Source organism: Ruegeria sp. PrR005, assembly GCF_010500245.1.
GTDB lineage: Bacteria > Pseudomonadota > Alphaproteobacteria > Rhodobacterales > Rhodobacteraceae > Ruegeria_B > Ruegeria_B marisflavi.
Map to the genome: position 1 here is coordinate 1 of NZ_JAAGOX010000057.1, position 53,168 is coordinate 53,168.

At 65.1% G+C, this 53,168-nt stretch carries 58 protein-coding genes; 29 read left to right on the forward strand and 29 right to left on the reverse strand.

Annotated features, from left to right (window positions below; all coding sequences use genetic code 11):
• The first annotated feature begins 118 nt into the window (after window positions 1-118).
• From G0P99_RS23385 to G0P99_RS23395, 3 genes are all read left to right on the forward strand, one after another.
• Entirely contained in the window at window positions 119-787 is a 669-nt protein-coding gene (locus G0P99_RS23385; protein ID WP_164132913.1) for a hypothetical protein, read from the forward strand.
• Between the two features lie 205 nt (window positions 788-992).
• Window positions 993-1,169: a hypothetical protein gene (locus G0P99_RS23390; RefSeq protein WP_164132914.1), complete on the forward strand. Its 177-nt coding sequence runs from the start codon at window positions 993-995 to the stop codon at window positions 1,167-1,169.
• A gap of 293 nt (window positions 1,170-1,462) precedes the next feature.
• Entirely contained in the window at window positions 1,463-1,780 is a 318-nt protein-coding gene (locus G0P99_RS23395) for a hypothetical protein (RefSeq protein ID WP_164132915.1), read from the forward strand.
• A 38-nt stretch (window positions 1,781-1,818) separates the two neighbouring features.
• On the opposite strand, the gene hisD is transcribed toward G0P99_RS23395, so the two are convergent.
• Window positions 1,819-3,120 carry a histidinol dehydrogenase gene (gene hisD / locus G0P99_RS23400; RefSeq protein ID WP_164132916.1) on the reverse strand — a complete coding sequence of 434 codons (1,302 nt, stop codon included), beginning with the start codon at window positions 3,118-3,120 and terminating at the stop codon, window positions 1,819-1,821.
• Window positions 3,121-3,197: 77 nt separating this feature from the next.
• Here hisD and G0P99_RS23405 point away from each other — a divergent pair, with 77 nt between their 5' ends.
• The 3 genes from G0P99_RS23405 (at window position 3,198) to G0P99_RS23415 (ending at window position 5,821) form a co-directional block, all read left to right on the forward strand.
• Complete coding sequence (locus tag G0P99_RS23405; RefSeq protein WP_164132917.1) at window positions 3,198-4,166, forward strand: LysR family transcriptional regulator; 969 nt, start codon at window positions 3,198-3,200, stop codon at window positions 4,164-4,166.
• A 264-nt stretch (window positions 4,167-4,430) separates the two neighbouring features.
• Window positions 4,431-5,534 carry a hypothetical protein gene (locus G0P99_RS23410; RefSeq protein ID WP_203583241.1) on the forward strand — a complete coding sequence of 368 codons (1,104 nt, stop codon included), beginning with the start codon at window positions 4,431-4,433 and terminating at the stop codon, window positions 5,532-5,534.
• Window positions 5,531-5,821 (forward strand): hypothetical protein, encoded by a 291-nt coding sequence (locus G0P99_RS23415; RefSeq protein WP_164132918.1) that lies wholly within the window; start codon window positions 5,531-5,533, stop codon window positions 5,819-5,821. Before G0P99_RS23410 ends, G0P99_RS23415 begins: the two co-directional genes overlap by 4 nt.
• 17 nt (window positions 5,822-5,838) lie before the next feature.
• Here G0P99_RS23415 and G0P99_RS23420 read toward each other — a convergent pair whose 3' ends face one another.
• The gene (locus tag G0P99_RS23420; RefSeq protein ID WP_164132919.1) at window positions 5,839-6,348 is read right to left on the reverse strand and encodes a GNAT family N-acetyltransferase; all 510 of its coding nucleotides are present in this window, start codon (window positions 6,346-6,348) and stop codon (window positions 5,839-5,841) included.
• A 16-nt stretch (window positions 6,349-6,364) separates the two neighbouring features.
• Window positions 6,365-6,808 carry a low molecular weight protein-tyrosine-phosphatase gene (locus tag G0P99_RS23425; protein ID WP_164132920.1) on the reverse strand — a complete coding sequence of 148 codons (444 nt, stop codon included), beginning with the start codon at window positions 6,806-6,808 and terminating at the stop codon, window positions 6,365-6,367.
• A gap of 44 nt (window positions 6,809-6,852) precedes the next feature.
• Between G0P99_RS23425 and G0P99_RS23430 the strand changes: the two genes are divergently transcribed.
• Window positions 6,853-7,551, forward strand: coding sequence for an NAD-dependent deacylase (locus G0P99_RS23430; RefSeq protein WP_164132921.1), 699 nt, complete (start codon window positions 6,853-6,855; stop codon window positions 7,549-7,551).
• Complete coding sequence (locus G0P99_RS23435; RefSeq protein WP_164132922.1) at window positions 7,548-8,531, forward strand: ornithine cyclodeaminase family protein; 984 nt, start codon at window positions 7,548-7,550, stop codon at window positions 8,529-8,531. Before G0P99_RS23430 ends, G0P99_RS23435 begins: the two co-directional genes overlap by 4 nt.
• 49 nt (window positions 8,532-8,580) lie before the next feature.
• Here G0P99_RS23435 and G0P99_RS23440 read toward each other — a convergent pair whose 3' ends face one another.
• The 4 genes from G0P99_RS23440 to meaB form a co-directional block, all read right to left on the reverse strand.
• Window positions 8,581-9,057 carry a copper chaperone PCu(A)C gene (locus tag G0P99_RS23440; protein WP_164132923.1) on the reverse strand — a complete coding sequence of 159 codons (477 nt, stop codon included), beginning with the start codon at window positions 9,055-9,057 and terminating at the stop codon, window positions 8,581-8,583.
• Between the two features lie 47 nt (window positions 9,058-9,104).
• A complete protein-coding gene (locus G0P99_RS23445; protein WP_164132924.1) occupies window positions 9,105-9,455 on the reverse strand; it encodes a hypothetical protein in 351 nt (116 codons plus the stop codon).
• A 146-nt stretch (window positions 9,456-9,601) separates the two neighbouring features.
• Window positions 9,602-9,889 carry a 50S ribosomal protein L28 gene (gene rpmB, locus G0P99_RS23450; protein ID WP_164132925.1) on the reverse strand — a complete coding sequence of 96 codons (288 nt, stop codon included), beginning with the start codon at window positions 9,887-9,889 and terminating at the stop codon, window positions 9,602-9,604.
• A gap of 229 nt (window positions 9,890-10,118) precedes the next feature.
• Window positions 10,119-11,096, reverse strand: a complete 978-nt coding sequence (gene meaB, locus G0P99_RS23455) for a methylmalonyl Co-A mutase-associated GTPase MeaB (protein ID WP_164132926.1) — start codon at window positions 11,094-11,096, stop codon at window positions 10,119-10,121.
• A gap of 221 nt (window positions 11,097-11,317) precedes the next feature.
• Here meaB and hrpB point away from each other — a divergent pair, with 221 nt between their 5' ends.
• Window positions 11,318-13,774 (forward strand): ATP-dependent helicase HrpB, encoded by a 2,457-nt coding sequence (gene hrpB, locus G0P99_RS23460; protein WP_164132927.1) that lies wholly within the window; start codon window positions 11,318-11,320, stop codon window positions 13,772-13,774.
• A 12-nt stretch (window positions 13,775-13,786) separates the two neighbouring features.
• Here hrpB and G0P99_RS23465 read toward each other — a convergent pair whose 3' ends face one another.
• Window positions 13,787-14,008: a hypothetical protein gene (locus G0P99_RS23465; protein WP_164132928.1), complete on the reverse strand. Its 222-nt coding sequence runs from the start codon at window positions 14,006-14,008 to the stop codon at window positions 13,787-13,789.
• Between the two features lie 107 nt (window positions 14,009-14,115).
• Here G0P99_RS23465 and G0P99_RS23470 point away from each other — a divergent pair, with 107 nt between their 5' ends.
• Window positions 14,116-15,042, forward strand: a complete 927-nt coding sequence (locus G0P99_RS23470) for a LysR family transcriptional regulator (protein WP_164132929.1) — start codon at window positions 14,116-14,118, stop codon at window positions 15,040-15,042.
• 91 nt (window positions 15,043-15,133) lie between these two features.
• Here the strand turns inward: G0P99_RS23470 and G0P99_RS23475 are convergent, their stop codons facing one another.
• Window positions 15,134-16,738, reverse strand: a complete 1,605-nt coding sequence (locus tag G0P99_RS23475; RefSeq protein ID WP_164132930.1) for a GMC family oxidoreductase — start codon at window positions 16,736-16,738, stop codon at window positions 15,134-15,136.
• A gap of 129 nt (window positions 16,739-16,867) precedes the next feature.
• Here G0P99_RS23475 and G0P99_RS23480 point away from each other — a divergent pair, with 129 nt between their 5' ends.
• Window positions 16,868-17,488, forward strand: coding sequence for a glutathione S-transferase family protein (locus tag G0P99_RS23480; protein ID WP_164132931.1), 621 nt, complete (start codon window positions 16,868-16,870; stop codon window positions 17,486-17,488).
• 59 nt (window positions 17,489-17,547) lie between these two features.
• Here the strand turns inward: G0P99_RS23480 and aqpZ are convergent, their stop codons facing one another.
• Window positions 17,548-18,243 (reverse strand): aquaporin Z, encoded by a 696-nt coding sequence (gene aqpZ / locus G0P99_RS23485; protein ID WP_164132932.1) that lies wholly within the window; start codon window positions 18,241-18,243, stop codon window positions 17,548-17,550.
• 181 nt (window positions 18,244-18,424) lie between these two features.
• Entirely contained in the window at window positions 18,425-19,798 is a 1,374-nt protein-coding gene (gene gndA, locus G0P99_RS23490) for an NADP-dependent phosphogluconate dehydrogenase (protein ID WP_164132933.1), read from the reverse strand.
• Between the two features lie 182 nt (window positions 19,799-19,980).
• On the opposite strand from gndA, the gene G0P99_RS23495 reads away from it, so the two are divergent.
• Together G0P99_RS23495 and G0P99_RS23500 are read left to right on the forward strand one after the other, a co-directional pair.
• A complete protein-coding gene (locus G0P99_RS23495; protein ID WP_164132934.1) occupies window positions 19,981-20,439 on the forward strand; it encodes an NUDIX hydrolase in 459 nt (152 codons plus the stop codon).
• A gap of 91 nt (window positions 20,440-20,530) precedes the next feature.
• On the forward strand, window positions 20,531-22,009 hold the full coding sequence (locus tag G0P99_RS23500) for an inorganic phosphate transporter (RefSeq protein WP_164132935.1): 1,479 nt from the start codon (window positions 20,531-20,533) through the stop codon (window positions 22,007-22,009).
• 11 nt (window positions 22,010-22,020) lie between these two features.
• Here the strand turns inward: G0P99_RS23500 and G0P99_RS23505 are convergent, their stop codons facing one another.
• Both G0P99_RS23505 and G0P99_RS23510 read right to left on the reverse strand, forming a co-directional pair.
• Entirely contained in the window at window positions 22,021-23,010 is a 990-nt protein-coding gene (locus G0P99_RS23505; protein WP_164132936.1) for a 2-dehydropantoate 2-reductase, read from the reverse strand.
• Between the two features lie 55 nt (window positions 23,011-23,065).
• Window positions 23,066-23,950, reverse strand: coding sequence for a sterol desaturase family protein (locus tag G0P99_RS23510; protein ID WP_370462872.1), 885 nt, complete (start codon window positions 23,948-23,950; stop codon window positions 23,066-23,068).
• A 208-nt stretch (window positions 23,951-24,158) separates the two neighbouring features.
• On the opposite strand from G0P99_RS23510, the gene G0P99_RS23515 reads away from it, so the two are divergent.
• Window positions 24,159-25,085, forward strand: coding sequence for a LysR family transcriptional regulator (locus G0P99_RS23515; protein ID WP_164132938.1), 927 nt, complete (start codon window positions 24,159-24,161; stop codon window positions 25,083-25,085).
• Here the strand turns inward: G0P99_RS23515 and G0P99_RS23520 are convergent.
• The 5 genes from G0P99_RS23520 to G0P99_RS23540 form a co-directional block, all read right to left on the reverse strand.
• Window positions 25,075-25,986 carry a GNAT family N-acetyltransferase gene (locus G0P99_RS23520; RefSeq protein ID WP_164132939.1) on the reverse strand — a complete coding sequence of 304 codons (912 nt, stop codon included), beginning with the start codon at window positions 25,984-25,986 and terminating at the stop codon, window positions 25,075-25,077. The two genes, G0P99_RS23515 and G0P99_RS23520, sit on opposite strands and share 11 nt — an antisense overlap.
• A 28-nt stretch (window positions 25,987-26,014) precedes the next feature.
• Entirely contained in the window at window positions 26,015-26,932 is a 918-nt protein-coding gene (gene argC, locus G0P99_RS23525) for an N-acetyl-gamma-glutamyl-phosphate reductase (protein ID WP_164132940.1), read from the reverse strand.
• An 88-nt stretch (window positions 26,933-27,020) separates the two neighbouring features.
• Complete coding sequence (gene argF, locus G0P99_RS23530) at window positions 27,021-27,947, reverse strand: ornithine carbamoyltransferase (protein WP_164132941.1); 927 nt, start codon at window positions 27,945-27,947, stop codon at window positions 27,021-27,023.
• A gap of 88 nt (window positions 27,948-28,035) precedes the next feature.
• A complete protein-coding gene (locus G0P99_RS23535; protein WP_164132942.1) occupies window positions 28,036-29,211 on the reverse strand; it encodes an aspartate aminotransferase family protein in 1,176 nt (391 codons plus the stop codon).
• 240 nt (window positions 29,212-29,451) lie between these two features.
• Window positions 29,452-29,709: a zinc ribbon domain-containing protein gene (locus tag G0P99_RS23540; RefSeq protein ID WP_164132943.1), complete on the reverse strand. Its 258-nt coding sequence runs from the start codon at window positions 29,707-29,709 to the stop codon at window positions 29,452-29,454.
• An 81-nt stretch (window positions 29,710-29,790) separates the two neighbouring features.
• Between G0P99_RS23540 and G0P99_RS23545 the strand changes: the two genes are divergently transcribed.
• From G0P99_RS23545 to G0P99_RS23555, 3 genes are all read left to right on the forward strand, one after another.
• A complete protein-coding gene (locus tag G0P99_RS23545; RefSeq protein ID WP_164132944.1) occupies window positions 29,791-30,156 on the forward strand; it encodes a MerR family transcriptional regulator in 366 nt (121 codons plus the stop codon).
• Window positions 30,157-30,206: 50 nt separating this feature from the next.
• Window positions 30,207-31,091, forward strand: a complete 885-nt coding sequence (locus G0P99_RS23550; RefSeq protein WP_164133105.1) for a DMT family transporter — start codon at window positions 30,207-30,209, stop codon at window positions 31,089-31,091.
• A 197-nt stretch (window positions 31,092-31,288) separates the two neighbouring features.
• The gene (locus G0P99_RS23555) at window positions 31,289-32,521 is read left to right on the forward strand and encodes an MFS transporter (RefSeq protein WP_164132945.1); all 1,233 of its coding nucleotides are present in this window, start codon (window positions 31,289-31,291) and stop codon (window positions 32,519-32,521) included.
• Between the two features lie 10 nt (window positions 32,522-32,531).
• On the opposite strand, the gene G0P99_RS23560 is transcribed toward G0P99_RS23555, so the two are convergent.
• Window positions 32,532-33,338 carry an ABC transporter permease gene (locus G0P99_RS23560; RefSeq protein ID WP_164132946.1) on the reverse strand — a complete coding sequence of 269 codons (807 nt, stop codon included), beginning with the start codon at window positions 33,336-33,338 and terminating at the stop codon, window positions 32,532-32,534.
• Between the two features lie 132 nt (window positions 33,339-33,470).
• On the opposite strand from G0P99_RS23560, the gene G0P99_RS23565 reads away from it, so the two are divergent.
• Together G0P99_RS23565 and G0P99_RS23570 are read left to right on the forward strand one after the other, a co-directional pair.
• A complete protein-coding gene (locus tag G0P99_RS23565) occupies window positions 33,471-34,076 on the forward strand; it encodes a GcrA family cell cycle regulator (protein WP_164132947.1) in 606 nt (201 codons plus the stop codon).
• A gap of 10 nt (window positions 34,077-34,086) precedes the next feature.
• Window positions 34,087-34,740: an NUDIX hydrolase gene (locus G0P99_RS23570; protein ID WP_203583242.1), complete on the forward strand. Its 654-nt coding sequence runs from the start codon at window positions 34,087-34,089 to the stop codon at window positions 34,738-34,740.
• A gap of 92 nt (window positions 34,741-34,832) precedes the next feature.
• On the opposite strand, the gene G0P99_RS23575 is transcribed toward G0P99_RS23570, so the two are convergent.
• Window positions 34,833-35,357, reverse strand: coding sequence for a YHS domain-containing (seleno)protein (locus G0P99_RS23575; protein ID WP_164132948.1), 525 nt, complete (start codon window positions 35,355-35,357; stop codon window positions 34,833-34,835).
• A gap of 272 nt (window positions 35,358-35,629) precedes the next feature.
• On the opposite strand from G0P99_RS23575, the gene yghU reads away from it, so the two are divergent.
• A complete protein-coding gene (yghU, locus tag G0P99_RS23580; protein ID WP_164132949.1) occupies window positions 35,630-36,505 on the forward strand; it encodes a glutathione-dependent disulfide-bond oxidoreductase in 876 nt (291 codons plus the stop codon).
• Between the two features lie 35 nt (window positions 36,506-36,540).
• On the opposite strand, the gene G0P99_RS23585 is transcribed toward yghU, so the two are convergent.
• Window positions 36,541-37,320: an SseB family protein gene (locus G0P99_RS23585; RefSeq protein ID WP_164132950.1), complete on the reverse strand. Its 780-nt coding sequence runs from the start codon at window positions 37,318-37,320 to the stop codon at window positions 36,541-36,543.
• Window positions 37,298-37,927 (reverse strand): uracil-DNA glycosylase family protein, encoded by a 630-nt coding sequence (locus tag G0P99_RS23590; RefSeq protein ID WP_164132951.1) that lies wholly within the window; start codon window positions 37,925-37,927, stop codon window positions 37,298-37,300. Before G0P99_RS23590 ends, G0P99_RS23585 begins: the two co-directional genes overlap by 23 nt.
• A 290-nt stretch (window positions 37,928-38,217) precedes the next feature.
• On the opposite strand from G0P99_RS23590, the gene G0P99_RS23595 reads away from it, so the two are divergent.
• Genes G0P99_RS23595 through G0P99_RS23610 form a run of 4 tightly spaced genes read left to right on the forward strand, consistent with a single transcriptional unit; the run spans window position 38,218 to window position 42,921 of the window.
• Window positions 38,218-38,877: an ABC transporter ATP-binding protein gene (locus G0P99_RS23595; protein WP_164132952.1), complete on the forward strand. Its 660-nt coding sequence runs from the start codon at window positions 38,218-38,220 to the stop codon at window positions 38,875-38,877.
• On the forward strand, window positions 38,855-40,567 hold the full coding sequence (locus tag G0P99_RS23600) for a capsule biosynthesis protein (RefSeq protein WP_164132953.1): 1,713 nt from the start codon (window positions 38,855-38,857) through the stop codon (window positions 40,565-40,567). Before G0P99_RS23595 ends, G0P99_RS23600 begins: the two co-directional genes overlap by 23 nt.
• 4 nt (window positions 40,568-40,571) lie before the next feature.
• Window positions 40,572-41,405 (forward strand): 3-deoxy-8-phosphooctulonate synthase, encoded by an 834-nt coding sequence (kdsA, locus tag G0P99_RS23605; protein WP_164132954.1) that lies wholly within the window; start codon window positions 40,572-40,574, stop codon window positions 41,403-41,405.
• Window positions 41,406-41,424: 19 nt separating this feature from the next.
• Entirely contained in the window at window positions 41,425-42,921 is a 1,497-nt protein-coding gene (locus tag G0P99_RS23610; RefSeq protein WP_164132955.1) for a phosphomannomutase/phosphoglucomutase, read from the forward strand.
• A gap of 208 nt (window positions 42,922-43,129) precedes the next feature.
• Here the strand turns inward: G0P99_RS23610 and G0P99_RS23615 are convergent, their stop codons facing one another.
• Window positions 43,130-45,064: an AsmA family protein gene (locus tag G0P99_RS23615; RefSeq protein ID WP_164132956.1), complete on the reverse strand. Its 1,935-nt coding sequence runs from the start codon at window positions 45,062-45,064 to the stop codon at window positions 43,130-43,132.
• A gap of 96 nt (window positions 45,065-45,160) precedes the next feature.
• Here G0P99_RS23615 and rimO point away from each other — a divergent pair, with 96 nt between their 5' ends.
• Window positions 45,161-46,552 (forward strand): 30S ribosomal protein S12 methylthiotransferase RimO, encoded by a 1,392-nt coding sequence (gene rimO / locus G0P99_RS23620; protein ID WP_164132957.1) that lies wholly within the window; start codon window positions 45,161-45,163, stop codon window positions 46,550-46,552.
• A 99-nt stretch (window positions 46,553-46,651) separates the two neighbouring features.
• A complete protein-coding gene (locus G0P99_RS23625; protein ID WP_164132958.1) occupies window positions 46,652-46,894 on the forward strand; it encodes a CDGSH iron-sulfur domain-containing protein in 243 nt (80 codons plus the stop codon).
• Here the strand turns inward: G0P99_RS23625 and G0P99_RS23630 are convergent, their stop codons facing one another.
• The 4 genes from G0P99_RS23630 to G0P99_RS23645 all read right to left on the reverse strand — a co-directional run bounded on the left by G0P99_RS23630 (window position 46,895) and on the right by G0P99_RS23645 (window position 48,579).
• Window positions 46,895-47,152 (reverse strand): DUF6455 family protein, encoded by a 258-nt coding sequence (locus G0P99_RS23630; RefSeq protein WP_164132959.1) that lies wholly within the window; start codon window positions 47,150-47,152, stop codon window positions 46,895-46,897.
• Between the two features lie 22 nt (window positions 47,153-47,174).
• Window positions 47,175-47,426: a DUF6455 family protein gene (locus tag G0P99_RS23635; RefSeq protein WP_164132960.1), complete on the reverse strand. Its 252-nt coding sequence runs from the start codon at window positions 47,424-47,426 to the stop codon at window positions 47,175-47,177.
• Window positions 47,427-47,500: 74 nt separating this feature from the next.
• Entirely contained in the window at window positions 47,501-47,869 is a 369-nt protein-coding gene (locus tag G0P99_RS23640; RefSeq protein WP_164132961.1) for a YigZ family protein, read from the reverse strand.
• A complete protein-coding gene (locus G0P99_RS23645; protein WP_164132962.1) occupies window positions 47,866-48,579 on the reverse strand; it encodes a M48 family metalloprotease in 714 nt (237 codons plus the stop codon). Before G0P99_RS23645 ends, G0P99_RS23640 begins: the two co-directional genes overlap by 4 nt.
• Window positions 48,580-48,693: 114 nt before the next feature.
• Here G0P99_RS23645 and G0P99_RS23650 point away from each other — a divergent pair, with 114 nt between their 5' ends.
• Window positions 48,694-48,939 (forward strand): hypothetical protein, encoded by a 246-nt coding sequence (locus G0P99_RS23650; RefSeq protein WP_164133107.1) that lies wholly within the window; start codon window positions 48,694-48,696, stop codon window positions 48,937-48,939.
• On the opposite strand, the gene G0P99_RS23655 is transcribed toward G0P99_RS23650, so the two are convergent.
• Window positions 48,936-49,214, reverse strand: coding sequence for a DUF167 domain-containing protein (locus G0P99_RS23655; RefSeq protein WP_164132963.1), 279 nt, complete (start codon window positions 49,212-49,214; stop codon window positions 48,936-48,938). The two genes, G0P99_RS23650 and G0P99_RS23655, sit on opposite strands and share 4 nt — an antisense overlap.
• Window positions 49,215-49,611: 397 nt before the next feature.
• On the opposite strand from G0P99_RS23655, the gene G0P99_RS23660 reads away from it, so the two are divergent.
• On the forward strand, window positions 49,612-50,190 hold the full coding sequence (locus G0P99_RS23660; RefSeq protein WP_164132964.1) for a nitroreductase family protein: 579 nt from the start codon (window positions 49,612-49,614) through the stop codon (window positions 50,188-50,190).
• A complete protein-coding gene (locus G0P99_RS23665) occupies window positions 50,187-50,882 on the forward strand; it encodes an EI24 domain-containing protein (RefSeq protein ID WP_203583243.1) in 696 nt (231 codons plus the stop codon). Before G0P99_RS23660 ends, G0P99_RS23665 begins: the two co-directional genes overlap by 4 nt.
• A 154-nt stretch (window positions 50,883-51,036) precedes the next feature.
• Here G0P99_RS23665 and G0P99_RS25000 read toward each other — a convergent pair whose 3' ends face one another.
• Window positions 51,037-53,136: a M10 family metallopeptidase C-terminal domain-containing protein gene (locus G0P99_RS25000; RefSeq protein ID WP_164132965.1), complete on the reverse strand. Its 2,100-nt coding sequence runs from the start codon at window positions 53,134-53,136 to the stop codon at window positions 51,037-51,039.
• Between the last annotated feature and the right edge of the window lie 32 nt (window positions 53,137-53,168).

Below are 53,168 nucleotides of genomic sequence, written 5' to 3' on the forward strand. Positions count from 1 at the left end.
TGGAACCATCGTCCAGATGGACCAGAGGCCACTAATGCACTAACAATCAAACCGGACCAGTCAGATCAGGCCACCCAACATTGAAACAATCCGGAATCTAGGCAATGCGGCGTGTTCCTTGAGCCCATTGCTGTCCGCCAACGACCCCTATCTAAATGATTTTTGGAACAATGTTTGCAATAGCGCCTTCGGGGCGTCCTCATCGTTCACGTTCTGGCGCCGCTGGTACCAAGGTTTCCTCGACGGCAAACCCCTCGAGTGGGAACTTCAACGCCGGGTCGCCCTGATCGACGATGCCATCTGGGAGGCTGGCCCGGAGGCGGTGGCGCAAGAGATCGAACGGATCGAGCGGCTCTTCGATCTTGAACGGGAAATCGCTGCTCTGAAGGACATGTTGCCGCTCCGTTCGGCGCTGTCCTCGACGGGTCTGATCGGCGACAATGGCGGGCCACCTCTGGACGATGGGGTTCAGCGGGCCGTGCGTGGCGATTTCGTGCTGGTTTGGGACCAGATCGAGGACCTGGAATCGGAGATTGCCAAACCCGAGCCATCACCCGGCAGGCTCAAGGCCATCGCCAAGACACTGTGGGACGTATCGCTCAGGATCGCGGCCTATTGTGGCGGAAAGATCGACCTGGCCTTGACCGAGGCCTCCAAGGAGGCGGGAAAGGCCGTGGTCAAATTGGGGGCGCCCATTGCAGCCGCGTCACTGGCCTCGCAGAACGAGAGCATCCAACAGGTTGCCAAGGCAATCTGGGCTTTTGTCAAAACCCTGCCACCCGGGTGATGACACTTTCCCGTCGCCCGATCCGTGCGCGTTCTTCAATCCGAGTTTCGGGCGTCTTCTGACCAACCCCCGTAGGGTGGGCAGTTTGCCCACCATTGCCTGTCATGTCGGGTGCGGTGGGCAGGACTGCCCACCCTACGCCTGTGGCGCCGCCCCTGCCCGGCGCCGACTCTGCTACTCGGATTTTTTTGGCAGAGTATCGCGGATGGCAATGATACGGGACGACGCGAAGAAGCTGACCCGCAAGGGGGCGAAGGCCTTTGACAGTGATCTCGTGAAGACGGTGCGGCTCGCGGGGCTGACCATCTCTGTCGCGGGGGGCGTTGGCGGATTGCTCTATACCCTCGTCCAGATCGGCCTGCGCATTTTCGGTGTCTTCTGATCCAGCGCCCGTAGGGTGGGCAGTTTGCCCACCGTTTCCTGACATGTCGGGTGCGGTGGGCAGGACTGCCCACCCTACGGGCGTGGCGCTCGACCCACCTTCGCTCCGTTCATTGGGGCGGGCGGTGGGCAGGACTGCCCACCCTACGCGTGGCGCGGGGCTTGGCCGATCACTTTTCTGCCAGCCATACATTCCGATTGTCGCACCCGATTGATCCGAGCGGGTTCTTTTGCCATAGTATGCGCCGAAAGACGGGGCGGCAGACCCCGCGGACAGAGCAAGAGGCCAGGAACGTGAGACGGATTTTGACGGGGGCGGTCTGTGCCGCTCTGATAGGATTGACGGTGCCGGCGCAGGGATTCGCGGCGACCGGCGTGATCAACGATGCCTGCCGCCAGAGCGGCCGGTCCGAGGCGACGCCGCAGCGCTGCGGCTGTATCCAGCAGGCGGCCAACAAGGCGCTGACCCGGTCGGACCGGCGCAAGGTCGCCAAGTGGTTCAAGGATCCGCATCAGGCGCAGGAAGTGCGAATGTCGGACAAGAGCAGCGACGAGGCGCTGTGGCAGCGCTACAAGGCCTTTGGCGAGCTGGCGCAGGCGATCTGCCAGTAATCGAAGACGGCGGGCCAAGGGCCCGCCTTTTCGTTTGTTCAGCCGTTGCCGACCTGCCTGAGCGCGGGGCGCAGTTTGTCGAGCCGGATATCGGCGGTGCGGGCGTGCCCCTCCATCCCCTCGGCGCGCGAGATGGCGGCGGTGGCGCGAGCCAGATCGGGCAGCGCCTGCGGCTCGACCTGCTGCCAGGTCACGGTTTTCAGGAACTTGTGCACGCTGAGCCCGCCGGTATAGCGGGCCGCGCCCGAGGTGGGCAGCACGTGGTTGGGGCCGCTGGCCTTGTCGCCGAAGGCCACGGTGGTGAACTCGCCCAGAAACAGCGAGCCATAGGCCGAGAGGCGACTGCGCCACCAGTCCAGATCGGCGGCCTGCACATGCAGGTGCTCGGGCGCGTAGCGGTCGGCGGTGGCGGCCATCTCCTCGCGGTCTTGGCACAGGATGACCTCGCCCAAGGCATCCCAGGCGGCCTGAGCGCTGGAACGGTTGGGTTCGGGCAGGTCGGCGATGCAGCCGGGGATAAGGGCCAGGACCGCCTCGGCCAGCGTCCGGTCGTCGGTGACCAGCCAGACCGGCGAGTTGTAGCCATGCTCGGCCTGTCCGACCAGATCCCAGGCCACCGTCAGCGGATCGGCGGTGACGTCGGCGATCACCAGGCTGTCGGTGGGACCGGCGAACATGTCGATGCCCACGGGACCGAACAGCTGACGCTTGGCCTCGGCCACGAACTGGTTGCCCGGACCCACCAGGATATCGGCAGGCGGCGCGCCGAAAAGGCCGAAGGCCAGCGCCGCCACCCCCTGCACGCCGCCCAGCGCCAGGATGCGGTCGGCCCCCGCCAGCGACATGGCATAGAGGATCGCGGGGTGGATACCCCGCCCCGCCTGCGGCGGCGAGACGGCGGTGATCTGCGGTACGCCTGCGGCGCGGGCGGTGGTGATCGTCATCAGCGCCGACGCGATATGGGCATAACGGCCGCCCGGCACATAGGCCCCGGCGGCGGACAGCGGGATCTGTTTCTGCCCGGCGATCAGGCCCGGGCGCAGCTCGGTCTGGAAATCCAGCGCCGAGGCGCGCTGAGCCTCGGCAAAGCGGCGGATGTTGTCATGGGCATACCGGATCTGGGTCTTGAGCTCGTCGGGCACCTGCTCGCAGGCGCGCGCGATCTGGTCCGGGCTGACCAGGATGTCGCCGGTCCAGCCATCAAGCCTTGCGGCATAGTCGCGGGCGGCTGTCTCGCCTTCCACCCTGAGACGCGCCAGCATCACCTGCACGACGTCCGAGGCATCGCCCTGCGTGGCGGCGGGCAGCCCGGGGGCGGATTTCAGAATGACGATACTCATACGCGATCCTTGTCATATTTGCTTGACGCAAGGTCAAACTTGATTAAGAAAAAGCAAAACTGTCGGGAGCGACCGGAATGCTCATGAAAGGCGTGACCCTGCGGGGACTGGAAGTGTTCGAGGCGCTGGCGCGCACTGGGTCGGTGGCGCAGGCCAGCGAGCTGACCGGGTTGAGCCAGCCGGCGGTCAGCCAGCAATTGAAGAACCTTGAACAGGCGCTGGGCAGCGATCTGGTCGACCATGGCCGCCGGCCCATGCTGCTGACCCCGGCCGGGCGCGCGTTCCTGCCGCGGGCCGAGACGGTGCTGAGCGAACTCAGGCTGGCGCAGAGCGAGCTGACGGTGATGGACCTGACCCATCTGAGCACGCTTAGCATGGGGTTGATCGACGATTTCGACAATGACCTGACACCGCGGCTGGCGGTGCTGCTGGCCGACAGCCTGACCAAGTGCCGGTTCAAGCTGATCACGGCCCCCAGCCACGAGATCACCGAGGCGATGAAGGCGCGACGGCTGCATATCGCGGTGGCCGCGACCTCGGGCGAGATGCATGAGGGCGTGGTCGAATACCCGCTGGTGCGCGATCCGTTCATGATCGTGGCTCCGCGCGGAACACTTACCGAGGGCGGCGATACCATGGCGGTGCTGCGCACCATGCCGCTGTTGCGCTATGCGCGCGAGCAACTGATCAGCCGCCAGATCGAGACGCAACTGGCGCGGCACAAGCTGGAATTCGAGGAGCGGTTCGAGATCGGCTCGCATCTGGCGCTGATCGCCATGGTGGCGCGGCGCGTGGGCTGGGCGGTGACAACCCCGCTGGGATACATGCGCGCGGCCCGGTTCCATGACGAGATCGACGCCTTTCCCCTGCCCTTTGCCGCCTTTGCTCGCACCATCTCGCTGTTTGCCGGATCCGACTGGGCCGACCGGGTGCCGCGCGATGTGGCGCAGACCATGCGCCGCCTGGTGCAAAGCCAGATGATCGACCCGGCGGTGGCCCGGCTGCCCTGGCTGAGCGGGCAGATGCGGGTGATCGACGATCAGTGATCGCGCCTGTGCCGGGGCGGGCGCCTTGGCTGAAACTCGGGTCGGGGTCATCGGCAGAGCCTGTCGGAACGGTCAATGCCGGACATTGAGCGCAGGCACCCCCTGCCCGGCAAGGGGCGCGACCGAGATTGCACAACAGGAACGGGCAGTTTTGGAAAAGCTGAATTTGGCCGGGAAACCGGAGGCCAAAAGCGTGATTTCGGGATCAGCGCATGGCTGTGGTATACTGACTGTATTCTACCCACAGTTATTTTGGAGATTGCCATGACTTCCGATCTGGAAACCAATGAATTCCTGACAATGACGGGGACCGCGATGGCACCCGAAGCCGTCCCCGGCGGCATGCCGCAGGCGGTTTTTCACGAATATGGGCGGCTGGCGATCGCCGAGGCCGGGTTTGGCGGACCCGGCGAACTCGAATCGCCCTTTGCCGCACCCGAGCTTGAGGGAGCGCCCAGCCTGACCGAGGAATTGGGCAGGCTGGCCTTTGACTATCGCAACATGCCTGCCCAGAGGGCGGCGAAACTGGATCGCGCCTATCAGGGGGAATCCTGGGAGGGCGCCGGTGCCGGTGGCCCGGGGCCGATCCATCCGCCGGGAGACGAGCTGGTTCTGGACGCGGGAACAGAACAGGCGGGCGGACCCGAGGCCGGGGCCGAACCGCCGCTGTCGGCGCGGCTGAAAGGCCGGGTGGCGGTTGGGCTGGTGATTGTCGAGGGGCCGCAGCAACATCTGAAATTCAGCGCGCAGGACCAGACACTTGTGGTGTCCGAAGTGCAGAACGGCCTGTCCTATCTGGCCAGCGAAGCCCCGAACCGGGACGTGACCTTTGTGCACGAGATCTCGGTCTTGTCGGTGAATGCCGCAGAAGTTGTGAACGGCACGACATATGAGCAGTTCGAAGCGCCCTGGCGGGATGCGGCGCTGAAGCAATTGGGCATGCCCAAGGGGCTGGCCGGTGCCGAGCGCTATGCAAGGTCGCTGCGCCAGAAGCTGGCCACCGACTGGGCCTATGTCGCGTTTTTCACCAAGTACCGGCTGAAACATTTCGCCTATGCGAATTTGCGGGGGCCGCGGCTGGTCATGCATTTCGACAATGACGGCTGGGGGTCCAACCAGATCGACCGGGTGTTTGCGCATGAGACCGGGCATATCTTTCAGGCGCCTGACGAATATGCCGGGGCCAATTGCAATTGCGGCGGCTCCTGGGGCATCTTTGGCGCGCCCAACAGCAATTGCGCGCTGTGCGCACCTAACGGCGGGGTAAAATGCATCATGAAATCGAACGACTGGCAGATGTGCGACGCCACGCGAAAGCACCTGGGCTATAGCGAGGCCCCGGGCGGAGCGCAGTCCGTGCTGTCATGACAGACGAGATCCTGGTTTTTGTCGCCAAGGGAACCGGGATCAAAGCTCAGGCGCGCGCGGCGCTGCGCGGCGCGCGCCTGTCCTGTGGCGAGCAGTTGTTTGTGCTGGCCGGGCCGCCGCCGCCCGGAGTCACACTTGTGGATCGCGCGGACCGGCTGGCCGCCATCGCGCCGCGCCTGACCCCTGCCGAGCTGCTGTTTGCCCGCGCCTGGCTGAGCGGGCGGGCCGAGACGCCCCGCACCGGCGAGGGCGCGGATTGGGACACCCCGGGATATGAGGCACCCTGAACCGGGTGTGACGGGGCTCAGCCCAGGTCGAGCCGGAACACGGTGTTGAGATATCCTTGGTCGCCGATGCGGAAATGGGTTTCGCCCACCGGTTCGAATCCTTGCGCCTGATAGAACCCGATAGCGGGCGTGTTCTCGGCATTGGTGGCCAGCCAGACCGAAGGCGCACCTCGCGCGCGGCAGATGGCGAGCAGCGCTTGCAGCAGGTCGCGGCCGATCCCCCTGCCGTGATGGCGGGGCTGCACATAGAGGGTCGAGATTTCCCAGTCGGAACAACCCGGCACCGGGGCGGCGCTGTTCTGCGTCAGGCAGGCAAAGCCGTCGATGCCCTGGATATTGTCCGATACGATGACATGGTTGCGTGGATCACCCAGGCGGTGTTCGATCTTGGGCGTGGTGAATTCGGACAATGCGAAATCGGCGAAGAAGGCGTTGATGCCCGATTTCAGGTAGGTGCCGATCCAGACCTCGATGGAAAGGGCGGCGATGCTGGAGGCATCCGATAGTGTGGCCGGGCGCAGGGTCATGTCGCGGTGCGGGCGGTCATTGCGCCAGATGCCGTGCCAGACCGGCCGAGGCGGCCTCAATCAGGTCGAGCGCGCCGTCGAAGTCGCGGGTGTAATAGGGGTCGGGCACATGGGTTGCGCCGGTTTCCGGCGCGAATTCGGTGAAAAGCCGCACGGGGGTTGTATTGCCTGCGGGGCGCAGTGCCTCGATCTCGGCGAGGTTTTCTGCGTCCATGCCCAGGATCAGGTCGAAGCGGGTGAAATCGCCCGCGCTGAACTGGCGCGCACGCAGATCCGACAGGTCGATGCCGCGCGCCGCTGCCGCCGTCTGCATCGGGCCATAGGGCGGTTTGCCCACATGCCAGCCCGCGGTTCCGGCGCTGTCGGTCCGGGCCTCGGGCATCAGCGCGCGGAACACCCCCTCGGCGGCGGGCGAGCGGCAGATATTGCCAAGGCAGACGAAGAGGATACGGTGGGACATGCGGGGCTCCGGTTTTGTCCCGATCCTTACGCGAAAGGCCGGGCATGGAAAAGATCGTCATACTGACCGGGGCGGGGATATCGGCCGAAAGCGGGCTGGGCACGTTCCGCGACAAGGGCGGGATCTGGACGAAATACCCGCTGGAGGACGTGGCCACGCCCGAGGGGTTTGCCCGCGATCCGGTGCTGGTGCACGAGTTCTACAACGCGCGCCGGGTGCAGGCCGCCGCCGCGCAGCCCAATGCCGCCCATCAGGCACTGGCGCGGTTGCAGCGGGACTGGCCGGGCGAGGTGGTGATCGTGACCCAGAACGTGGATGCCCTGCACGAGGCGGGCGGCGCGCGGGAGGTGATCCATATGCATGGCACGCTGGCGGGCGCGCTATGCGGGGCCTGCGGCCATCGCTGGCAGGCACCCGAGGTGATGAGCCCCAAGACCCCCTGCCCCGCCTGTACCCGCCCTGCGGCGCGGCCCGACGTGGTCTGGTTCGGCGAGATGCCTTACTTCATGGATGCGATCTACGACCATCTGGCGGGCTGTTCCGTATTCGCGGCCATCGGCACTTCGGGGCAGGTCTATCCGGCGGCGGCCTTTGTACACGAGGCGATCGCGGCGGGGGCGCGGACGGTGGAGATGAACCTGGAACCCTCGGCGGTGGTATCGAGTTTCGACGAGACCCGGTTCGGTCCGGCGAGCCGGATCGTACCCGACTGGGTGAACCGCCTTCTGGAGGGACGGGCATGAGCGGGTTCCTGATCCTGTCGGATGTCGAACTGGCCGGGCTTGGGATCACCACGGCCGAGGTACTGACGGCGCTGGAAGAGGCGATTGCGGCGCAGGCGCGCGGCGCGGTGCAGGTGGCGCCGAAATCGGCGGTGCTGCCGGGCGACGGGCGCTATGTGATGACGACGCTGGCCACGGGCGACGCGCCGGATCTGACGGTGGTCAAGTCGGTGATGGTCAGCCCGCGCAACCCGTCACGCGGGTTGCCGGGGGTCGAGGGCGTGGTGCTGGTGCAGGACAGCGAGACGGGAGAGATGCTGGCGCTGATGCAGGCGGGCTGGCTGACCGGCGTGCGTACCGCCGGGCTGAGCGCGGTGGCGGCGCGGCGGCTGGCCGACCCGGCGGCCGAGACGATCACCTTTGTCGGCACCGGGGCGCAGGCGCGCAGCCACCTGGCGGCGTTCTGCGACCTCTTCCCGCTGCGGCGCGCGGTGCTTGTGGGGCGCGGCGCGGGCAATCTGGAGCGCCTGGGCGCGCTGGCCCGGGCGCGGGGGCTGGAGGTGGAGATCGCCAGCACGCCGCAGGCGGCGCTGGCGGCGGCGGATATCGTGGTCTCCTCGGTGACGCTGGCCTATGGGATGGAACCGTTTCTGGACGCCCGCTGGCTGAAACCCGGCGCCTTTGCCGCGATCACCGATGCGGGCGTGCCCTGGCGGGCCAAAGGGATGGCGGCACTGGCGCCGCTCTACATCGACGATCAGGCGCAGGAGGCGGAGAACTCCCGCCCGATGGTCGAACCGGCTTTGGTAAGCGGCGATCTGGCGTCGCTGGTGACCGGACCGGCCCTTGCGCGCGACCCGGCGGCACGCGCCGGTTTCGTATTTCGCGGTATGGCGATCGGCGATTTTGCGATAGCGGCCCTGGCGCTGGACCGCGCCCGCGAGGCCCGGGTGGGAACCCTGGCGGACTGGCGCCCCAGGCCGGGTTCAGACCCGGCCTGACGCATGGATGAGGGCTGCAACGCAGCCTGAAGACAGGCGTGCCCGCCCCTTAGTTGCTTTTCTTTTTCATGTGGCCGTGGCCGCCATCCTGGCGCTCCAGATCGACGGGGATCTCCACCACGATCTCGCCGGCCTTTTCGAACACCAGCGTCACCGGCACCAACGCGCCCTGTTCAAAAGGTGCCTTGATGCCCATGAACATCACGTGATCACCGCCGCGCGCCAGCGCGTGCATGCCACCGGCGGGGATCACGAAGCCTTCGGGCACATGCATCATCTGCGCGACGCCCTGGTCGTTGATCTTGTGGGTGTGCAGTTCCACCCGGGCCGACACGTCCGAGCGGGCGTCGATCAGCCGGTCGTCGGTGTCACCGGCATTGTGGATCATCATGAAGGCGGCGCCCGCCTTGGCATTGGCGCCCGCCGAACGGGCATAGGCTTCGTTGATGGTGATGTCTCCGGCCAGCGCGGTGGTGGCAAGGGTCAGGGTTGCGGCAGCGGCCAGCAGTGCGGATTTGAACGACATGGGTCTCTCTCCTTGGTCATGTCCTGATTGGTCTGATTTGGGTCGGATCAGGCCGGGACAGGCGGCGCGCGGGCCGGAACGGCAGAGAGGGTCGCGGAAATTAGGCTGGCACGGGTGCCATCCGGCTGCGCGGCGGCGCCCTCGGGCACGACTGGCAGGGCTATGACGTCAGGCGTCAGCGCGCCCAACAGGGCCAATGCAAAGTCGGGGCAGTAGTGCGGCGGGGCCGCCGGTTGCCCGTCCTCGTCCATGTAGAGGATCACCGGGCCGGTGCCGGTGCAGATCTCCATCTGCCCCACCGCGGCGTTCATGCCGCGGGAATTGGCCAGCCCCTGCCCGGTCAGCGCCAGCAGCGCGGCCAGGGTCACGGCAAGGGTTATGCGCAGACGGATCAACATGCGCGTTCAGCTACCGCGTTCGCGCGGGGGAGTGCAAGACGGCATCGGGCCGCTGCGACAGGCGGACGCTTTGCCCGCGCTCCACACGCGGAAAACCCCGCACCGGTTGGCGCGGGGTTTTCTGCAATCCAGTGACCTGGGGTCGATCAGGCCGAGGCTTGTGCCTTGGCGATCTCTTTCTTGACCTTCAGGGCGTTATCGGACAGTTCCTCGTCCTTGGCCTTGGCCAGGAAGGCGTCCAGACCGCCACGGTGGTCGACCGAGCGCAGGGCAGCCGCCGAGATGCGCAGCTTGACGCCGCGACCCAGGGTTTCCGACTGCAACGTCACGTCGTTCAGGTTGGGCAGAAAACGACGGCGGGTCTTGTTGTTTGCATGGCTGACATTGTTGCCAGTCATCGGGCCTTTTCCGGTCAGTTCGCAACGGCGCGACATGGTCTCTTCCTTCGTATCTGGTGGCAGGTAAGGGATACCGGCCAAATCACAAGGGGCGCAACCCGAAGTCGCGCCCGAAAACTGGTTGGATGCGTGTAGTGGGAATCGGCCGGGGGGTCAAGACGGATGGCGCGGATTCTTTGCCCTGCCGTCCTGTTCATCAGGATCGCCGAAATGGCCCGCTGCGGGCCATGCCTCCGGCGGGGATATTTTTGGCAAGAGGAAGCCATCAGTTCGCCTTGAGATAGGCCAGCATCTGCTCGGCGGCGCTGGCCGGGGTCAGGTCTCCGTCGGCCGCAGCTTTGGCCAGACGATCCATTTCGGTCCGCGCCTGGGGGCTTTCCAACCCGGCCAGCAGGGCGTGGCGCACCTCCTGGCCGAACCAGTAGCGGGCTTGTGCCGCGCGGTTGCGGGCCCAGTGACCTTGCGCCTTGCGCCATTGGGTGAGCGTTTGCATCTCGGCCCAGGCCTCGGCCAGCCCGTGTTCCTCGACCGCCGAAACGGTCAGCGCCTTGGGGAAATGTTCGGGATCCTGCGGCCGCTTGCGCAAGAGGCGCAGCGCACCGGCATAATCGGCACAGGTCCGGGTCGCGACCGGTTTCAGCGGGCCGTCGGCCTTGTTGACCAGAATCATGTCGGCCATCTCCATGATGCCGCGCTTGACGCCTTGCAACTCGTCACCGCCCGCGGGCGCCAGCAGCAGCAGGAACAGGTCCGACAGTTCCGAGACCACGGTTTCGGACTGACCGACGCCGACGGTCTCGATCAGCACCACGTCAAACCCCGCCGCCTCGCACAGCGCGACCGCCTCGCGGGTACGCCGCGCCACGCCGCCCAGATGGCTCTGGCTGGGCGACGGGCGGATAAAGGCATTGGGCTCGCGCGACAGGCGCTCCATCCGGGTCTTGTCGCCCAGGATCGAACCGCCCGAACGGGCCGAGCTGGGATCGACCGCCAGCACCGCGACGCGCAGCCCCTGCCCAACCAGCATCATGCCGAAGCTTTCGATGAAGGTGGACTTGCCGACGCCCGGCGTGCCCGAAAGCCCGATCCTGAGCGCCTGCCGCTCGGACCGGGCCAGCCGGTCGAGCAGTGCCGTCGCCTCGGCCCGGTGATCGGCGCGGCGGCTTTCCACCAGCGTGATCGCCCGCGCCAGCGCCCGGCGGTCGCCCGAGAGTATCCTGTCACCAAGCTGTGTGATATCCATGCCGGTCCTCGCGAGTTTTGACCTGAATGGCGGAGCAGGCCCCGGTTTGTCCAGAGCCGACCCACGGGATGCGCCGGATTGTCCCTGTGCAGCGCGCCCGACTACCAGCGCTGGTGGTGCTGCTTCTTTCTGGTCTCAAATACTCAAATCCGCTACCGCGCGTCACAGGGAGCCGCCGAATGGGACTGGACCTGCCCCCGCTGCTCTGGCGATAAGGCGGCATGACACGCCTGCCCATCGACGACGCCCTGCCCGACCTGATCACTGCCCTGCAAAAGCAGGGCCGGGCCGTGTTGCAGGCGCCGCCGGGCGCGGGCAAGACCACGCGGGTGCCGCTGGCCATGCTGGAGGCCGGGCTGACGCAGGGGCGGATCGTGATGCTCGAGCCGCGCAGGCTCGCGGCGCGCGCCGCCGCCGAGCGCATGGCCGAGACGCTAGGCGAGGCTGCGGGGCAGACCGTGGGCTATCGCATCCGGGGCGAGGCCAAGGTGTCCAAGGCGACCCGGATCGAGGTCGTGACCGAGGGCATCCTGACCCGGATGCTGCAATCGGACCCTGACCTGCCCGGGGTGGGCGCGGTGATCTTTGACGAGTTTCACGAACGCTCGCTCAATGCCGATCTGGGACTTGCGCTCTGCCTTGAAGTGGCGGGCGCGCTGCGCGACGACCTGATCCTCTTGGCAATGTCAGCGACGCTCGACGCAGGCCCGGTGGCCAAGCTGATGGCGGCGCCGCTGGTCACGTCCGAGGGACGCGCCTTTCCGGTCGAGACGCGCTGGCTGGACCGGCCGCTGGGCCCGCAGGCGCGGCGGGTGGAGGCGCTGGTCGATCTCGTCGTTCGGGCCGAGGCCGAGACCCGCGACAGCGGCGGCGGCCTGTTGGTCTTTCTGCCCGGCGAAGGTGAAATCCGGCGCGCCGAGGCGCTGTTGTCCAAACGCCTGTCGGGCGATTGCGCGGTCAGGCCGCTCTTCGGGGCGATGCCCTTTGCCGCGCAGCGGGCGGCGCTGGCCCCCGCGCCGGAAGGGCGCAAGGTGGTGCTGGCGACCTCGATCGCGGAAACCTCGCTGACCATTCCCGATATCCGGGTGGTGGTGGACATGGGACAAGCCCGCCGGGCGCGGTTCGACCCCGGTTCCGGCATGTCGCGGCTGGTCACCGAGCGGGTGACGCGGGCCGAGGCGACCCAGCGCGCCGGCCGCGCAGGGCGCGTGGCCGAAGGCGTCTGCTATCGCCTCTGGACCCGGGGCGAGGAAGGCGCGCTTGCGGCATTTCCCCCGGCCGAGATCGAGGCGGCGGATCTGGCGGGCCTCGCGCTGGAGCTGGCACTCTGGGGGGCAGAGCCCGGGGACTTGCCATTCCTGACGCAGCCACCCGAGGGCGCGCTTGCCGAAGCCCGGGCGCTGCTCGCCATGCTGGGCGCGCTCGACGGGCAAGGGCGGATCACCGATCACGGCCGGGCACTGGCGGCTTTGCCGCTGCATCCGCGTCTGGGCCATATGCTGGCCGTGGCCGGGCGGCAGGCAGCCCCGCTGGCGGCGCTGATGGCCGAACGCGACCCGCTGCGCGGCGCGCCCGCCGATCTGGAACTGCGGCTGGAGGTCTTGCGGGATACGGCGCGGTTCCGGCGCGCGCGGCCCTATGAAGTGAACATGGGCGTGATCGACCGCATCCGGGGTGAGGTGAAGCGGCTGGAGCGGCAGGCCACCCCATCGGCAGAGGCGATGAGCCCGGCGGCGATGGCAGCGCTCGCCTATCCCGACCGGATCGGCCAACGCCGCAAAGGCGAGGCGCCGCGCTTTGTCCTGTCGGGCGGCAAGGGCGCGGCGCTGGAGTCGGGCGAGGCGCTGGCCGCCGCGCCCTATCTGGTGGCGATCGACACCGATGGCGACCCGCGCGAGGCGCGCATTCGCATGGCCGCGCGGATCACCGAAGGTGAGCTGCGCGACCTGTTCGGAGGTCAGATCGCCACCGTCGACACCTGCGAATGGTCGCGGCGCGACCGCCGGGTGGCCGCACGGCAGCAGGAGCGGCTGGGCGCGATCACCCTGAGCGACCGGATCTGGAAGGACGTGCCGCCCGAGGCCGTGGCCCGCGCCATGCTGGAGGGCGTGCGCGACCTTGGCCTGCGGCTGGAGGGTGCCGCCGCCCGGCTGGCACGGCGGGTGGAACTGGTGCGCGCCGAGGGCGCCGAGTTGCCGGATTTCTCCGAAGCCGGGCTGTTGGAGAGCCTCAAGGATTGGCTGTTGCCGATGCTCTCGGGCGTGCGTAGCGCCGAGGACTGGAAACGCTTTGACCCGCTGCCAGCGCTGAAGGCACGGCTCGACTGGGGCCAGAGCCAGGAGCTGGAGACCCGCGCGCCCGGTGCCTTTGTCACACCGCTGGGACGCAAGGTGCCTATCGACTATGCCCATGAAGTACCGGAAATCTCGGTCCGGCTGCAAGAGATGTTCGGGGTCACGGCGCATCCGGTGGTGGCGGGCGTGCCGCTGAAAATCACGCTTTTGTCACCCGCCCAGCGCCCGATCCAGATCACCCGCGACCTGCCCGGGTTCTGGGACGGATCCTACTCGGATGTGCGCAAGGACATGCGCGCGCAATACCCCAGGCATCCCTGGCCCGAGGACCCGCGCGCCGCCGATCCGACGCTGAGGGCCAAGCCGCGCGGCGGCACCCGGTAGCCCGGCGCCCGGTCAGTACCGACCGGAAAGCCCGATCATTGTCTCGTGCAGGCCGGTATCGGTGGAGAAGGCCTCGGGGCAGAGTTCGAACATGTCCTGCACGAAGGCGCGGCGTGCGCGGTCGTCCTCGACCCGGGCCTCTGGGGTGGTCTGGATGTGGCGCCGGGGCAGCGGCAGCGCAAGCAGCGCGCGCCACATTCCACCAATGATTGGAAAGCTGTCCTGCATTGTCATCTCGGTCTCCCCTGCCTGAGCATCACACAAAGAATTCTAGGTGGCGCATGAGCGGCATGGTATAGACAACGGTGTTGCGCGGTTCTTCGGAAATGAAGAGGTGGTCGTTGAACTGGTCGGACATTCGCGTCTTTCTGGCAGTCTACCGCGAGGGATCGACACTGGCCGCATCGCGAGTGCTGGGGGTGTCGCAGCCGACCGTCGCCCGCCAGATCGAGACGCTGGAGCACCAGTTGGGGCTGACGCTGTTCGAGCGTGATACCCGCGGGTTCCGCCCGACCCTGGTGGCGCGGGACCTGCTGCCGCAGGCGGAGATGCTGGAAGCCTCGGCCAGAAACCTGGAAGAGGCCGCGACCAAGGCGCGCAAGTCCAACGCCCGACCGATCCGGATTACCGCCCCCAACCGGAATTTCTCGCCGATTTTCACCAAGATCCTGTCAGATTTCCGTGACGAGCACCCCGAGATCCGTTTCGAACTGATCTCGACCTATGACATCCTCGATCTGGCGGCGGGAGAGGCCGACATCGCCATCCGTATCACGCCCCAGATCACCGACGAGCGGCTGATCTGTTCAAAGCTCACCGACGTCAAATCGGCCCTTTACGCATCGCGCGACTATGCCGCGCGTCATGGAGTACCGACGGGGCCCGATGATTTCGCCGGTCATACCTTTGTCATCTACGACCCCATGCCGGGGGCAATGCGGCTGAACCGCTGGCTGGTGGAGCGGATCTTGCCCGAACAGATCGTGGCGCGCTGCGGCGAGCCGGAATCGGTCACCGCCAGTATCGAGGCGGGACTGGGTATCGGCCCGGTGACGATTTCGTTTGCCGCCGATTATCCTTCGCTGGTGCGGTGCTTCGATCCGGTTCCGGGCACCGACACGACCTCGTGGCTGGTGATCGGCCCGGATGCCTATCGCCGCCCCGAAGTCCGTGCCTTTGCCGCGTTCTTTGCGCCCCGGTTTCGCGAGGCCTATGTGGCGCAGCGCGAGCAGGCGATGATCGCGCAGGCCTATCGGCCGGAGTGCTGAAGGAAGTGATTATGCAGGGGGCGCTGCCCCCTCGGCCCTGGCGGGCCACACCCCCGGAGTATTTCGGACCAGAAAGAAGCAGGGGCCGGCACTAGGATGCGCGGATCATGTCGGCGGCTTTTTCGGCGATCATGATGACGGGCGAGGCGGTATTGCCGCTAACGATCTTTGGCATGATCGAGGCGTCGATCACCCTCAGGCCCGACAGCCCGTGCACGCACAGATCGGGAGCGACCACCGCCATCGGGTCGCCACCCATCTTGCAGGTGCCCACCGGGTGAAAGATCGTGGTGGCGATATTGCCCGCCTCGCGCAAGAGGTCTGCATCGCTGGCGACCTGCGGGCCGGGCAGGAATTCTTGCGGTGCGTAGGGGGCGAGCGCCCTCGCGGTCATGATCCGGCGGGCCTGTTTCACGGCGGCGACAGCGACCTGTTGGTCGCGCGGGGCGCTGAGGTAGTTGAGGCGGATATGCGGCTGCGGGCCGGTTTCGGCGCTGGTGATGTGGCAGTCGCCCACGCTTTCGGGCCGCAGGTTGCAGACCGAGACGGTGATGGCCGGGAAGGGGTGCAACGGGTCGCCCAGCCGGTCGGTCGACAGCGGTTGCACGTGGTATTCCAGGTCCGGGGTTTCCAGCGCAGGGTCGGATTTGGTGAACATGCCGAACTGGCTGGGCGCCATGCTGAGCGGGCCTGAGCGGGTCAGTGCATATTTCAGCGCGATGCCGATGCGACCGGTCAGCGAATTGGCCGTCTCGTTCAGGGTGGGCGTGTTCGAGACCTTGAACACGGTACGGATCTGCAAGTGATCTTGCAGGTTCTCGCCCACGCCGGGCAGGTCATGCACCGGGGTGATGCCCAGCGCCGAGAGGCGGTCGGGCTGTCCGATACCGCTGAGTTCCATAAGCTTGGGCGAGTTGATGGCACCGGCGGCCAGTAGCACCTCGGCCTGCGCCGTGGCCGTATGATCGGCCCCGTTGTGGCGGAAGACAACGCCGGTGACCCGCTTGCCGTCGAGGGTCAGCCGCTGCGTCTCGGCCCGGGTCAGGACGCGCAGGTTGGGGCGGTTCATCGCCGGGCGCAGGAAGGCCTTGGTGGTATTCCAGCGCACGCCGTTTCTCTGGTTGACCTCGAAGAAGCCCGAGCCCTCGTTGGTGCCGCTGTTGAAATCCTCGGTGGGTTCGTAACCGAACTCGCGCGCGCCCTGTTGAAAGGCGCGCAGGATCTCCCAGCTGAGGCGCTGGGTGGTGACTTTCCACTCGCCCCCGGCCCCGTGCAACTCGGTCTCGCCCTTGTGGTGATCCTCGGAGCGGCGGAAATAGGGTAGCACATCGTCCCAGCCCCAGCCGGTATTGCCCATCTGCCGCCAGCCGTCATAGTCGGCAGCCTGGCCGCGCATGTAGATCATGCCGTTGATCGAGGTGCAGCCGCCCAGCACCTTGCCGCGCGGATAGACCAGGCTGCGGCCGTTGAGGCCGGGTTCGGCGGCGGTCTTCATCATCCAGTCGACGCGCGGATTGCCGATGCAATAAAGGTAACCCACCGGGATATGGACCCAGTGATAATGGCCCTTGCCGCCTGCTTCGAGCAGCAGAACGCGGGTTTTCGGGTCGGCGCTGAGCCGATTGGCCAGCACGCATCCGGCGGTGCCTCCACCTACGATGATATAGTCGTAATCGCCTGCAAGCTGCTCGGTCATTTTAGTCTCCCTCGTCTGCCAGCTTGCCGATTGAGACGGGGGATGCAATGGGGCAGTCTCCGTCGCGCGACCCGCGTTCGGCGGGTACCAACCGCGTCATGGCAAACGCCGGACACCAAGGGGACAGAAATGCGGATACTCGGGCAGAAGAACTCGATCAACGTGCGCAAGGTTCTCTGGACATGTGCCGAGGTGGGGCTATCGGTGGACCGGGTGGACTGGGGCGGACAGACGCGGCCCACGTCTGACCCCAGCTTTCTTGTCCTCAACCCGAAAGGGTTGGTGCCGGTGCTGGTGGATGGTGATCTGGTGTTGACGGAGTCGAACACGATCTGCCGCTACGTCGCCAGCCGCCAGCGACGTGGCGACCTGCTTCCCGAAGAGGCCGCCGGGCGGGCAAGTGTCGAAGCCTGGATGGATTGGCAGATTGCCGAATTGAACACCGCGTGGCGTGCGGCGTTCATGGGATTGGTGCGCAAGGATCCGAGGTTTGCCGATCAAGACGCGCAGAAGGCCAGTGTCCGGGACTGGAATGCCGCGATGACACTTTTGGATCGGCGCCTGTCCGAGACAGGCGCCTTTGTCTGTGGTGAGAATTTCACCCTGGCCGATATTGTCCTCGCCCTGTCGACCAACCGCTGGGAAAGCACGCCGATGGAGCGTCCAGATTTGCCCGCAGTGGCAGACTGGATGGGACGTATGTCCGACCGGGGCGGATTCCACTCCTATTGCCGGAATGGCCAGGCCTGACCGGAGCGCGCTGGTTCCGGTCGCCGGCCCCGTCCGGAGCCGGCCCGTATTATGCGTGATCAGTCCGCGTCGTCGCCCGCGATGACCTTCCACAGGATCGCGCCCAGGGCGCCGCCGATCAGCGGTGCCACCCAGAACAGCCAGAGCTGCGCCAGCGCCGGGCCATCGGCAAACAGCGCCACGCCGGTCGAGCGGGCGGGGTTGACCGAGGTGTTCGTCACCGGGATCGACACCAGATGGATGAGCGTCAGGCCAAGGCCGATGGCGATTGGCGCGAAACCGGCCGGGGCGCCCTTGGACGTGGCGCCGAGGATGATGATCAGGAAGAAGGCGGTCAGCACGACCTCGGTCACCAGGCCGGACATCATCGAATAGCCCTGTGGCGAGGCCTCGCCATAACCGTTGGAGGCAAAACCGCCGACACCGGAAAAGCCCGCGCCGCCTGATACGATGATGTAAAGCACAAGCGCGGCCAGAACGGCACCGATCACCTGAGCGGCCCAGTAGGGCAGCAGCAGTTTGCCGTCGAAGCGCCCCGCCACCATCAGGCCCAGCGACACCGCCGGGTTGAAATGGCCGCCCGAAATCTGCCCGACCGCATAGGCCATGGTCAGAACCGTGAGGCCGAAGGCCAGGCTGACGCCCGCCCAGCCGATCCCGACATCTGCAACACCGGCTGCCAGCACAGCGCTGCCACAGCCGCCGAGCACCAGCCAGAAGGTTCCGAAGACTTCAGCAAGTAGTTTGTTGGTCATAGAGTTCTCCCTCAGGGAAACCGGCACGAAAATCACCGACCGCGAAGAGACGTTCCGCCAGAGACAAGGGCGAAAAGCGCTTGCGGATCAGGTAGTAAGTCCCAAGAAATATTCTTGTGTCAACTTTCTTGATCTTGGTCGCAGGTGTTGGCGGGCGATGCCGGGTCGGGCCCGGACAGGGTTACCAGTCGAAATGCGCGGGCCCCGGCCTGTCGGTGCGTTCGAAACCATGACGGCCAAAGGCGTCGCGCTGGGCCTGGATCAGGTTCGCGGTGCCGCGCTGTTGCGCCAGGCTGTCGACCCAGGTAAGTGCGGCGGACAGCGCCGGAACCGGCAAGGCCGAGGCCACCGCCTGTGCCACCATTTCGCGCAGGGCGGACAGATCGGCGGACAACATTTCTGCGATACCCGGAGCCAGGTGCAGGGGGGCGTCTCCGGCATTGCGCCAGATCGGCGCGAGACGGTCGAGCAGGTCCGAGCGGATGATGCAACCCGCGCGCCAGATCTCGGCAATACGGGCCAGATCGAGGGGCCAGTCATACTCGGCGGCAGCGGCGCGCAGGATGGCGAAGCCTTGCAGATGGGCGATCAGGCGCCCGGCCTGCAAGGCGCTGGCCAGCCGGTCTGAATCTACCGGAATCGGCTGGGTGGACGTCGCTGAGGGCAGGCGCGCCAGGCCGGACCAGGCGCGCGCGGCCACCGCCGCCTCGATCGCCGAGGCGGATTGGCCGAGGTGCAGCGCCTCTATCACGGTCCAGCGGCCGGTGCCCTTTTGTCCTGCGGTATCGCGGATCATGTCCACCATCGGCTGCCCGGTTTCGGGGTCGGTGGCGGCCAGGACACGGGCCGTGGTCTCCACCAGGAACGATCTGAGCGGTCCCTTGTCCCATTCGGCGAACTGGGCGCCGATCCGGGGGGCCTGCCAACCGGCGCCATCGCGCAAGAGGCCATAGACCTCGGCGATCATCTGCATATCGGCATATTCGATACCATTGTGCACGGTCTTGACGAAATGCCCCGCCCCGTCCGGCCCGACATGCGCGACGCACGGATCACCCCGAAACTGTGCGGCAATCGGTTCGAGCAGAGGGCGCAGGCGCGCCCAGGCATCGGGCGGGCCGCCCAGCATCATCGACGGCCCGTGGCGCGCGCCCTGGTCGCCGCCCGAGACCCCGAGACCGACAAGCGCGATGCCGCGTCCGGCCAGCACCGCCGCGCGCCTGCGGGTGTCGTGGAAATCGGAATTGCCCGCGTCGATCAGCGTGTCGCCCGGCGCGAGCAGCGGCAAGAAGGTGTCGATCATCGCGTCGACCGCCGCGCCCGAGGGGATCATCAGCAGGATCAGCCGGGGCGCGGGCAGCGCCCGCACCAGCGCGGCCGGGTCCGGGCAGCCGGTGATCCTGCTGGCCAGCGGCCCCGCCCGGTCGAGGAAGGGCGCGACCCAGTCGGCCTCGCGGTTGGCGACGGCGATGTCGATGCCGTGGCTGGCGAAATTAAGCGCCAGCGCGCTGCCCATGGTTCCCAATCCGTAAATCCCGATCCGTGGGTGCGCCATCATGCCTCCGGTCAAGCTGTGCCTGCGAAGCGCAGGATGCGCGATGCCCGTTTCACGTGCAAGCAGGCAGGCAATATCGGCCAAAAAACGGGATTTCTGTTGATTTTTGGCGAGAAAGGTACAAATATCGGTCAGATTTCCACACGAAATAAAAAACTTCAATCACTGTAGAGGTGGAGAGCATGAAGTCGAAAGTTGCCAAAGCGTGGTCCGAACTGGTTCGCCCGATGTTGCAGCGCCCCAAGCGCGCGCAGGTCGCGGCCTTGTGCCTGCGGCCATCGGACCGGGGGCCTGAGGTTCTGTTGATCACCAGCCTGGACACGGGACGCTGGATCGTCCCCAAGGGCTGGCCCATCGTCGGAAAGAGTGGCCCGGAAACCGCGCTGTACGAGGCCTGGGAAGAGGCGGGCGTCGCGCGGGCCGAGGTGGCCGAAGAGCCGGTCGGCATCTTTGGCTATGGCAAGCGGCGCAAGAACGGCACGGTCGAGCCGGTGGAGACCTATGTCTACCGTCTGGATGTCGAGGAACAGACCGACGAGTTCCCCGAGGCGGGACAGCGCACCCTGCGCTGGGTCGCCCCGCAGGAGGCCGCGAACATGGTCCAGGAACCGCAGTTGCAGGACCTGCTGAGGCAATTGTAACGGCGAACCAACAATTTCATGACGGTTTGGTTGCTTTGACGCCGCAGGCGGTCTATTGGCACGTCGCGAATTCCACAGCGGGACAACGAAAATGACCGAACCCAGCGCAAAACCCCAATGGGGCCGGCTGGACGCCGACCTGAACCGGATCTCCCGGATCGAGGTTGCCGCGAATTACGTTTCCCGTCCGCTTGTCGGCCCCGGCATCGCGCTGGCCTTCATCGTGGTGGCCGCCCTGGCGGCCATGGTGGCCTTTGGCCATGCGCCGGGCGGGTTCGTGGTGGTCGCGGCCGCCGCGTTCGGCGCCTATATGGCGATCAACATCGGCGCCAACGACGTGGCCAACAACATGGGCCCGGCGGTTGGCGCAGGCGCGCTGAAGATGGGCGCGGCAATCGCGATTGCCGCCGTGGCCGAAACCGCCGGTGCGCTGCTGGCGGGGGGTGACGTGGTGTCGACCATCTCCAAGGGGATCATCGACCCGCATTCGGTCGAGGATGCCCAGGTGTTCGTCTGGGCGATGATGGCGGCGCTGATCTCCTCGGCCTTGTGGGTCAATCTGGCCACATGGATCGGCGCCCCGGTTTCGACCACCCATTCGGTGGTGGGCGGCGTGATGGGCGCCGGGGTCGCGGCGGCGGGTCTGTCGGCGGTGGACTGGTCCACCATGGGCGCGATCGTGGCAAGCTGGATCGTCTCGCCGGTGCTGGGCGGCGGTATTGCCGCGCTGTTCCTGGCGCTGATCAAGCATCGCATCCAGTACCAACCCGACAAGATCGCGGCGGCGCGCAAATGGGTGCCGATCCTGGTTGCGATCATGGCGGGCACCTTTGCCACCTATCTGGCGGTCAAGGGGATCAAGAAGCTGGTCAAGATCGACCTTGAGATGGCCTTGCTGATCGGGCTGGGCACCGCGATTGTCGTCTGGGCGGTCACCGTGCCGCTGGTGAAACGCAAATCCGCCGGGATGGAGAACCGCACCCGCTCGGTCAAGGCGCTGTTCGGCCTGCCGCTGGTTCTGTCGGCGGCATTGCTGAGCTTTGCCCATGGGGCAAATGACGTGGCCAACGCGGTCGGGCCGCTGGCCGCCATCGTGCATGTGACCTCGGCCGGCAGTTTTGCCGCCAAGGTGGCGATCCCCGCCTGGGTGATGGTGATCGGCGCCTTTGGCCTGTCGTTCGGGCTGTTCCTGTTCGGGCCCAAGCTGATCCGCATGGTCGGCAGCCAGATCACCAAGCTGAACCCGATGCGGGCCTATTGCGTGGCGCTGTCGGCGGCCATCACCGTGATCGTGGCCAGCTGGCTGGGCCTGCCGGTCAGTTCGACCCATATCGCCGTGGGCGGTGTGTTCGGGGTCGGGTTCTACCGCGAATGGCACTCGGAAAAGCGGCTGCGCGCCCTGCGGGACCGCCGCCCGGTGGAAAGCCGCCTGCCGCAGGAGGAGCGGCGCCGCCGCAAGCTGGTACGGCGCTCGCATTTCATGACCATCGTCGCGGCCTGGGTGATCACCGTCCCGGCGGCGGCGCTGATGTCGGCGGTGATTTTCCTGTTACTCAATCAGTTCGTCTAAAGCCGAAGGGCTCAGCCCCGGATATCCTGCGGACTGAGGTCGGGCAGTCCGGGACCCGACATCTCGGCCTGGCGGATCAGGTCGGCCACCCGCGCGGCGAGGGGCGCGGGCCGGTCATGCGCCCGCGCCAGGCGCAGGATTTCCCCCTGTAGACTATCGATCTCGGTCAGCGCGCCCGCCAACAGGTCATAGGCCATCGAGGTGCGGGCGGTGGGATCGACCGTCAGCATCTGGGCCGCGATGCGCCGGAACAGCGGCGTCGGCAGGCGCAGGATAAGCGGGCTGGTCCAGGCGGGGAGCGGCGTGGTCGAGGCCACGGCGATACCCGCCGCGCGCAGCACGCCCAGCGCCTCGGCCATCTGGTCGGCCATCAGGCGGCGCCAGTCGCGGTCGGCCAGTTGCTCGACCAGCGTCAGACCTGACAGCGCGTTGAGCGCGTTGTTCAGGTTGACCAGCAGCTTGCCCCATTGCACCGCCTCGATCCGGGAACTTTCGGTGACCGGCAGGCCCGGAACCGAGAGCCTGCGACCCAGATCACCGGGTCCCGCCGCGATCACGATGCCGCCGGAACTGGCGCGATGCCAAACCCCCTCGCCCGCGGGCACCACGTTGAACGGCACCATCCCCGCCCGCAGGTCGCGCCCCGGCAGGGCCGCGCCCAGGATACGGGCGTTCTCGACCCCGTTCTGCCAGGACAGGATCGGCGCCCGAGAGGGCGCCCCCGCCGCGATATCAGCCGCGATCCGGGCGGTGGCCGAGGTCTTGACTGTGACGATCACCGCCTCTGCCGCAGCCAGGCAAGCGGGATCCTCGGCCAGCGTCAGGCTATCGGCGGCGACGTGGCGTTCCAGCCCCGAGTAATCCGTCACCGTCAGCCCATGGGCCCGCACCTGATCCAGCACGCGGGCGCGGCCCCACAGGGTGACATCATGCCCACCGGCGGCCAGAAGTCCGCCACAGAAACACCCGATGCTGCCCGCCCCGGCAATGACGATCCGCATGATTTTCCCTCTTCCCCTCTGCGATCATGCGCCGGGTCGATGGAAAAAACAACGCTCAGCCTGCCCGCCTTTGGCGGCGCGCCTTCAGGCGGTCATGGGCCTCGGGCGTGCCATCGTGGAACGAGCCGAACCACTTGTCCCAGGGCATTTCGAGGTTGCCGTAATTCACCTCGAAATAGCGGTGGTGCATCTGGTGGTGGAAGGTTCCCAGCGCAAGCGATTTGCGGTCCTTGATCAGCAGGCTCTCGTAACCGGTATGAGAGGTGGCGGCGGTCAGGCCCTGATGTTGCAGGTGGAACAGGAGGTGCAGCGGGTGTGCCGGAACCAGGAGATGGATCAGGATCGAGGAAAAGAAGAAAAACGCCTCGACTGGGTGCATCGACAGGCCGGACCAGGGGCCGACGTTGACGTTGCGATGATGCAGCGCATGGGCGATCCGGTAAAGCGGGCCCCAATGCAACGCCCGGTGTATCCAGTAGAAGTGGAACGAAATCCAGACCGGTGTCAGCAGGAATAGCAGCACGAACAGGACCGGGTGTTCGGACGGGATCAGGGCAGGCACCCAACCGCGCGCCATGCCATGGAACATGACAACCTCGAACAGGGTCCAGCAGCCGACACCGCTGGTCAGGGTCCAGAACATGTTGTCATGTACCTGGTTGGCAAAGGTGAACTGCCTGCCCTTTGCTGCCAGCGGCCGCGCATCATAGCGGAGCCGGTCGCCCTGTCGGCGGGCCCGAAAGAAGAACAGGTGCAGCCCGCCCGCGACAAGGGACATCAGGGCGAGGTTGCGCAGCCAGACCAACACGACCCAATCCAGCGACAGGGTCGCCATCCGATCCAACCCAGGGGTCAGCCAGGTCCAACTGACCCAGGCGAGTAAGAGGACCAGCACGTTCTTGGCCAGGGTCAGCCAGCGGGTGGCCAGCCAGCGGAGCATACGAACCGGATCCGGTGGCCAGCTGAAAAACGGGGAGACCGCGATCGGGACGTCAGGGATATGGGCCCAGCCAGGCAAGCGGGACGGTTGCGTCATGTTTGACCCTCGATGGAACAGCGAAAAGGCATTGACCGAGAGTGGCACGGTTCCATAAATCTAAAAAACAGAAAGAAGTTGGAAATTACCTCTGAAAATATGAGTTTTGCGGATGGATGACCTACGCCTGTCCTTGCGGCTCTTGCGCGCCTTCATGGTCGCGGTCGACAGCGGGTCGATCACCGGGGCGGCAACAATGTTGAACGTTGCGCCCTCGGCGGTGGCGGCGGCCATCGACCGGGTCGAAGCCGAATTCGGCGCCGCGCTGGTGGTGCGCGCCCGGGCGCGCGGGATCACCGCGACCCCGGCCGGACGGGCGTTGGCCGCACGGATCAGACCGCTGATCGAGGACTATTCAAGTGTGATGAAAGAGGGTTATGCCTTGGGTCTGGGTTTGCAGGGAACCTTGCACATCGGGTATTATGCACCAGTTGCACCGGCATTTTTGCCACGCATCTTGCAGGAAATGGCGAATGATAATCCAGATTTGCGTTTCAATTTGCGTGAATGCGACAATATCACGGCGCAATCGGGGCTTTTGGATGGCGCGCTTGATGTCGCTCTGTTCGCCGGGGACGAGGTGCTTGCCGGTGTCGAGACGCGGCCCTTGCTGGATCTGCCACCCTATGTGCTGGCGCCGCGGGGGCATGCCATCTGTCAGCGGGAGCGACCCGAGATCAGCGACCTGAAGGACGTCCCGCTGGTGCTGCTGGACCTGCCTGTCGCCGGGGCCTATGTGCGGGGGCTGTTGCGGACGGCGGGAATCGTGCCGCACATTGTCGCCACCGCGAGCAGTGTCGAGATGGTGCGATCGCTGGTTGGGGCCGGTATGGGTCTTGCGGTACTGAACATGCGGCCCCGGACCTCGGTCAGCTATGGCGGCGATCCGCTGGTCGCGGTGCCGCTGGCAGCCGGCACACCTCTGCATCTTGTCTCGGGACGCGCCGAAGGCGCGCCACGCCGGCTGGTCCAGGCGTTCCAGGACCGGCTGCACGGCTGGTTCGGGCTGGCAGAGGCGCAGGATCTGATCACACGCTAGCCTTGGCCTTGTCCTCGGGCTCCCAACCCAGAATCAGGTTGTCGGAGGGCCAGAGCGGGCCCTTGTCCCGGCGCTCGGCCAGCACCTGTCCGCCCTGCCCGGTGTAGAACGCCACTGCGGGCGTGTTCTCGCGCACCACGGCCAGGACCAGACCGCGCCCGTCTTGCGCCCCGGCCATGGCCCGGGCGATGGTGAGCAGCCGACGCCCCAGCCCGGTGCCCCGAACCTCAGACGCCACATAGAGGTGGCCCAGTTCCATCGCGTCCCCGAACCCGTCCAGATCGCTGGCGGGCGACAGGGCGGCAAGGGCCACGGCCTCCCCCGCCCGTTCGGCGATGACGGTCGCGCCGTCCTGCCCCAGCCGGTCCCGCCAATAGGCAAGGCGGCGGGCCTTGGTCAGCGCCAGCCGCACCTCGGGCGGAGCGATCCGGGCATAGGTTTCCTGCCAGACGCGGAAATGCAGGCAGGCCAGCGCCTCGGCGTCGTCTGGACCGGCCAGACGCAGGGTGACGCCGCCCCTGGACACGCGATGCCCGGCGGCCAGCCAGGCGGCCTCGGCCCGGGCGATCCGGGCCGCCCGCACCAGCAGGTAATCGCGATCATGGGTCGAGGTGACGAAGATGCCGAGTCCGGCGCGGGTGACCGGCTCCACGGCGGCCAGAACCACGCCGGGCTGATCGAGCGGGGCGCAGGTATCCACCTGCACCGCCTGCCAGCCTCGGGCCGAGACCTGTTTGGCCGGGACCCGGTCGGCAAGGCACAGGATCGAAACCTCATCGGGGGCCTGAGTAACGCTCAGCAGTCCCGGCCCGGCGAGCCAATCGGGCAAACCTTCTCCGGGCGCGCGGCGGGTGACGGCATAGTCACCCTCCAGCGCGGTCAGCGCGAGATGTACGGTCATTTTGCTTTGTTCCCGTTGCCTGCGCCGGTCAGAGACCGAGGCTCTCGTCGAGGCCGAGCATGATGTTGAGGTTCTGCACCGCCGCGCCCGAGGCGCCCTTGCCCAGGTTGTCAAGGAGCGCAATCAGCACCGCTCCGCCGGTGTCGGGATTGCCATGCACCGACAGCTCCAGCCGGTTGGTGCCATTGAGGCGACGCGGGTCGATCCGGGCGCCGTAATGGTCCGGCGCGACAACCGAGACAAAGGCGCTGCCGGCGTAATGCTCGGCCAGGGCGGAATGAAGCGCGGCGCTTTCGCCCGGCTCCAGGTGCGGCAGCGGCACCTGCACGATCATCCCCTGTTCATAGGGGCCGACCGAGGGCACGAAAACCGGCCGCCGCGACAGGCCCACATGCGCGATGATCTCGGGCAGGTGCTTGTGCCGCTGGTCGGTGGCATAGACGAAGGGGCCGTCGGTCTGACCGCTTTCGAACTCGGCGATCATCGACTTGCCGCCGCCGGAATAGCCGCTGATGGCGTTGATGCTGAGCGCCGCATCGGCGGCGATCAGACCGCGCTGGACCAGCGGGTGCAAGAGCGCGATGGCACCGGTGGAGTAACAGCCGGGGTTCGACACGAACTGACCGCTGGCGATCCGGTCGCGCAGGCCGCTCTCCATCTCGGGGAAGCCGAAGACCCAGTCGGGATCGACCCGGTGGGCGGTACTGGCGTCGATCAGCCGGGTGCCGGTGCCCGCCAGTTCGGCCACGATCTCGATCGCGGCAGCATCAGGCAGGCAGAGAATGCCGACATCGGCTTCGGCAAAGGCGGCCAACCGGGCATCGGTATTCTTGCGATCGGCCTCGCCCAGGGTGACGAGACGGATATCGTCCCGCCCTTCGAGCCGGGCGCGGATCTGGAGGCCGGTGGTTCCGACCTCGCCATCGATGAAGACCTTGTGTGTCATGTTCAGTCCCCCATGTTGAGGCGTGGGTAGTCGAGGATCTGGCCGGGAACCGGCCATCTTGTTTGTCCAGGCGTGGCGCGTGCCGGGGTCAAGCCCCCAGGCACCAGCGCATGATCGCTTTTTGCGCGTGCAGCCGGTTTTCCGCCTCATCGAAGATGACCGAGTTCGGGCCGTCCATCACTTCGGAGGTGGCTTCCTCCTCGCGGTGGGCGGGCAGGCAATGCATGAAGAGCGCGTCGGGCTTGGCGTGGCGCATCAGCTCGGCGTTGACCTGATAGGGCCGCAGCAGGTTGTGGCGGCGTTCCTTGGCCGATTGCGCGTCATGCATCGACACCCAGGTATCGGCGACCACCAGATCGGCGCCCTCGACCGCCTTGAACGGGTCGCGCTCGATCACGACCTTGGAACCCTTGCGCCGGGCAAATCCCATGTATTCTTCTTCCGGGTCGAACTGAGCCGGGCCGGTGAAGGTAAGGTCAAAGCCGAACTGCCCGGCGGCATGCAGGAAGGACGAGCAGACATTGTTGCCGTCACCGGTCCAGACCACCTTCTTGCCCGCGATCGGGCCGCGATGCTCCTCAAAGGTCAGCACGTCGGCCATGATCTGGCAGGGATGGCTGCGGTCGGTCAGGCCGTTGATCACCGGCACATCGGCATATTCGGCCATCTCGGTCAGCACGGTTTCGTCGAAGGTCCGGATCATGATCATGTCGACATAACGGCTGAGCACGCGGGCGGTGTCGGCGATGGTCTCGCCATGGCCAAGCTGCATGTCATTGCCCGAGAGCACCATGGTCTGCCCGCCCATCTGTCGCACGCCGACGTCAAAGGACACGCGCGTCCGGGTCGAGGGCTTTTCGAAGATCAGGGCGACCATCCGGTCCTTGAGCGGTTGCGTGTCATCGGGCGCGGCCTTGGGCCGGCCAAGACGCGCCCGTTTCATCGCGCCTGCCTGGTCGATCATGGACCGCAGGTCGGCGGCGTCGGTCTTGTGAATATCGAGAAAGTGATTCATGTCTTTTGTCTTTCCTTGGCCGGGGATGGGGGCGCTGCCCCCGCCGCCTGACGGCGAGCCCCCCGGAGTATTTTCAGCGAAATGAAGTTCAGACGGCTTCGACCTGGCTGGCGGCGGCATCCAGGCGGGTGAACGCCTCGGCGATGTCATCCTCGGTCAAGGTGAGCGGCGGCAGAAGGCGGATGACGTTGTCTGCGGCGGGGACGGTAATGACCAGGTTGTCATAGCCTGCCTTGACCACGTCGAGATTGGGCGCCTTGCATTTCAGCCCCAGCATCAGGCCGGAGCCGCGCACCTCTTCGAATACGTCAGGATGTGCTGCGACCAGCCCTTCGAGCCGCTGGCGGAGCAATGCGGCCTTTCGGTTAACCTCGGCCAGAAAGGTCGGGTCGGCGATATGATCCATCACCGCGCAGCCCACGGCGCAGCCTAGCGGGTTGCCACCATAGGTGGAGCCATGGGTGCCTGCGGTCATGCCGCTTGCCGCCTCTTCGGTGGCCAGCACCGCGCCCAGCGGGAAGCCGCCGCCGATGCCCTTGGCCACCATCATGATGTCGGGCGTGATGCCCGCCCATTCATGGGCAAAGAGCCGCCCTGTCCGGCCCATGCCGCATTGCACCTCGTCCAGGATCAGCAACAGGCCATGGTCGTCGCAAATCTGCCGCAGCGCCTTCAGTTCGACATCGGGGACAGGGCGGATACCGCCCTCGCCCTGCACCGGCTCGATCAGGATCGCGGCGGTTTTTTCCGTGATCGCGTTGGTGACCCCATCCAGATCGCCGAAGGTGAGATGCACGAAACCGGGCAGCAGTGGGCCGAACCCCTTGACCATCTTTTCCGACCCCGCAGCGGCGATACCGGCCGAGGAGCGGCCATGGAAGGAGCCGTCGAAGGTGAGGATCTCGACCCGCTCGGGCTGACCCTTGTCGTAGAAATACTTGCGCGCCATCTTGACCGCCAGTTCGCAGGCCTCGGTCCCCGAGTTGGTGAAGAAGACGGTATCGGCGAATGTATGCTCCACCAGCTTGTCGGCCAGCGCCTGCTGTTGCGGAATGTGGTAGAGGTTGGACACATGCCACAGGTTTTGCGCCTGATCGGTCAGCGCCTTGACCAGGGCGGGATGGGCATGGCCCAGCGCGTTCACCGCGATCCCCGAACCAAGGTCAAGGAAGCGTCGGCCATCCGCCTCGGTCAGCCAGGCGCCTTCGCCTTTCACGAAGTGAAGCGGCGCGCGGTTATAGGTCGGCAGGACGGACGGAATCATGGGATCATCCTTGTCTGAGGGTTGTCCCCGATGCAGGGCATAGCGGGGCGGTCAGGTCAATGTCTGGAACAGGCGTTGCGCGGGAAAATCGGGCGCGCATGAATCAAACGGCCGCTTAGGCGGCTGCGCGTCGGCGTCGGAGAGACGGGATATGAGCGTGTTTGATCATGGCGCGTTCCATAACGGAGGATTCGCGCAAAGAAAACCCCTTTTGGAAGGGGAAATGCAACAAAGTGGAAGTCAGGCTGCGCGCCAGCGGTCCAGCCGCTTCATCCCGCGTGTAAAGGCCCAGGCCAGTATGCGCGGCATGCCCTTGGCGACCAGCGCTTCCACACAATGGGCCTGAAACTCTTCATAGGTCGCGTCCGGGTGCCGGAAGGCGCCGTTTTCATAGCAAAGCGAACACCATTTGGTGCTGCGCGCGCCGTCCGCCTCGCTGCCGCCGCCCGCCGGGTCCTTGCTCAGCGGCATGCCGCAGCTTTGACAGGTCTGTCCCATGATCCGCGCCCTTGAATCGGTCCATTGGTCGTCATAGGATCAAAACCATGGAGTTGAGTCAACGGTTTTGAAGGGCGAGTCATGCGGATCGGGGAACTGTCGCGACGCAGCGGGCTGAGCCGAGACACGTTGCGCTTTTACGAAAGACAGGGGCTGATCCACTCGGAACCGGGGGCAGAGGCGACCAACAGCTATCGCGACTATCCCGAAGAGGCGCTGATCACGCTGGACCAGATCGCCGACGCGCAGGCGGCAGGGATGAGCATTGCCGATCTGGCCATGTTGATGGGCCAACTCCAGGCCGCCGATCCCGACGGGTTCGATGGCGAGGCGTTTCTGGACGCACGCATTGCCGAGGTCGAGGCGCGCATCGCCCGGGCCGAACGGTTCCTGGAAAGCCTGCACCAGGCGCGCGCGGCGCTGGCGGCACCGCCGGTTCTGCTCTGAGCGAAGCGTTGCCTCTTGCCAATTACGCGGCACTCGGTCACCGCTGGCGCATGTTCGAGGCGAAACCGCAAAACCCCGCACTGGCCGCGGCACTGATCTTTGCCGCCACCGCGTTTATCGCGGGCACCACGCTGTTGGCCAAAGCGCTGGGAACCGGCGCGTTGGGGCCGGCGCTGCCGGCGTTTCAGGTCAGCCATGGCCGCTTCCTGTTCGCCTTCATCGCCATTGGCGGCGCGGTGGCGGTGATGCGCCCCCGTCTGGCGCGCCCGCACTGGCGGCTGCACCTGGGGCGCACCACCTTTGGCTGGGGCGGGGTGACGTTGATGTTCGCCGCCGTGGCCCATATCCCGATGGCCGATGCGACAGCGATCGCCTTTCTGAACCCAGTCTTTGCCATGGTTCTTGCGATTCCGCTGCTGGGCGAACGGGTCGGGCCTTGGCGCTGGGGCGCCGCTGTCGTTGCTCTTCTGGGCGCGATGATCCTCTTGCGGCCGACCCCCGGCAGCTTCCAGCCCGCCGCCCTGCTGGCGTTGGCGGCCGCAGCGGTAATGGGGATGGAGCTCATCTTCATCAAGAAGCTTTCGGGCCGGGAACGGCCGATCCAGATCCTCCTGGTCAACAACGCGATGGGGCTGGTCATTGCCACCGCCGCAGTCTGGCCGGTCTGGCAATCGCCGCTGCCCGCCCAATGGGCGGCGCTGGCGGGGATCGGGGGGCTGATGGCCTGTGCGCAGGCCTGTTTCGTCAATGGCATGGCGCGGGCGGATGCCTCTTTTGTGGCGCCGTTCAGCTATGCCACGCTGATCTTTGCCGCGCTCTATGACATGGCGGTGTTCGGTGTGATCCCCGATGCGATCAGCCTGGGCGGCGCCGCCATCATCCTGACCGGCGCCCTGATCCTGGCCTGGCGCGAAGGACGCGCCGTGCGGCGCTGACTGCGGCTTCTTTCTGGTCAGAAATACTCCGGGGGAGCGTCGCCCAAAGGGCGGCGCGGGGGCAGAGCCCCCTTGGCTCACGCCGATTGGTTTTTTCGTCACACTGGCCTTTGAGCGACCGAGTCTGTCGCAAATCTTCGCGACCGGCCTGCCCGTCCTGTCGATGGTGGCCTCGTTTTGTAACAAAGGTTGCCGCTATGCATGAACGCCGGATTCCCGAATGGGTGCGCCATTCCCCCGCCCCCTCGGTGCGGGATTTCGGGTTCATCGCCGGGCTCGAGGCGGTGGTGCGCGGCATCCTGATCTCGGTCTTTCCGCTGGCCATGTATCGCGCGCTTGGCAGTGCCGAATCCGTGTCCCTGGCCTATTTCCTGATCGGAATCCTGTCGCTGGTGGCCGGGCTGATGGTGCCTTTCCTGATCCGTTTCGTGCCGCGCCGCTGGGCCTATACCGGCGGCGCGCTCTTGTTCGTGATCGGCGCCGCACTCGCGGTTCAGGGCACGCCCGGAGCGGTGGTCGCGGCCCTTGCCTGCAATGCGGTGGCTGCCGTGGTCTGCTTCATCTGCTTCAACGCCTATGTGCTGGATTATATCGAGCGGGTGGACCTGGGCCGGTGCGAGACCAGCCGGATGTTTTACAGCGCGATGGGCTGGACGGCGGGGCCGATGGCGGGCGTGCTGCTGATGGAGCTCTGGGCCCCTGCCCCGTTCGTGATCAGCGGCATTGCCGCGTTGCTCATGCTGGCGGTGTTCTGGATCCTGCGGCTGGGCAATGGCAAGATGATCGTCCGGGCGCGCGGCCCGGCGCGCAACCCGCTGGCCTTTCTGCCGCGCTTCTTCGCCCAACCCCGGCTGGTGTCGGGATATCTCTTTGCCATGATCCGGTCCTGCGGCTGGTGGGTCTATGTGGTCTATCTGCCGATTTTCTCGATCGAATCGGGCATGGGCGACAAGGTGGGCGGCATCCTGCTGTCGATCACCAATGGCATGCTGTTTCTGGCGCCGTTGATCCTGCGCTGGGTGCAGGCGCGGTCGCTGCGCAGCGCGGTGCGTACCGGATTTGCGGGTGCCGGGCTCTGCTTTGCGGCGGCCGGGTTCCTGTCCGGCTGGCCGCCGCTGGCCGCACTTGTGCTGATGCTGGGCTCGTTCTGGCTGATCGTGTTGGATATCTGCGCCGGACTGCCGTTCCTGATGGCGGTCAAGCCTTCGGAACGGACCGAGATGTCAGCGATCTATTCCAGCTATCGTGACGTTTCGGGCATCATGACGCCGGGCGCGGCCTGGCTGGTGCTGATGGTGGCACCGGTGGCCGGCATCTTTGTTGCCGGGGGCACGGCGCTGTTTGGCGCCTTTGCCATCGCGGCGCGGTTGCATCCCCGGTTGGGACGGCCACGCCTGCCGCTGGAACCGGGCTCTCTGGCCGATGCCTGAAGGCCAGACCTTAGGCCTTGAGCCTGTACCCTGTCCTGAGCATCGACCAGGCCAGCAGGCAGACTGCGAAGGTGGCCGCAAGGCAGACCGCCGCGCCCAGGGCGGGCGGGCTGTCCGAAGCGCCGATCACTGCGAAACGCAACCCGTCGATCAGGTAGAAGACCGGATTGGCATGGGTCAGCGCCCGCAGGGCGGGCGGCAAGACCTCGACCGAATAAAATGTACCCGACAGGAACGCGAGCGGCGTGACGATGAAATTGGTGATTGCCGCCATCTGGTCGAACTTGTTGGCGAAGATCCCGGCGACCAGGCCCAGCGCGCCCATAAAGGCCGCCCCCAACGCGGCATAGAACAAGGCCAGGACCGGATGTTGCGGCACCAGCCCCAGCACCAGCGCAAGCGCCACGGCAATGGCCAGCGCCACGATCACGCCGCGCGCCACCGCGCCCGCAAGATAGCCCAGCAGGATCTCGAACGGCGACAGAGGCGGCATCAGCGTATCGACGATATTGCCCTGCACCTTGGAGATCACCACCGAGGAGGAGGTATTGGCAAAGGCGTTCTGGATCACCGTCATCATCAGGATGCCGGGCGCCAGGAAATGCAGAAACGGCACCCCCATCACCGCGCCCCGGCCTGACCCGACCGCGAGCGTGAAGATCATCAGGAACAGCCCCGCGGTCACCAGCGGCGCCAGCAGGGTCTGGGTCCAGACCACGAGAAAGCGCATCACCTCGCGCGCCGCCAGAGTATAGAGCCCCAGCCAGTTTATGCGCCCGAAGCGGCGCACACCGGGTTCGACTGTCCTGCCGTCCATGCCATTCTCCTGTCGTGATCCGATTCGAAGTGCCTTGTAACTCGGGCAACAGTGACTAGAATAGGGCGCTAAGACGAATTCCGGAGGCGGCCGCAGCGCATGGGGCCGCTTTCCCGCTTTTGAGAGGCTGACATGTCCTGGACTGACGAGCGCGTTGAACTGCTCAAGAAAATGTGGAGCGATGGCCAGTCGGCCAGCCAGATCGCCAAGGAACTGGGCGGTGTGACCCGCAATGCGGTGATCGGCAAGGTCCACCGTCTGGGCCTGTCGAACCGGACCGCAGGCGCGGCCCCGGCACCGGCCCCGGGCAAACCCGAGGCCAAGGACAAACCGGCCGCATCGGCCCCCAAGGTCGAGGCAAAGCCAAAGCCCGCGCCCCGGACAGAACCGGCCCGGCCCGCCGCAGCGGCCCCCGCCACCGAAGCGCAACCCGCCGAGGCAAAACCGATTCCGCCGCGCAAGCAGATCATTCCGGCTGGCCAGCCGCTGCCGCCGCAACCTTCGGCCAACGAGATCAGCCCCGAGGCGCTGGCCAAGGTCAACGAGATCGAGAAGAAGGCCAAGAAGCTGTCGCTGATGGAACTGACCGAGCGGACCTGCAAATGGCCCGTCGGCGATCCGGCGACCGAGGATTTCTGGTTCTGCGGCCTGCCGGTGCAGCAGGGCAAACCCTATTGCGAGGCGCATGTGGGCGTGGCCTTTCAGCCGATGAGCGCGCGCCGCGACCGGCGCCGTTGAGCAAAGGCCGGTGCCGGGCGCAGACGATCCGCTGGAAACCGTCTGGCTGGACAGGGCCAAGAGACTGCTGGCGCTGGCCCAGACGGGCCAGCATTTCACCCGCGACCCTTACGACAGCGAACGGTATGAAGAGATAGCGGGCCTGGCCCGCGCCATGCTGGCGGACCTGGGACGCGTGCCGCTGAACCGGATCACGGATTTGATGCCGCCGCATGCCGCCGGTTACGCCTCGCCCGGGATCGACGTGCGTGCGGCGGTGATCCGCCCCGACGAGGGCATCCTGCTGGTACGTGAGAAGACTGACGACAAATGGGCCTTGCCAGGGGGCTTTGCCGATATCGGCTTTTCCCCGGCCGAAAATGTCGAGAAGGAAGTGCTGGAGGAAACCGGCCTCAGTGTCGAGGCACGGCATCTCTATGCCCTGCGCCACAAGGCGCGGCATCCCTATCCCGCCGATGTCCGGGATTTCTACAAGCTGTTCTTTCTGTGCCGCGAAACCGGCCCCGCCAAACAAGCGCCCTGTGCGGGTTACGAGACCAGCGAGGCGCGTTTCTTTGCCCCGACGGAACTGCCCGAATTGTCGCTGGGGCGGGTCTTGCCACAGGATATCCGGGCAGCGCTGGACGCCTATGGCGCCGATATGCCGCGAACCCTGTTCGACTGAGGTCGCAATACTGAGATCGAGGCGAGTATTCAAACCTGGCCCGGGACAGGTGTCCCGGACCGTCACTCGTCACACAAACACATTTCGCGCCGTCAGTTCTTGACCGGTGCCGCCGAGGTGAAATCGGGGATCACGCTGGTCGAGGCCGCCTTGGTCTCGATCCCAGGCCAATTGCCATCCGCCTTGTTGATGTTGCCGGGAATGTCCTCTTCCCAGAAGCCGACAACATTCTTGGTGATGTTCAGGTAGAGCTTGTCATCGACGATGCGCCACAGGTTCGGGTTGCCAGGCACCTTGCCCCCCTTGGACACCCCATAAGCGCAGTGGCCATCGAACTGGGGCGCGTAAAAAGCCGGGTTGGCCAGGAACGTGTCGCGGTTCTCTTCGGTCGCAAAGGCCCAGGTCGCACCGTTCCAGTCGGCGGTGATCGAGGCCTTGCCCTGGACGCCCTGCGGCTGGCTGTGACCGATCGCCGATTGAGCCAGTCCGCGATAGGCGACGACGTCATAGCCCGACACCGCGTATCCGGTGCCGTCGACATATTGCTCGCCCGCAAAGACAGGCAAGGCCAGCGCGGTGACGGCGGCCGTGGCGAGGGCAAAAACGAAACGTTTCATCAACGGGTCCTTCCGTATGTGTCATGGCCGCAAGTCGCGGCCTCGTCCCAGAGATTATCCCCGCCCCAACGGTTTCGCAGCGGGCCTCGCGCGGGTGTGAGCGAGGACGAGATTTCGTGATTGCCAGCCAGGGGAATGTTTCAATTCCGCGTGACATCCCGACGTCAGAACACTCGTCCCTTGTGTCTTTGCCGGGGTTGGACTTTGTTGGCCGAAACATTAGCTGATTGGCGTCAGGGGCCCGGCCCCGTCGCAAGCGAGGAAGGTCTCTCATGAGTGAACCATCAAACTATACGCCACCGAAGGTCTGGACCTGGGACAAGGAAAGCGGTGGACAGTTCGCCAATATCAACCGTCCCGTTGCCGGCCCGACCCATGACAAGGAGCTGCCAGTCGGCAAGCATCCGTTCCAGCTTTATTCGCTGGCGACGCCCAATGGAGTGAAGGTCACGGTGATGTTCGAGGAGTTGCTGGCCGCCGGACATGCGGACGCCGAATACGACGCCTGGCTGATCAACATCGGCGATGGTGAGCAATTCGGCTCTGGCTTTGTCGACATCAACCCGAATTCCAAGATTCCGGCGCTGTTGGATCGTTCCGGCGCCGAGCCGGTCCGGGTTTTCGAAAGCGCCTCGATCCTGTTTCACCTGGCCGAGAAATTCGGTGCCTTTCTGCCCGCAGGCGGCGCGGCCCGGACCGAGGTGATGAACTGGGTGTTCTGGCAGATGGGCAGCGCGCCCTATCTGGGCGGCGGGTTTGGCCATTTCTACGCCTATGCGCCCGAGAAATGGGAATACCCGATCAACCGCTTCGCGATGGAGGTCAAACGTCAGATGGACGTGCTGGACCGGGAACTGGCGAACCGGAGCTATATCGTGGGCGAAGACTATACCATCGCCGATATCGCGATCTGGCCGTGGTACGGGCAGCTGGCGCTTGGGCGGCTTTACAGCGCCGGAGAGTTCCTGAACGTGGAAAGCTATGAGCATGTGCAGCGCTGGGCCAAGGCGATCGATGCGCGTCCTGCGGTCAGCCGGGGCCGCATGGTCAACCGGTCCTCGGGCGAGCCGAAATTCCAGCTTCGTGAACGCCACGACGCCAGCGATTTCGACACCCGTACCCAGGACAAGCTGGAAGCGGCGGAATAACCGCCGCCCCTTGCGGGCGGGCCAGCCGCCCGCGGTCATTTCAAACGCGGCGGGCGATCAGGGTCCATGCCCGGAGCAGACGGTGCGCTTGCCGGGGTCGCAGGTTGTGGCAGCTCAAACCGCAACCCCATCCGGGCCAGCGCGGCCGCCATCGGATCGGTGGCGGCAAAGAACCCGACATCCATCGCCCCGGCCTCGACCCCCGAAAAGGTGAGCGCCTCGGCCGCAGCCTTGGCCAGGGCCGGTTCGGCCCCGGCAACCGTATCGACAAAGCCCAGAAGATGGCCGCGTGCGCCGTCATCATAGACAACCCCGGCCAGATAGGCCCCCTGTGCCAGACCGGCAGCGGTGACAAGCTTGGCATCGAGGGCCGAGAGCAGTGCCTCGGGCAGACCGCGGGGCGGTGTGAGTTCGGAAATTCGCGCCTCCACCTCGTCCGGGCGGTTGCCCAGGGTCTCGGCCAGCCAGGCAAGCGCCTCGGCCGGGATCATCGTGGCTGACGGCGCCACCTCGAGGTTGAGGCCAAGCCCCACCCCCTGCCCGGCCAGCATCGCCGCCAGCACCCGGCCCGACAGGGCCGCGTAGGGCGCGGGTCGGCCGACAAAGGCGGCCAGCCGATCCTCGCGATCAAAGGCCAGCACGAAACGGCCATCGGCCAGGTCGAAGAGTTCAGGCGACAGGTTTTCGTCGCGCGCCTCTTCGGTCAGGAGAAGGAACAACTCGGCGTCGCCCAACCGCTCGAAGAAGCGCAGGCGGGCGGTGTCGCTGTTCTCCATCTCGGCATGGGCGCGATCAATCGGTGTTTCCGGGGTCATTCAGCACCTCCTTGACCCGCGCTTGCAGGACCGGCAGCAGGTCGGTCTCGAACCACGGGTTCTTCTTCAGCCATCCCGTATTGCGCCAGGACGGATGAGGCAAGGCAAAGACGCGCGGCGCATGGTCCCGCCAGGCGGCGACGGTTTGGGTCACGGGACCGCGCGCGCCGAGGTGGTAGCGATGCGCATGCCCGCCCACCAGAACGGTCAGCGGCATGTCTGCCAGTTCAGCCATCACCCGATTGTGCCAAGTGCGTCCACAAACCGGCGGCGGCGGCAAGTCGGACCCCTTATTGTCGTAGCCCGGGAAACAAAAGGCCATCGGAACCACCGCCACGCGGGACAGGTCATAGAATGTGGTCTTGTCGATCCCCAGCCAGTCCCGCAGCCGGTCACCCGACGGATCGGTAAAGGGGCGGCCCGACTCGTGAACGCGCGCGCCCGGCGCCTGTCCGGCGATCAACAGCCGCGCGCCGGGCCGGAACCAGATCACCGGGCGCGGCACATGCGCGGTGGCCGTTGCCGCAAAGCGCGCGGCGCACAGGCGGCAGGCTCGGATCTCGGTGGCCAGCGCCGTTTCGGCCGGGGTCTGCGCGGTGTCCTGCATCGTGCCTCACTGAGGTTGGTTGCATTGCTACCAGATAGGGCTGGCGCGCCGGGGTCCAACAGACCAGGCGGCTGACAATCCGTTTACCGGGTCAAGCCCCGTCGCCCTTGTCATCGGTTTTCCGGTCAACAATGCCGAATGCGCATTGAAGTTTTGTTTCATATTTCGACATAATGTAGCCCAAATCCCCCGGTATTCGGTCAAGTGCCTCTTTCCAGTGGGGCCGGGCCTGTGCCGAGCGGCGCAGAGACCTGCAAGACCAAAAAACGATGGGCCGCAGCAGATAGCAGATGCTTGAATTCGAGAACGTCAGCAAATCCTTCTGGACCGGATCGCAGCGCAAGGTGATCCTGGACCGGGTGTCGTTCCGGGTCGAGCTGGGCAAGTCGCTGGGGGTTCTGGCGCCGAACGGCACCGGCAAGACCACCCTGATCAACATGATGGCGGGGCTGGAGAAGCCCGACGAAGGGGTGATCCGCCGCAGCTGCAACATCTCGTTCCCGCTGGGGTTCATGGGTGGTGTCGTGGGCCGGTTGTCGGCGATGGAGAATGCGCGTTACATTGCCCGCCTCTATGGCATGGACCCCGATTATATCGAGGCCTATTGCCGGTGGCTCTGCGGTCTGGGCGAGTATTTCGACCAGCCGCTGGGAACCTATTCCTCGGGCATGCGGGCGCGGTTTTCCTTTGCCCTGATGCTGGCGCTGGATTTCGACATGTACCTGATCGACGAGGGCATGCCCGCCTCGACCGATGTGGAATTCAACAAGAAGGCAGGCGCCATCCTGGAAGAACGCCTGCGCACCACGACAATCGTGATCGTCTCGCACCAGCCCGCCACGCTGGAAAAGTTTGCCCGCCAGGCCGCTGTTCTAATGCACGGTCAGTTGCATATGTTTGACTCGTTGGAAGAAGCGAAACAGCTCTATGATTACCAAACCCAAGGCTAAGAAGTTCCGCATCCGCCGCGCCGGCGGTGTGCCGGACGGCGCCCGCCCCGCCCCTGCCGCCACGGGTTCCGCAGCCCAGCCCAGCAATGTTGCGCCCCTGCGGCCGCAACCCGCAGCCCCGCGCCCGGCCGCGCCACCGGCCGCAGAAGACAAGCCCCGCACCGAGCCGGCCAATTCGCGGGTCCAGCCCGCCGCCGCTGAAACCGACAGCCGCCCCGCCGCGATGCAGGGCCAGGTGTCCTCTGCCGCGGAAACAGCAGCCGAGACCGAAATCGACGCGATCAAACGCGAAGGCCTGACCGGCCGCCAGTTGCGCATGGCGCGCCGGCTAGCGCAGAAACATAACCTGCCCGTCACCTCGGATTACGATGCCGTCCGGCAGTTGCGTGCAAACGGGATCGATCCGCTGGAGCGCGGCAACATGCTGGACCTGGTCGTGCAGCGCCCGGAAAAGCAGCCGGAGAAGCCCGAGCCCAAGGTGCAGCTGCCGCAAACCGTGCAACCGCGCCAGACCCTGCCCTCGACCGAGATCAGCCCGACCCAGCGCCGCGAGCAGGAGATCGGAAAGATCCAGCAGGACATCATGCGTCGTCGCCGGCGCAAGCTGATGCAACTGCTGACCCGGTTGGCAATCTTTGTCGGGCTGCCGACGCTGATCGCAGGCTATTATTTCTACGCTGTCGCCACCCCGATGTATGCCAGCAAGTCAGAATTCGTGATCCTGCAAGCGGACGGGTCCTTGAGCGGATTGGGCGGTTTCTTTGCCGGAACCCAGTTTGCCACCAGCCAGGATTCGATTTCCGTCCAATCCTTCCTCGAATCGAAAGAGGCGATGCTGCAACTGGACCGCGACCGTGGGTTCAAGGCGCAGTTCCAGCAACCCTGGATCGACCCGATCCAGCGACTGGCGCCTGATGCCACCAACGAGGAAGCCTACAAGATCTACAGCCGTATCGTGAAGATCGGCTATGACCCGACCGAAGGCGTGATCCGTATGGAGGTAGCCGCGCCCGATCCGAAAGTGGCGACGGAGTTTTCGGAAAGCCTTTTGACCTATGCCGAGGACCGGGTGAACAATCTGTCCGGCCAGAAACGCGACGACCAGATGCGCGAGGCGCGCCAGAGCTTCGAGGACGCCCAGGCCGAACGCCGCAAAGCACAGGAAGCGCTTGTCGAGTTGCAGCAGAAGGGCGCGCTGCTCGATCCCGAAGGCGTGATCGCCAGCCTGCGCGGCCGCATCGACCAGGTCGAAGTGCAGATCCAGGAAAAAGAGCTGCAACTGGCGGCCCTGCTGGACAACGCCCGGCCGAGCAAGGCCAAGGTTGACGGCGCCCGGGCCGATATCGCGCGGCTGAACGATCTGCTGGACGATCTGAACGCTGAAATGCTCGACACATCGCGCGGCGAGAACTCGCTGGCGCGCCTGAGCGTGCGCATCCAGATGGCGCAGGCCGACCTGGCTACGCGGGACATGATGCTGCAATCGGCGCTGCAACAGATGGAAACCACCCGAATGGAGGCGAACCGGCAGGTGCGCTATCTGACCGTGTCGGTCAATCCGGTGCCCAGCGAGGAACCGAGCTATCCACGCAGCTTTGAAAATACGATTTTGGCATTCCTGCTCTTTGCTGGTATCTACCTGATGATCTCGCTCACCGCGTCGATCCTCAGAGAACAGGTATCCTCATAGTCCCATGAAACACGTCAAAATCGCCGGCCTCACCGTTGGCAACGATCAACCGTTGACCATTATCGCCGGACCCTGCCAGCTGGAATCCGCCGATCATGCGCAAATGATCGCCGGCACCCTCAAGGAAGCCTGCGACGCCGTCGGCGCGCAGTATGTCTTCAAGGGGTCGTACGACAAGGCCAACAGAACCTCGGTCAATGCCGCGCCCGCGCTGGGGCTGGATAAGGGGCTGGCGGTTCTGCAATCGGTCAAGGATACGATCGGCGTGCCGGTTCTGACCGATGTGCATGAAAAAGAGCAATGTGCCCCGGTCGCCGAGGTCTGCGATATCTTGCAGATCCCGGCCTTTCTGTGCCGCCAGACCGCGCTACTGAAAGCAGCCGGTGCGACGGGCGCGGTCGTCAATGTCAAGAAAGGCCAGTTCCTGGCGCCCTGGGACATGCCCAATGTCGCGGCCAAGATCGAAAGCACCGGCAACAGCAACATTCTGCTCACCGAGCGCGGGGTCAGCTTTGGCTATAACCGGTTGGTGGTCGACATGCAGTCGCTGCCGGAAATGGCGCGCACCGGCTATCCGGTGATCATGGATGCCACCCATACGGTGGCCCAGCCCGGCGGGCTTGGCGGGGCATCCGGCGGTCAGCGCGAATTTGCGCCGGTCATGGCGCGTGCCGCGGTGGCGGTGGGTGTCGCGGGCGTGTTCATGGAAACCCATCAGGACCCCGACAATGCCCCCTGCGACGGGCCGAACATGATCTATCTGGATCAGATGTCGGACCTGATTGCCACCTTGATGCGCTTCGATGCCCTTGCTAAGGCAGAGCCCATTCGCATCTGAAAAGAACAGAGAATTTGACATGACCAAACCCCTTCCCGAGGTGACCCCGAACACCTGGAGCTTTCTGCGTGACGCGATGATCCGGCCCACCGGGTTCCGCGAATATGACGCGCGCTGGAAATACCCCGAAGAGATCAACCTGCCGGGCATGACCGCGCTGGGCCTGGGCCTGGGCACCCAGATGCACCGTCGCGGCATCGCGCCGGTGATCGCGGTAGGCAACGACTATCGCGACTATTCGCTGGCGATAAAAAACGCGCTGATCCTGGGCCTGATGCAGGCCGGCATTCAGGTCAAGGACATTGGCCCCGCCCTGTCACCGATGGCCTATTTCGCCCAGTTCCACCTGGATGTGCCCGCCGTGGCGATGGTGACCGCCAGCCACAACCCCAATGGCTGGACCGGGGTCAAGATGGGCTTTGACCGGCCGCTGACCCATGGCCCCGACGAGATGGCCGAACTGCGCGACATCGTGCTGAACGGTGAAGGCGTGGCGCGCCCGGGCGGGTCCTATGAATTCGTGGACGGTGTCAAGGAAGCCTATATCGACGATCTGGTCGGCGATTTCCGCATGTCGCGCCCGCTCAAGGTGGTCTGCGCCACCGGCAACGGCACGGCCTCGTCCTTTGCGCCCGAGATCTTCGCCCGCATGGGGGTCGAGATCGTGCCGAGCCACAACGAGCTGGACTATACTTTCCCGCACTACAACCCGAACCCAGAAGCCATGGAAATGCTGCATGACATGGCCGACACGGTCAAAGCCAGCGGCGCCGATTTTGCGCTGGGTTTTGACGGCGATGGCGACCGCTGCGGCGTGGTGGATGACGAGGGCGAGGAGATCTTTGCCGACAAGGTGGGCGTGATCATGGCGCGGGACCTGTCGAAACTCTATCCCGGCTCGACGTTCGTGGCGGATGTGAAATCGACCGGCCTGTTTGCCGCCGATCCCGAGTTGCGCAAACATGGCGCCAAGGCCGATTACTGGAAGACCGGCCACAGCCACATGAAACGCCGGGTCAAGGAGATTGGCGCGCTGGCAGGGTTCGAGAAATCCGGTCACTACTTTCTGGCCGAACCGATCGGGCGCGGCTATGACTGCGGCATGCGGGTGGCGGTCGAGATCTGCAAGCTGATGGACCGTAACCCGGACATGTCCATGTCGGACCTGCGCAAGGCGCTGCCGCGCACCTGGTCGACGCCCACCATGTCGCCCTATGCCTCCGACACCGAGAAATACGCGATCCTGGAGCGGCTGGTGGAAAAACTGGTGGCAAAACACGCCGCTGGCGACAGCTTTGCCGGTCGCGCGATCAAGGAAGTGGTCACCGTCAACGGCGCCCGTGTCATCCTCGACAACGGCTCCTGGGGGCTGGTGCGCGCCTCGTCGAACACGCCGAACCTGGTGGTGGTCTGCGAAAGCAGCGAAAGCGAAGCCGAGATGCGCGCCATCTTTGCCGAGATCGACGCGGTGATCCGCACCGAGCCGGGCGTGGGCGACTACGACCAGACGATCTGACTCACAGGCAGGGGGCGCTCCCGCCCCCTCGCCCCTCTCTGACGAGAGGTCCGAGGCGTTGGGCCGGGCCGCGCCTGCGGCGCGGTGATCTTTTGCGAGGCGCTGCCTCGCGCTCCGGAGTATTTGCAACCAGAAAGAAGCCGCGACCGGTTCTGCCTTTCGGTCCCCCCAAATCTTCGGTGTGCCGCAGTTTACGGGCGGAGCCTGTCTAGTTCTTACCCAGGAGCTTGAGCAAACCTTTGGTTGCCTCCTGTTGCAGCCGGTCCTTGATCAGGTCTTCGACATCCTGCCCCGGCTGGATCTCGGTATCGAGTTCCTCTCCAAGCTTGCGCCGCAGCTCATCCTTGGCCTTTTCTTCGACCTGCTCCGCATTGACGCCCGTGGCCTTTTCGATGACCTGGGTCAGATCGGGGCGTATGGCCGGGTTTGCCCAAGGCCCGACGATCCGCACTGGCACCGCCAGCCCCTGGCCCGCGTTGGCACGCAGCGCGACCGGGGTGAAGAGATAGTCGATGTCCCGGGCACCGAGGCCCACCCGGCCCTCGCCATTGGCCTTGTAATTATCGAGCAACATCAGCAGGTCACCGTTGAACAGGTTGCCCTTTTCGATCTTGTAGCTGGCGGTAAGGCTGTTGAACACCGTCGTGCCGCCGCCGCCCGCGCCGCGCCCCATCAGGTTGTCGAGATCGATGCCCGAGATTACGCCCTGCCCCATTTGCAGACCGCCCTCGCCGGACAAGGAGCGCATCAGCGCATCCTCGCTGTTGCCGACGGCCAGAAACTTGAGCGTGCCCGATGCCGGCCCCGCGAGCCGCTGAACACCGGCGAGGGTGGACAGCGCGTCGCGCATCTCGACCGCATCGGCGCGAATGTCTCCCGCTACCGACAGTCCGTTGCGGTTGTTGGCGACCAGCTGTCCGGTGATCTGGCCGGAGAACAAGGAGACCGGCTGCATCGCCAGCACGGCTCGGCGCTGATCCAGCGAAACAGTCAGATCGCTTGGTCCCAGGTTCAGCCCCGGAAGCGCAATCGACTGTGCAACCAGCCTGACCGAACCGTTGGCCAGAGCCAGCGGCGAGGCGTCGATGGGAACCGTGGACCATCCGCCTGCACCGGATGCCGCGCCGCTGCTGGCCCCGGTCGTGGAAAGGCCGGTGAGGTCCAGAGCGCCCGCCGCAAGCTTTGCGGTCACCTGCGGCGGATTGGCCACGGTAATGTCCGCAGCGCCAGTCAGGCGGTTGCCGTCGATATCCATTGCCAATTCTCGCAGCGCAAGCTGACCGTTGGCGGTATAGGTGATCTGGGCGCTGACATCGGCCTTTTGCCCCAACCCACGCGGCAGGGTGATCCCGGACTGGCCGAAGGCCGCCAGCATTTGGGCGCTGTCCGTTGTGGACAGGCTGGCCTTGCCCGACATGTCGCCGCTGAGTGCGGCGTGACCGTCAAAGGCGATCTGGGTACCGGGGGCGCTCATCTGCATCTGCAAGGCGGCGACACGGCCCGCGGAGAAGGCCGGCAGATCCGGCAAGGTGAGATCGACGTCAATCGCATCGACGCCAAGCGGCAGCCTCGCCTGCAACCGCAGCGGCGCATCGGGAGAAGGCCAGGCGGCGGTGATGTCCACATTGGCAAAGTCGAGCCTGGTTTGGGCCTCTTCGATCAGAATCAGGCGGGCGTTTTTCAGCTCCAGCCTGTCGAGAGTGATCAGCCGCGCTTTCTGGGCTGGCAGGGCGGTTCCGGTCTGGGGCGGCTGGTCGCCTTCAGGGGTAAAGGCCCAGTTGACCCTGCCCTGAGAGCTTTCGAGCCGCAACAGCGGGTCCTCGGCCACGATTCCGGTGATGCGGACATCTCCGGCCAGCAGCGCCGGTGCGTTCACGCCGATGGCCAGGCTGCTTGCCGTCAGCATCGGTTGATCGCCGGCCCAGGGCGCATTTCCCAGCACGACAGGCCCGGTTTCAACCCCCAAAACCGGCCAGAATGTGAGGCGGACATCACCGCTGAAGCTGAGTTCCCGGCCTGTTTGTGCCCTGATCTGATCTGCCGCGAGACGCGCAAGCTTGTCCCCCGGCAGCAAGAGGATAGCCCCGACCAGCGCGACCGCTGCCAGGATCAGTGTGATGGCAATGCGCACCAGCCACTTCATGTGCCTGCTCCCGTATTCATCTGTGCCTCGATATGGCAAACGGACCCCGGTTGGACAATATTTGCAAGGAGAAGAGTTCCCCTCTATATGCGCGCCATGAGCACAAACCCACCGAACCTGCGGCCCGACCTGGCGCCTGCCGCCCGCCTTACCGATACGACCCGTCCCGGCCAGCCGACAATCGGCATGGTCTCGTTGGGTTGCCCCAAGGCATTGGTCGACAGCGAGCGTATCCTGACCCGACTTAGGGCCGAAGGATATGGCATTTCTCCGGACTATGCGGGTGCGGATGCCGTGATTGTGAATACCTGCGGGTTTCTGGACAGCGCCAAGGCCGAAAGCCTGGAAGCGATCGGCGAGGCGCTGAAAGAAAACGGCAAGGTGATCGTGACCGGCTGCCTGGGCGCCGAGCCGGAATACATCACGGGCGTACATCCCAAGGTTCTGGCCGTCACCGGGCCGCATCAATACGAACAGGTGCTGGACGCGGTGCACGGGGCGGTGCCGCCCGATCCTGATCCGTTTGTCGACCTTCTGCCGACCTCGGGCATCAAGCTGACACCCCGGCACTATAGCTATGTAAAGATTTCAGAGGGCTGCAATCACAAGTGCAAGTTCTGCATCATCCCGGACATGCGCGGGAAACTTGCAAGCCGGCCGGCACACGCGGTACTTCGAGAGGCGGAAAAACTTGTGGATAACGGTGTGCGTGAACTCCTGATTATCTCACAGGACACAAGTGCTTATGGGCTCGACCGAAAGTATGATGTGAACCTGTGGAAAAACCAGGAGGTGCGCAGCCATATCACCGATCTAGCACGCGAGTTGGGGCAACTCGACGCGTGGGTGCGGCTGCATTACGTCTATCCCTATCCCCATGTGCGGGACCTGATTCCCTTAATGGCCGAATCAGCCTCCAACCTGTTGCCATACCTCGATATTCCGTTCCAGCACGCGCATCCTGACACGCTGCGGCGCATGTCCCGCCCCGCCGCCGCCGCAAGGACACTGGACGAGATCGCAGCCTGGCGGGCCGTCTGCCCCGATATCACCCTGCGGTCCACATTTATCGTCGGCTATCCCGGTGAAACCGAAGAGGAATTCCAGACACTGCTGGATTGGATGGACGAGGCACAACTCGATCGCGTGGGATGCTTCCAATACGAAAACGTGGCCGGTGCCCGCTCGAACGACCTGCCCGATCACGTGCCCGAAGAGGTCAAGCAGGACCGCTGGGACAGGTTCATGGAAAAAGCGCAGGCAATTTCCGAGGCCAAGCTGGCGGCCAAGGTCGGCCGGACCATGCAGGTGATCGTGGACGAGGTCGACGACGAGGCCGCCACCTGCCGCACCCAGGCGGATGCGCCCGAGATCGACGGAAACCTGTTCATCGACGAAGATTTCGAAGGGCTGAAACCCGGCGACATCGTAACCGTGGAAGTTGAAGAAGCCGGAGAATACGACCTGTGGGGGCGGCTGACCGTTTGAGCGGCCGCTGCATCGGTTCGGCAAAAGGCAATCACTGCCCTTTTCACGGCCGCAGGACGCGCTAAGCTGTCAGCGGATCGCAGCCAACAGGAGAGCCAGATGTCCGACGCGCCGCATATTGCGCAAAAAGCCCCCTTTCCGGTCGAAGTGACAGAGGGAAAGACCTATTTCTGGTGTGCCTGCGGCAAGTCGCAAAAGCAGCCGTTCTGCGACGGGTCACACAAGGGGTCCGAGTTCTCGCCGGTGAAATACACCGCCGAGGCCGACAAAAAGGTGTTCTTTTGCGGATGCAAGCATTCGGACAAGGCCCCGCTGTGCGACGGCAGCCACAAAAGCCTGTAATCAGCGCAGGCGGTTCAGCAGGTCGGCATTGACGCAGAATTCAGGCGCGGTCCGCGCACTGCAATTCTGCGTGGCCAGCCAGTGCTGGCATTTCTCGCTGCAATCGGCGGCACGGCACCGGGTCACAACCTCGGCATAGTCGTTTTCCGTTACCTTGCCCTGCACCATGGCCTCAGTGAAACTGATGCCCATTGACCGCGCAACCGAGCGGGTCAACCAGAAATGTCGTTCGATATCGCCCAGGGGTATTTGTGGCATCGGAGGCTCCCTCAACGATGGGTTATGGCTGCAACCGGCCAAGCAGGTCGCGGTTGCGGCAGTATTCGGGTGTCTGCAAGGCCCGTTCGCGCGAGGCCAGCCAGCCGGTGCAGTGTTCCGGATTACTGCATTGGGTGCAGGACAGGACCGCGTCGGTGATCTGGTCGATGCTCAGCTTTCCCTGAATCGCGGCCTCTTGCAGGTCATGCCCCAAGGTACTGGCCATGCTATCGAATAGCTGGGCGTGGTGCTTCAGGATTTCACGGTCGGCCATGTCAACCTCGACAGTTCGGGCGTTTCAATAAAACGACCCTAACTTGGGAAACGGCAGGCATGCCTTGACTCAGGTCAAGATGCGATTCCGAGGTGATCGAGATAGGCCCGGGTTGCGTCCTGGACCCTGCGGAAGCGGTCGCCGCCCAGTTTCTTGCCACCGTACCAGCGGGTTACAACGATCACATGATCCGTCAACCCGGCCCGTTCCATCATCCGCAGAATGACCATGGCCGCGCCGGTTTCACCGTCGTCGGCCTTGAGCGCCCCTGTGGGCAGCATGGCCGCCCAGGTGTTATGGGTGGCCTTGGCATAGGCCCGGTCCGATTTCAGCGCCGCCAGAACGGTGTCGACCTCTTCCCGGCTGTGAACGGGTGCGCCGCTGACCGCGTATTTCGATCCTCGATCGGTCAGCACCACACCCAGCCGGGTCGGGTCACTCATTGGACAAGACCCAGATTGGCCGCCGTCCGCTGCACCACCTGGATGCGCGAGGCATTCGGCGGATGCGTTCCAAGGAAGCGGTCGCCCGGATCGGGAATACGCGAGAAGAAATGTGCCCCGATCAAGGGGTTATACCCCGCACGATAGGTAATCAGCGTGCCCAGCTCATCGGCTTCCAGCTCGTAATCCTTGGAATAGGTGCGCGATCCGACCAGGGCGCCGACCTGGGTCGCGGCGTCGATGGCCGAGGCATTGCCACCGGTCAGACCGGCCAACCCGGCAAACACGATGGCCCCAGCGGCCGCGTTCGCCTGTTGCCGGGCCAGGTGACCGCGAATGTGATGGGCCGCCTCGTGCCCCATGACAAAGGCCAGCTCGTCCGGATTGCGGGCGCTGTTGATCATGGCGCGGGTAAAGATGATCACCGGGCGGCCATCCTTGTCCACGGTCTGATAGGCGTTCACCGGCGCGCGCGGGTTGGGATCGACCTCGATCTGGAAATCGCAGCGCATACCACTGGTGCGGCGCTGGCATTCGTTCACCGCCACCGGTCGCAGGCTGGCGCTGACCCGCGAAAACGCCGCCTGTGCGCTGGCGGGGCTCATCGCCGGGCCGCTGGGCACAGGGGCCAGGGGAACCGGTGCCGACGTTGGGGCCGGCGCGTCGCAAGCCGACAGAACCAAAGCAATCAAAAGCAGGAGCCGACGCATGTACAACCTCGTTAAAGTCCGTCAGGGACAGATTTAAACCTTGTCGCGCGAAGCTTCCAGCCTTGCCGCTGCTGACCGCTTGCAATGGCGGCAGTCCGCCGCCACTCTGGCCTTATGTTTACCATCGAACACGAATTCGACTCGACCGTGATCACCCTTGTCGACGAGGGTGAAACGCCCTTGCTTGAGGACGTCGTGATCAACTCCTTTGCGGAATGCGTCACGCTGGAACAATACGACCCGCGCACCGATGCTATGCAAAAGATCACCCTGTCGCCCGAACAATTGCGCGATCTGGCCGCCGCACTGGACCTGCCCGAGGGGGTCTATCAATTGCGCGAGGTTCCCCCGGGCGGCTAAGCCCTTGTAAATACAAATGTCTTGTCCCGTGCAGTATGACCGCGGCGAAGCTGTAAGCGGCTCGGCGCCACGCCCATGGCGCGCGCCAGTAACTGTCGCACGGCCTCGTTGGCCTTGCCGTTTTCGGGCGGCGCCGTGACCGTGATCCGCAAACCGCCATCATCCTCGGTCAAGCTGTCCCGCGCCGCCTTGGGCGTGACGCGCACGGTGATCTCAGCGTTCTCTTGCGCGAGATGGGACAGGTCCGGCAGGGATTTGACTTTGGGTTTGGCCATACCCGGTTCTTACACCGTCTGGCTAAAAACCCCAAAGCCGGGAACGCATCAGAACCACTCTTCGCCCCGCGGTCCCAGATAGTAGGCTTTAGAAGCCGCTCTTGCCGTGCTGTCCCTTGGGGCGACTGGCGGGGCGAGGTTGCCCGGAAGCGGTTCAATCGTCTGGGGCGCCCCGGCGGGGGGATTTGGCGCGATTGTACAGGTAACCAGACTGCCCAATGTCAACAAGATCGGAACAAGCGGTTTCATAAGAGCCTCCTGCGATTACAGCCATCATGTTAACACCCCGTCGCGACAGAACACCGCCGAATGCGGGACTTCACGCAGGATTTACCCTTGAAACTCGGGCTTCGGTGTCCGAGATACGAAAGGGTCAATATGTGAAAAGGATTTACATATGCCGCCGCGCAACGACGCCGCCCTCGATTTCCTGCTGAACCGCCGGTCCCGCCCGGCCAAGACCTTGACCGCGCCGGGGCCCTCTCGCACCGAACTATTGCCGATCCTGACCGCCGCGGCGCGCAGCCCCGACCATGGCAAGCTGGAACCTTGGCGGTTTATCGTTCTGGAACAAGGCGCTATGCTGCGCTTGGCCGAGCTGGCCGAACGACGCGGCCGGGACCTGGCGAAGTCTGACGAGGACGTGGTCAAGGGGCGGGCGCAGTTCGATCAGGGCGTCCTTGCTGTGGCCGTGATCGAGGTGCAGAAGGACAGCCCCAAGATCCCGGCGCTGGAGCAGACCTATTCCACAGGGGCCGTGTGCCTTGCCTTGTTGAACGCGGCGCTGGCTTCGGGCTGGGGTGCCAACTGGCTCACCGGCTGGGTGGCGCATGACCCGGTGTTCTGTACCGAAGGTCTGGGGCTGGTCGAGCATGAGCGGGTGGCGGGGTTCATTCACATCGCGACCGAAACCAGCGCTCCGCCAGACCGGCCGCGCCCCGATCTGGACGCTATCACAAGCTGGGTTTCGGAATGATCATCCTCAATTCCTTTTTGCTGGCCCTGGGCCAGATCGGTGATACGCGCTTTCGCAAGGTTCTGATGCTTGGCGTCGGCTTGACCTTTGCCCTTCTGGTCGCCGTCTATGCCGGTTTTTTATGGCTTATCAATGCCTTGGTCGGCCCCGAGGTGACCTTGCCCGTGCTGGGCGAGGTCACTTGGGTGGGCGGCTTGCTGAGCGTTTCATCGCTGATCTTCATGATGGTCCTGTCGGTGTTCCTGATGGTTCCTGTGGCCTCGGCGATTACCTCGATGTTTTTGGACGAGGTGGCGCAAGCTGTTGAAGACAAACACTATCCCGGACTGCCGCCGGTGGCCAAAGTGCCGTTTGGCGATGCGCTGAAGGACACGGTCAACTTTCTGGGCGTGCTGATCACGGCGAACCTGCTGGCCTTTATCCTCTATGCGTTCCTGGCGCCCTTTGCGCTCTTCATCTTCTGGGGTCTGAACGGATTTCTGCTGGGACGAGAATACTTTACCCTGGCCGCGATGCGCCGGGTCGGGCGTGAGGGCGCACGCAAGCTCCGCTCGCAGCACATGGTGACGATCTGGGCGGCAGGCATTCTGATGGCAGTGCCCTTGTCGGTTCCATTGGTGAACCTGCTCATCCCGATCCTGGGGGCGGCCACGTTTACGCATATCTTTCACGCGGTGACAGCCGAGCGCTGACCAAACCGCCCGGTCCGGTCAGTACGTCGAATTGACCGTTTTGTACCGGCTCGGACCGGGGGATTGACCGTTTTGTACAGCCGCCCGGGCCGATGTCGAGGGGCGCCAAGGGTGCGCCAGCACCCGCCCCCCGACCCCAATCCGGCCCGGATGATCAGGCCAGCAGGTCGAACACATCCGACCCGATCTGAAGGTTAATCGAGGACTGCCCCGCGCCATCCACCAGCGCCCACATGATCTGGCCTGTCGGGCGATAGATCACAAACGCCTCCTGCACCGCGTCGTCACCCGCACGCTCGCCTGCCGCATTGGCGGTGTGGTTGAAATTGACCTGGAACTGCGCGCGCGTGGCCGAGGCATTGCCGAACAAGAGGACGTCCCCCTCGGCGGCGTTGTAATCCTGCACCCAGTCCGAGCCGTGACCGCTGGCGCCCACATGGAAGAATTTGTCGGCACCCGTGCCGCCGTTGATCCGGTCATGGCCGAACCCGCCGTTGACGAAGTCGTCTCCCGCGCCGCCGAACACGAGGTCCGAGAAGGCCGAGCCGGTGATAACATCGTCGCCGTCCTGGCCTTGCAGCTCGTCCACACCGAAACCACCGGCGATGGTGTCATTGCCGCCCTGGCCAAAGACCTGGTCATTGCCGGCGCCTGCATCGACCGAGTCGTTGCCTTCGCCCGCGAAAATCACGTCGCGCAGGTCGCCCTCGCCCGGCCCGCCGATGATCACGTCATCGCCATCGCCTCCGTTCAACGTATCAGCCCCGATGCCGCCGTCGAGCGTATCCGCACCGCCCTCGCCCAACAGGCGGTCGTTGCCCTCGAACCCGTCGAGCCGGTCGTTACCCGCGGTGCCGGTCAGCACATCGTCGCCGGGCGTACCGCCGGGGCGGTCGCCCCCGGCGAAGTCGGTCATCTCCGCAAGGCTGAGCAGGCGGTCGTTGAAATGGAACCGTTCCACCCCCGTGACCCGGTCGGTGCCTTCGGGCGAGATAATGGTGAACACGCCCCCCGAAAGCATGGCGGTCGTATCAGTGATGTTGGAGAAGAACAGCGCCTCGTCCCCGGCCCCGGCGCCGCCATCCATCGTGTCGTTGCCATTGCCGCCTTCGAGCGTGTCATCGCCCGCGCCGCCATTGAGCACGTCGTTGCCGCCGCCCGCACGCAGGAAGTTGGCCACCTGATTGCCGGTGAGACTGTCGTTGCCGGTCCCGGTCTGGACGTTTTCGATCAGCGAGCGCAGGTCGCCCTGATACAGGTTGGGGTTGCCGATATTGCCACGGGCAAAGTTGGCCGGCCCCGCCTTGCCCAGGCTGAGATTGGCCAGTTGCGCGGTGGAGAAGGTCGAGAATGCCCCGGGCCGCAGATCGATGGTCTGGTCATTGGCGAAATTGGCGAAGTTGAACAGGTCGATACCGCCGCCGTCCCAGATGGTGAGCAGGATCTTGGCGTTGTAGGAGGCCCCGAAGCTGAAGCCGTTGATGGTCATCGCGCCGGTGGACGGATCAAAGTTGTAGACGGTGTCGGTTTCGTTGGTGCCGACCCCGAAATTGGCGCCATACATGTGCTGGAGCGCCGCCACGTCATTGATCATGTAGGTCCAGGGATATTCCTCTTGCCCCGATGCGCCCTGGGACAGGTCGGCGCCCACATGGCTGCGATAGGTCATCACCGAGTATTCCTGGGAATCCTGGCCCGAGGGCAGCGCCGGATAGACCAGGCCCGGCTGTGACGGATCCATCGAGTTCTGGGTCGTATGACCGTGTTTCAGCCCCAGCGCATGACCCACCTCGTGCAGGAGACCCGCGGCATATTGGAAGCTGCCGAGAACCGGCTCGGTATAGGCGCCGAGGGTGAACCAGTTGTCGCCCATCGTGTGTTCGCCCGAGAAGAACGGATCGGGCGGGTTGGCTTCGGCCGAGCCGCGTCCGCCGGGAAAGTGCAACCCGGTGTTCACATGGTTGGGGCCATAGTCGACGCGCGTCGCCTGGGCAAAGCGCAGGTTGCCGAAGTTCTCGACCCCCGAAAAGCTGAGCCCGCTGAAAACCCCAAGGTTGTTCAGGCCGAAATTGATGATCTGGTTGGCCTGGAAGTTGGTGAAGGGCTGAAAGTTTTCGACAAACGCATAGCCGAATTCAGTGTATTCACGCACATCCTGGGGAAAGGAGACCGTCAGATTGGGGCTATCCCATTTCCAGCCCCAAAGAAGACCATCGATGCTGGGATTACCGGTCAGTGCAACTGGTGTAGGCATAACGAACACCCCTAATGGAATAAAATGAATTC

What these genes read in the sequence shown, in the direction of transcription:
- G0P99_RS23390 (WP_164132914.1), top strand. Translation starts at nt 993, where the DNA reads ATGGCAATGATACGGGACGACGCGAAGAAGCTGACCCGCAAGGGGGCG.
- hisD (WP_164132916.1), bottom strand. Translation starts at nt 3,120, where the DNA reads ATGAGTATCGTCATTCTGAAATCCGCCCCCGGGCTGCCCGCCGCCACG.
- G0P99_RS23405 (WP_164132917.1), top strand. Translation starts at nt 3,198, where the DNA reads ATGCTCATGAAAGGCGTGACCCTGCGGGGACTGGAAGTGTTCGAGGCG.
- G0P99_RS23410 (WP_203583241.1), top strand. Translation starts at nt 4,431, where the DNA reads ATGACTTCCGATCTGGAAACCAATGAATTCCTGACAATGACGGGGACC.
- G0P99_RS23415 (WP_164132918.1), top strand. Translation starts at nt 5,531, where the DNA reads ATGACAGACGAGATCCTGGTTTTTGTCGCCAAGGGAACCGGGATCAAA.
- G0P99_RS23420 (WP_164132919.1), bottom strand. Translation starts at nt 6,348, where the DNA reads ATGACCCTGCGCCCGGCCACACTATCGGATGCCTCCAGCATCGCCGCC.
- G0P99_RS23425 (WP_164132920.1), bottom strand. Translation starts at nt 6,808, where the DNA reads ATGTCCCACCGTATCCTCTTCGTCTGCCTTGGCAATATCTGCCGCTCG.
- G0P99_RS23430 (WP_164132921.1), top strand. Translation starts at nt 6,853, where the DNA reads ATGGAAAAGATCGTCATACTGACCGGGGCGGGGATATCGGCCGAAAGC.
- G0P99_RS23435 (WP_164132922.1), top strand. Translation starts at nt 7,548, where the DNA reads ATGAGCGGGTTCCTGATCCTGTCGGATGTCGAACTGGCCGGGCTTGGG.
- G0P99_RS23440 (WP_164132923.1), bottom strand. Translation starts at nt 9,057, where the DNA reads ATGTCGTTCAAATCCGCACTGCTGGCCGCTGCCGCAACCCTGACCCTT.
- G0P99_RS23445 (WP_164132924.1), bottom strand. Translation starts at nt 9,455, where the DNA reads ATGTTGATCCGTCTGCGCATAACCCTTGCCGTGACCCTGGCCGCGCTG.
- rpmB (WP_164132925.1), bottom strand. Translation starts at nt 9,889, where the DNA reads ATGTCGCGCCGTTGCGAACTGACCGGAAAAGGCCCGATGACTGGCAAC.
- meaB (WP_164132926.1), bottom strand. Translation starts at nt 11,096, where the DNA reads ATGGATATCACACAGCTTGGTGACAGGATACTCTCGGGCGACCGCCGG.
- hrpB (WP_164132927.1), top strand. Translation starts at nt 11,318, where the DNA reads ATGACACGCCTGCCCATCGACGACGCCCTGCCCGACCTGATCACTGCC.
- G0P99_RS23465 (WP_164132928.1), bottom strand. Translation starts at nt 14,008, where the DNA reads ATGACAATGCAGGACAGCTTTCCAATCATTGGTGGAATGTGGCGCGCG.
- G0P99_RS23475 (WP_164132930.1), bottom strand. Translation starts at nt 16,738, where the DNA reads ATGACCGAGCAGCTTGCAGGCGATTACGACTATATCATCGTAGGTGGA.
- G0P99_RS23480 (WP_164132931.1), top strand. Translation starts at nt 16,868, where the DNA reads ATGCGGATACTCGGGCAGAAGAACTCGATCAACGTGCGCAAGGTTCTC.
- aqpZ (WP_164132932.1), bottom strand. Translation starts at nt 18,243, where the DNA reads ATGACCAACAAACTACTTGCTGAAGTCTTCGGAACCTTCTGGCTGGTG.
- gndA (WP_164132933.1), bottom strand. Translation starts at nt 19,798, where the DNA reads ATGGCGCACCCACGGATCGGGATTTACGGATTGGGAACCATGGGCAGC.
- G0P99_RS23495 (WP_164132934.1), top strand. Translation starts at nt 19,981, where the DNA reads ATGAAGTCGAAAGTTGCCAAAGCGTGGTCCGAACTGGTTCGCCCGATG.
- G0P99_RS23500 (WP_164132935.1), top strand. Translation starts at nt 20,531, where the DNA reads ATGACCGAACCCAGCGCAAAACCCCAATGGGGCCGGCTGGACGCCGAC.
- G0P99_RS23505 (WP_164132936.1), bottom strand. Translation starts at nt 23,010, where the DNA reads ATGCGGATCGTCATTGCCGGGGCGGGCAGCATCGGGTGTTTCTGTGGC.
- G0P99_RS23510 (WP_370462872.1), bottom strand. Translation starts at nt 23,950, where the DNA reads ATGCTCCGCTGGCTGGCCACCCGCTGGCTGACCCTGGCCAAGAACGTG.
- G0P99_RS23515 (WP_164132938.1), top strand. Translation starts at nt 24,159, where the DNA reads ATGGATGACCTACGCCTGTCCTTGCGGCTCTTGCGCGCCTTCATGGTC.
- G0P99_RS23520 (WP_164132939.1), bottom strand. Translation starts at nt 25,986, where the DNA reads ATGACCGTACATCTCGCGCTGACCGCGCTGGAGGGTGACTATGCCGTC.
- argC (WP_164132940.1), bottom strand. Translation starts at nt 26,932, where the DNA reads ATGACACACAAGGTCTTCATCGATGGCGAGGTCGGAACCACCGGCCTC.
- argF (WP_164132941.1), bottom strand. Translation starts at nt 27,947, where the DNA reads ATGAATCACTTTCTCGATATTCACAAGACCGACGCCGCCGACCTGCGG.
- G0P99_RS23535 (WP_164132942.1), bottom strand. Translation starts at nt 29,211, where the DNA reads ATGATTCCGTCCGTCCTGCCGACCTATAACCGCGCGCCGCTTCACTTC.
- G0P99_RS23540 (WP_164132943.1), bottom strand. Translation starts at nt 29,709, where the DNA reads ATGGGACAGACCTGTCAAAGCTGCGGCATGCCGCTGAGCAAGGACCCG.
- G0P99_RS23545 (WP_164132944.1), top strand. Translation starts at nt 29,791, where the DNA reads ATGCGGATCGGGGAACTGTCGCGACGCAGCGGGCTGAGCCGAGACACG.
- G0P99_RS23550 (WP_164133105.1), top strand. Translation starts at nt 30,207, where the DNA reads ATGTTCGAGGCGAAACCGCAAAACCCCGCACTGGCCGCGGCACTGATC.
- G0P99_RS23555 (WP_164132945.1), top strand. Translation starts at nt 31,289, where the DNA reads ATGCATGAACGCCGGATTCCCGAATGGGTGCGCCATTCCCCCGCCCCC.
- G0P99_RS23560 (WP_164132946.1), bottom strand. Translation starts at nt 33,338, where the DNA reads ATGGACGGCAGGACAGTCGAACCCGGTGTGCGCCGCTTCGGGCGCATA.
- G0P99_RS23565 (WP_164132947.1), top strand. Translation starts at nt 33,471, where the DNA reads ATGTCCTGGACTGACGAGCGCGTTGAACTGCTCAAGAAAATGTGGAGC.
- G0P99_RS23575 (WP_164132948.1), bottom strand. Translation starts at nt 35,357, where the DNA reads ATGAAACGTTTCGTTTTTGCCCTCGCCACGGCCGCCGTCACCGCGCTG.
- yghU (WP_164132949.1), top strand. Translation starts at nt 35,630, where the DNA reads ATGAGTGAACCATCAAACTATACGCCACCGAAGGTCTGGACCTGGGAC.
- G0P99_RS23585 (WP_164132950.1), bottom strand. Translation starts at nt 37,320, where the DNA reads ATGACCCCGGAAACACCGATTGATCGCGCCCATGCCGAGATGGAGAAC.
- G0P99_RS23590 (WP_164132951.1), bottom strand. Translation starts at nt 37,927, where the DNA reads ATGCAGGACACCGCGCAGACCCCGGCCGAAACGGCGCTGGCCACCGAG.
- G0P99_RS23595 (WP_164132952.1), top strand. Translation starts at nt 38,218, where the DNA reads ATGCTTGAATTCGAGAACGTCAGCAAATCCTTCTGGACCGGATCGCAG.
- G0P99_RS23600 (WP_164132953.1), top strand. Translation starts at nt 38,855, where the DNA reads ATGATTACCAAACCCAAGGCTAAGAAGTTCCGCATCCGCCGCGCCGGC.
- kdsA (WP_164132954.1), top strand. Translation starts at nt 40,572, where the DNA reads ATGAAACACGTCAAAATCGCCGGCCTCACCGTTGGCAACGATCAACCG.
- G0P99_RS23610 (WP_164132955.1), top strand. Translation starts at nt 41,425, where the DNA reads ATGACCAAACCCCTTCCCGAGGTGACCCCGAACACCTGGAGCTTTCTG.
- G0P99_RS23615 (WP_164132956.1), bottom strand. Translation starts at nt 45,064, where the DNA reads ATGAAGTGGCTGGTGCGCATTGCCATCACACTGATCCTGGCAGCGGTC.
- rimO (WP_164132957.1), top strand. Translation starts at nt 45,161, where the DNA reads ATGAGCACAAACCCACCGAACCTGCGGCCCGACCTGGCGCCTGCCGCC.
- G0P99_RS23625 (WP_164132958.1), top strand. Translation starts at nt 46,652, where the DNA reads ATGTCCGACGCGCCGCATATTGCGCAAAAAGCCCCCTTTCCGGTCGAA.
- G0P99_RS23630 (WP_164132959.1), bottom strand. Translation starts at nt 47,152, where the DNA reads ATGCCACAAATACCCCTGGGCGATATCGAACGACATTTCTGGTTGACC.
- G0P99_RS23635 (WP_164132960.1), bottom strand. Translation starts at nt 47,426, where the DNA reads ATGGCCGACCGTGAAATCCTGAAGCACCACGCCCAGCTATTCGATAGC.
- G0P99_RS23640 (WP_164132961.1), bottom strand. Translation starts at nt 47,869, where the DNA reads ATGAGTGACCCGACCCGGCTGGGTGTGGTGCTGACCGATCGAGGATCG.
- G0P99_RS23645 (WP_164132962.1), bottom strand. Translation starts at nt 48,579, where the DNA reads ATGCGTCGGCTCCTGCTTTTGATTGCTTTGGTTCTGTCGGCTTGCGAC.
- G0P99_RS23650 (WP_164133107.1), top strand. Translation starts at nt 48,694, where the DNA reads ATGTTTACCATCGAACACGAATTCGACTCGACCGTGATCACCCTTGTC.
- G0P99_RS23655 (WP_164132963.1), bottom strand. Translation starts at nt 49,214, where the DNA reads ATGGCCAAACCCAAAGTCAAATCCCTGCCGGACCTGTCCCATCTCGCG.
- G0P99_RS23660 (WP_164132964.1), top strand. Translation starts at nt 49,612, where the DNA reads ATGCCGCCGCGCAACGACGCCGCCCTCGATTTCCTGCTGAACCGCCGG.
- G0P99_RS23665 (WP_203583243.1), top strand. Translation starts at nt 50,187, where the DNA reads ATGATCATCCTCAATTCCTTTTTGCTGGCCCTGGGCCAGATCGGTGAT.
- G0P99_RS25000 (WP_164132965.1), bottom strand. Translation starts at nt 53,136, where the DNA reads ATGCCTACACCAGTTGCACTGACCGGTAATCCCAGCATCGATGGTCTT.